The 57,144-nt window shown below is 63.6% G+C and carries 55 protein-coding genes and 2 pseudogenes (1 of these 57 only partly in view); 30 read left to right on the forward strand and 27 right to left on the reverse strand.

All coding sequences use genetic code 11. The features are described 5' to 3' along the window. The first annotated feature begins 150 nt into the window (after positions 1-150). Positions 151-2,652, forward strand: coding sequence for a SpoVR family protein (locus tag NW855_RS04695; protein WP_414508415.1), 2,502 nt, complete (start codon positions 151-153; stop codon positions 2,650-2,652). 3 nt (positions 2,653-2,655) lie between these two features. Here NW855_RS04695 and NW855_RS04700 read toward each other — a convergent pair whose 3' ends face one another. The 10 genes from NW855_RS04700 to NW855_RS04745 all read right to left on the reverse strand — a co-directional run bounded on the left by NW855_RS04700 (position 2,656) and on the right by NW855_RS04745 (position 14,153). Beyond that, positions 2,656-3,768 (reverse strand): glycosyltransferase family 4 protein, encoded by a 1,113-nt coding sequence (locus tag NW855_RS04700; RefSeq protein WP_414508416.1) that lies wholly within the window; start codon positions 3,766-3,768, stop codon positions 2,656-2,658. Next, positions 3,765-4,721, reverse strand: a complete 957-nt coding sequence (locus tag NW855_RS04705; RefSeq protein WP_414508489.1) for an AAA family ATPase — start codon at positions 4,719-4,721, stop codon at positions 3,765-3,767. Before NW855_RS04705 ends, NW855_RS04700 begins: the two co-directional genes overlap by 4 nt. Before the next feature lie 72 nt (positions 4,722-4,793). After that, a complete protein-coding gene (glpX, locus tag NW855_RS04710) occupies positions 4,794-5,756 on the reverse strand; it encodes a class II fructose-bisphosphatase (protein ID WP_414508417.1) in 963 nt (320 codons plus the stop codon). 299 nt (positions 5,757-6,055) lie between these two features. Further along, the gene (locus tag NW855_RS04715; protein WP_414508418.1) at positions 6,056-6,844 is read right to left on the reverse strand and encodes a DUF1559 domain-containing protein; all 789 of its coding nucleotides are present in this window, start codon (positions 6,842-6,844) and stop codon (positions 6,056-6,058) included. A gap of 78 nt (positions 6,845-6,922) precedes the next feature. Next, positions 6,923-9,583 carry an alanine--tRNA ligase gene (gene alaS / locus NW855_RS04720; RefSeq protein ID WP_414508419.1) on the reverse strand — a complete coding sequence of 887 codons (2,661 nt, stop codon included), beginning with the start codon at positions 9,581-9,583 and terminating at the stop codon, positions 6,923-6,925. Positions 9,584-9,625: 42 nt separating this feature from the next. Then, positions 9,626-10,846, reverse strand: coding sequence for an MFS transporter (locus tag NW855_RS04725; protein WP_414508420.1), 1,221 nt, complete (start codon positions 10,844-10,846; stop codon positions 9,626-9,628). Positions 10,847-10,861: 15 nt separating this feature from the next. Further along, on the reverse strand, positions 10,862-12,211 hold the full coding sequence (locus NW855_RS04730; protein ID WP_414508421.1) for an SRPBCC family protein: 1,350 nt from the start codon (positions 12,209-12,211) through the stop codon (positions 10,862-10,864). After that, complete coding sequence (locus tag NW855_RS04735; RefSeq protein ID WP_414508422.1) at positions 12,212-12,754, reverse strand: hypothetical protein; 543 nt, start codon at positions 12,752-12,754, stop codon at positions 12,212-12,214. Further along, positions 12,751-13,377, reverse strand: coding sequence for a thymidine kinase (locus NW855_RS04740; RefSeq protein ID WP_414508423.1), 627 nt, complete (start codon positions 13,375-13,377; stop codon positions 12,751-12,753). The genes NW855_RS04735 and NW855_RS04740 overlap by 4 nt, the downstream gene beginning before the upstream one ends. A 146-nt stretch (positions 13,378-13,523) precedes the next feature. Further along, positions 13,524-14,153: a MerR family transcriptional regulator gene (locus tag NW855_RS04745; RefSeq protein ID WP_414508424.1), complete on the reverse strand. Its 630-nt coding sequence runs from the start codon at positions 14,151-14,153 to the stop codon at positions 13,524-13,526. A 260-nt stretch (positions 14,154-14,413) separates the two neighbouring features. On the opposite strand from NW855_RS04745, the gene NW855_RS04750 reads away from it, so the two are divergent. From NW855_RS04750 to NW855_RS04770, 5 genes are all read left to right on the forward strand, one after another. Next, a complete protein-coding gene (locus tag NW855_RS04750; RefSeq protein WP_414508425.1) occupies positions 14,414-14,857 on the forward strand; it encodes a universal stress protein in 444 nt (147 codons plus the stop codon). A gap of 3 nt (positions 14,858-14,860) precedes the next feature. After that, entirely contained in the window at positions 14,861-15,589 is a 729-nt protein-coding gene (locus NW855_RS04755) for a glycerophosphodiester phosphodiesterase (protein ID WP_414508426.1), read from the forward strand. A 954-nt stretch (positions 15,590-16,543) separates the two neighbouring features. Next, complete coding sequence (locus NW855_RS04760) at positions 16,544-17,482, forward strand: ATP-binding cassette domain-containing protein (RefSeq protein WP_414508427.1); 939 nt, start codon at positions 16,544-16,546, stop codon at positions 17,480-17,482. Next, entirely contained in the window at positions 17,479-18,225 is a 747-nt protein-coding gene (locus tag NW855_RS04765; protein ID WP_414508428.1) for an ABC transporter permease, read from the forward strand. Before NW855_RS04760 ends, NW855_RS04765 begins: the two co-directional genes overlap by 4 nt. Positions 18,226-18,267: 42 nt before the next feature. Then, positions 18,268-20,235, forward strand: a complete 1,968-nt coding sequence (locus NW855_RS04770) for a DUF5916 domain-containing protein (protein ID WP_414508429.1) — start codon at positions 18,268-18,270, stop codon at positions 20,233-20,235. A 63-nt stretch (positions 20,236-20,298) separates the two neighbouring features. Here NW855_RS04770 and NW855_RS04775 read toward each other — a convergent pair whose 3' ends face one another. Continuing rightward, entirely contained in the window at positions 20,299-21,147 is an 849-nt protein-coding gene (locus tag NW855_RS04775) for an SDR family oxidoreductase (protein ID WP_414508430.1), read from the reverse strand. Between the two features lie 52 nt (positions 21,148-21,199). On the opposite strand from NW855_RS04775, the gene pdhA reads away from it, so the two are divergent. The 3 genes from pdhA (at position 21,200) to NW855_RS04790 (ending at position 23,419) form a co-directional block, all read left to right on the forward strand. Further along, a complete protein-coding gene (gene pdhA, locus NW855_RS04780) occupies positions 21,200-22,228 on the forward strand; it encodes a pyruvate dehydrogenase (acetyl-transferring) E1 component subunit alpha (protein WP_414508431.1) in 1,029 nt (342 codons plus the stop codon). A 109-nt stretch (positions 22,229-22,337) separates the two neighbouring features. After that, positions 22,338-23,147, forward strand: coding sequence for an HTH domain-containing protein (locus NW855_RS04785; RefSeq protein WP_414508432.1), 810 nt, complete (start codon positions 22,338-22,340; stop codon positions 23,145-23,147). A 50-nt stretch (positions 23,148-23,197) separates the two neighbouring features. After that, complete coding sequence (locus NW855_RS04790; protein ID WP_414508433.1) at positions 23,198-23,419, forward strand: helix-turn-helix domain-containing protein; 222 nt, start codon at positions 23,198-23,200, stop codon at positions 23,417-23,419. A gap of 62 nt (positions 23,420-23,481) precedes the next feature. Here the strand turns inward: NW855_RS04790 and NW855_RS04795 are convergent, their stop codons facing one another. Next, complete coding sequence (locus NW855_RS04795) at positions 23,482-23,832, reverse strand: tetratricopeptide repeat protein (protein ID WP_414508434.1); 351 nt, start codon at positions 23,830-23,832, stop codon at positions 23,482-23,484. A gap of 200 nt (positions 23,833-24,032) precedes the next feature. Here NW855_RS04795 and NW855_RS04800 point away from each other — a divergent pair, with 200 nt between their 5' ends. From NW855_RS04800 to NW855_RS04815, 4 genes are all read left to right on the forward strand, one after another. Next, positions 24,033-24,665 carry a histidine phosphatase family protein gene (locus tag NW855_RS04800; protein ID WP_414508435.1) on the forward strand — a complete coding sequence of 211 codons (633 nt, stop codon included), beginning with the start codon at positions 24,033-24,035 and terminating at the stop codon, positions 24,663-24,665. 74 nt (positions 24,666-24,739) lie between these two features. Then, complete coding sequence (locus tag NW855_RS04805) at positions 24,740-25,813, forward strand: Gfo/Idh/MocA family protein (RefSeq protein ID WP_414508436.1); 1,074 nt, start codon at positions 24,740-24,742, stop codon at positions 25,811-25,813. Between the two features lie 25 nt (positions 25,814-25,838). Further along, a complete protein-coding gene (locus tag NW855_RS04810; RefSeq protein ID WP_414508490.1) occupies positions 25,839-27,065 on the forward strand; it encodes an MFS transporter in 1,227 nt (408 codons plus the stop codon). A gap of 9 nt (positions 27,066-27,074) precedes the next feature. Then, positions 27,075-28,187 (forward strand): cytosolic protein, encoded by a 1,113-nt coding sequence (locus tag NW855_RS04815; protein WP_414508437.1) that lies wholly within the window; start codon positions 27,075-27,077, stop codon positions 28,185-28,187. Positions 28,188-28,220: 33 nt separating this feature from the next. Here NW855_RS04815 and NW855_RS04820 read toward each other — a convergent pair whose 3' ends face one another. Then, positions 28,221-29,258 carry a sugar phosphate isomerase/epimerase family protein gene (locus NW855_RS04820; protein ID WP_414508438.1) on the reverse strand — a complete coding sequence of 346 codons (1,038 nt, stop codon included), beginning with the start codon at positions 29,256-29,258 and terminating at the stop codon, positions 28,221-28,223. A gap of 101 nt (positions 29,259-29,359) precedes the next feature. Here NW855_RS04820 and NW855_RS04825 point away from each other — a divergent pair, with 101 nt between their 5' ends. The 8 genes and pseudogenes from NW855_RS04825 to NW855_RS04860 all read left to right on the forward strand — a co-directional run bounded on the left by NW855_RS04825 (position 29,360) and on the right by NW855_RS04860 (position 33,754). After that, positions 29,360-29,875: a TlpA disulfide reductase family protein gene (locus NW855_RS04825; protein WP_414508439.1), complete on the forward strand. Its 516-nt coding sequence runs from the start codon at positions 29,360-29,362 to the stop codon at positions 29,873-29,875. A gap of 44 nt (positions 29,876-29,919) precedes the next feature. Continuing rightward, positions 29,920-30,399 (forward strand): annotated as a pseudogene (infC, locus tag NW855_RS04830) (translation initiation factor IF-3); the annotation flags it as partial. A gap of 49 nt (positions 30,400-30,448) precedes the next feature. Next, a complete protein-coding gene (rpmI, locus tag NW855_RS04835; RefSeq protein WP_414508440.1) occupies positions 30,449-30,646 on the forward strand; it encodes a 50S ribosomal protein L35 in 198 nt (65 codons plus the stop codon). Positions 30,647-30,659: 13 nt separating this feature from the next. After that, complete coding sequence (gene rplT, locus NW855_RS04840) at positions 30,660-31,013, forward strand: 50S ribosomal protein L20 (protein WP_414508441.1); 354 nt, start codon at positions 30,660-30,662, stop codon at positions 31,011-31,013. A gap of 8 nt (positions 31,014-31,021) precedes the next feature. After that, positions 31,022-32,026: a phenylalanine--tRNA ligase subunit alpha gene (gene pheS / locus NW855_RS04845; RefSeq protein ID WP_414508442.1), complete on the forward strand. Its 1,005-nt coding sequence runs from the start codon at positions 31,022-31,024 to the stop codon at positions 32,024-32,026. 65 nt (positions 32,027-32,091) lie between these two features. Beyond that, a complete protein-coding gene (locus NW855_RS04850; RefSeq protein WP_414508443.1) occupies positions 32,092-33,018 on the forward strand; it encodes an L-lactate dehydrogenase in 927 nt (308 codons plus the stop codon). Next, on the forward strand, positions 33,018-33,347 hold the full coding sequence (locus NW855_RS04855; RefSeq protein ID WP_414508444.1) for an FmdB family zinc ribbon protein: 330 nt from the start codon (positions 33,018-33,020) through the stop codon (positions 33,345-33,347). Before NW855_RS04850 ends, NW855_RS04855 begins: the two co-directional genes overlap by 1 nt. After that, a complete protein-coding gene (locus tag NW855_RS04860) occupies positions 33,344-33,754 on the forward strand; it encodes a cytidine deaminase (RefSeq protein WP_414508445.1) in 411 nt (136 codons plus the stop codon). Before NW855_RS04855 ends, NW855_RS04860 begins: the two co-directional genes overlap by 4 nt. Here the strand turns inward: NW855_RS04860 and NW855_RS04865 are convergent. The 12 genes and pseudogenes from NW855_RS04865 to NW855_RS04920 all read right to left on the reverse strand — a co-directional run bounded on the left by NW855_RS04865 (position 33,751) and on the right by NW855_RS04920 (position 44,220). Beyond that, positions 33,751-34,824, reverse strand: coding sequence for a Clp1/GlmU family protein (locus NW855_RS04865; protein WP_414508446.1), 1,074 nt, complete (start codon positions 34,822-34,824; stop codon positions 33,751-33,753). The genes NW855_RS04860 and NW855_RS04865 overlap by 4 nt on opposite strands. Before the next feature lie 2 nt (positions 34,825-34,826). Next, positions 34,827-35,666: a carboxylating nicotinate-nucleotide diphosphorylase gene (nadC, locus tag NW855_RS04870; RefSeq protein ID WP_414508447.1), complete on the reverse strand. Its 840-nt coding sequence runs from the start codon at positions 35,664-35,666 to the stop codon at positions 34,827-34,829. Positions 35,667-35,695: 29 nt separating this feature from the next. After that, the gene (locus NW855_RS04875; RefSeq protein ID WP_414508491.1) at positions 35,696-36,901 is read right to left on the reverse strand and encodes a hypothetical protein; all 1,206 of its coding nucleotides are present in this window, start codon (positions 36,899-36,901) and stop codon (positions 35,696-35,698) included. Beyond that, positions 36,902-37,144 (reverse strand): annotated as a pseudogene (locus tag NW855_RS04880) (SWIM zinc finger family protein); the annotation flags it as partial. It lies immediately after the preceding gene. After that, on the reverse strand, positions 37,145-38,317 hold the full coding sequence (locus tag NW855_RS04885; protein ID WP_414508448.1) for a VWA domain-containing protein: 1,173 nt from the start codon (positions 38,315-38,317) through the stop codon (positions 37,145-37,147). It abuts the pseudogene before it with no gap. Positions 38,318-38,363: 46 nt separating this feature from the next. Next, complete coding sequence (locus NW855_RS04890; protein ID WP_414508449.1) at positions 38,364-38,873, reverse strand: hypothetical protein; 510 nt, start codon at positions 38,871-38,873, stop codon at positions 38,364-38,366. Continuing rightward, entirely contained in the window at positions 38,870-39,790 is a 921-nt protein-coding gene (locus NW855_RS04895) for a hypothetical protein (RefSeq protein ID WP_414508450.1), read from the reverse strand. Before NW855_RS04895 ends, NW855_RS04890 begins: the two co-directional genes overlap by 4 nt. A 2-nt stretch (positions 39,791-39,792) precedes the next feature. Beyond that, the gene (locus tag NW855_RS04900) at positions 39,793-40,665 is read right to left on the reverse strand and encodes a DNA methyltransferase (protein ID WP_414508451.1); all 873 of its coding nucleotides are present in this window, start codon (positions 40,663-40,665) and stop codon (positions 39,793-39,795) included. A gap of 127 nt (positions 40,666-40,792) precedes the next feature. Further along, a complete protein-coding gene (locus NW855_RS04905; RefSeq protein WP_414508452.1) occupies positions 40,793-41,521 on the reverse strand; it encodes a cyanophycinase in 729 nt (242 codons plus the stop codon). Beyond that, positions 41,518-42,249, reverse strand: a complete 732-nt coding sequence (locus tag NW855_RS04910; protein ID WP_414508453.1) for an HAD family hydrolase — start codon at positions 42,247-42,249, stop codon at positions 41,518-41,520. The genes NW855_RS04905 and NW855_RS04910 overlap by 4 nt, the downstream gene beginning before the upstream one ends. Continuing rightward, on the reverse strand, positions 42,246-42,962 hold the full coding sequence (locus NW855_RS04915) for a phosphatidylserine decarboxylase (protein WP_414508454.1): 717 nt from the start codon (positions 42,960-42,962) through the stop codon (positions 42,246-42,248). Before NW855_RS04915 ends, NW855_RS04910 begins: the two co-directional genes overlap by 4 nt. A gap of 121 nt (positions 42,963-43,083) precedes the next feature. Further along, positions 43,084-44,220, reverse strand: coding sequence for a PEP-CTERM sorting domain-containing protein (locus NW855_RS04920; RefSeq protein ID WP_414508455.1), 1,137 nt, complete (start codon positions 44,218-44,220; stop codon positions 43,084-43,086). A gap of 133 nt (positions 44,221-44,353) precedes the next feature. Here NW855_RS04920 and NW855_RS04925 point away from each other — a divergent pair, with 133 nt between their 5' ends. The 9 genes from NW855_RS04925 to NW855_RS04965 all read left to right on the forward strand — a co-directional run bounded on the left by NW855_RS04925 (position 44,354) and on the right by NW855_RS04965 (position 55,554). Further along, the gene (locus tag NW855_RS04925) at positions 44,354-45,622 is read left to right on the forward strand and encodes a TolC family protein (protein ID WP_414508456.1); all 1,269 of its coding nucleotides are present in this window, start codon (positions 44,354-44,356) and stop codon (positions 45,620-45,622) included. Positions 45,623-45,692: 70 nt separating this feature from the next. Beyond that, on the forward strand, positions 45,693-46,916 hold the full coding sequence (locus NW855_RS04930; protein ID WP_414508457.1) for a hypothetical protein: 1,224 nt from the start codon (positions 45,693-45,695) through the stop codon (positions 46,914-46,916). Further along, on the forward strand, positions 46,897-47,238 hold the full coding sequence (locus NW855_RS04935; protein WP_414508458.1) for an MGMT family protein: 342 nt from the start codon (positions 46,897-46,899) through the stop codon (positions 47,236-47,238). Before NW855_RS04930 ends, NW855_RS04935 begins: the two co-directional genes overlap by 20 nt. 26 nt (positions 47,239-47,264) lie before the next feature. After that, positions 47,265-48,947, forward strand: a complete 1,683-nt coding sequence (locus NW855_RS04940; RefSeq protein WP_414508459.1) for an AAA family ATPase — start codon at positions 47,265-47,267, stop codon at positions 48,945-48,947. Positions 48,948-48,991: 44 nt separating this feature from the next. Further along, positions 48,992-50,860, forward strand: coding sequence for a transketolase (locus NW855_RS04945; RefSeq protein ID WP_414508460.1), 1,869 nt, complete (start codon positions 48,992-48,994; stop codon positions 50,858-50,860). A gap of 18 nt (positions 50,861-50,878) precedes the next feature. Then, positions 50,879-51,865 (forward strand): AAA family ATPase, encoded by a 987-nt coding sequence (locus tag NW855_RS04950; protein WP_414508461.1) that lies wholly within the window; start codon positions 50,879-50,881, stop codon positions 51,863-51,865. Then, positions 51,862-52,929: a DUF58 domain-containing protein gene (locus NW855_RS04955; protein WP_414508462.1), complete on the forward strand. Its 1,068-nt coding sequence runs from the start codon at positions 51,862-51,864 to the stop codon at positions 52,927-52,929. Before NW855_RS04950 ends, NW855_RS04955 begins: the two co-directional genes overlap by 4 nt. Continuing rightward, positions 52,922-54,136 (forward strand): hypothetical protein, encoded by a 1,215-nt coding sequence (locus tag NW855_RS04960; protein ID WP_414508463.1) that lies wholly within the window; start codon positions 52,922-52,924, stop codon positions 54,134-54,136. Before NW855_RS04955 ends, NW855_RS04960 begins: the two co-directional genes overlap by 8 nt. A 29-nt stretch (positions 54,137-54,165) precedes the next feature. Further along, positions 54,166-55,554: a VanW family protein gene (locus NW855_RS04965; RefSeq protein WP_414508464.1), complete on the forward strand. Its 1,389-nt coding sequence runs from the start codon at positions 54,166-54,168 to the stop codon at positions 55,552-55,554. Between the two features lie 327 nt (positions 55,555-55,881). Here NW855_RS04965 and NW855_RS04970 read toward each other — a convergent pair whose 3' ends face one another. Both NW855_RS04970 and NW855_RS04975 read right to left on the reverse strand, forming a co-directional pair. Further along, a complete protein-coding gene (locus NW855_RS04970; RefSeq protein ID WP_414508465.1) occupies positions 55,882-56,823 on the reverse strand; it encodes a hypothetical protein in 942 nt (313 codons plus the stop codon). A 146-nt stretch (positions 56,824-56,969) separates the two neighbouring features. Further along, positions 56,970-57,144, reverse strand: the 3' end of a protein-coding gene (locus NW855_RS04975) for an exo-beta-N-acetylmuramidase NamZ domain-containing protein (RefSeq protein WP_414508466.1). It continues 947 nt past the right edge of the window; the window shows 175 of its 1,122 coding nt (coding positions 948-1,122); its start codon lies beyond the right edge, outside the window; its stop codon occupies positions 56,970-56,972.

Below are 57,144 nucleotides of genomic sequence, written 5' to 3' on the forward strand. Positions count from 1 at the left end.
CGTTGTACCCTTATCAGGGGGTGGGGTGGGGGCTATGTTTAAATCTCACTGCAAAGACACTTACTATCATCCGTGTTCACCCCTCCCTCAGAAAACCGCAGGAACCTGCCGACAATAATCTGCGTTAATATCCATAGACAGGGGGCATCCATGACGCAGGCGGAACGCGCCGAACTGGAACGCTGGATCGAGATGATTTACGAGAAGGCACTGGAGATGGGCTTAGACCCGTTTCCTGTGCATTTCGAAGTCGCGCCCGCGCATGTGATTTACGAACTGGGCGCATACGCCCTGCCCGCGCGATTCTCGCACTGGACCTTTGGGCGCGACTACCATGTGCAAAAGACCATGTACGAGTACGGCGTCAGCCGCATCTACGAACTGGTCTTCAACACCGACCCCGCGCAGGCGTTCCTGCTCGATGTCAACGACATGGTGGCGCACAAGCTGGTCATCGCCCATGTGTACGGGCACTCGGACTTTTTCAAAAACAACATCTACTTCGAGCATACCGACCGCAAGATGATTGAGCGCGCCCGCCTGCACGCCGAGCGCATCCGCCACTACGAGATGGTTCACGGACCGCTGGTGGTGGAGCAGTTTCTGGACGCGGTGCTATCGATAGAGGAACATATCGACCCCGTGCTGCCGACCTACGGCGCGCCCCCGCGCAAGCAAGACGCGCAAGAACCCCAACCGACAGGCGATACCTTCGAAGACCTGTTTTATATGGTGCAGCCCAAGCCCAAGCCCGAACCCAAAAAGCGCAAAATCCCCGAAGAGCCACAGAAAGACCTGCTGCTGTTCATTCGCGATCACTCGCGCGTGCTGGAAGACTGGCAACGCGACATCATCAGCATGATTCGCGAGGAGATGCTTTACTTTTTACCGCAAATTAAGACAAAGATAATTAACGAGGGCTGGGCATGTGCGACAGGCGACTCGCTGCTGATTACCTCGCGCGGGATTATGCGCTTTGACGCCCTTTACGCCGAGCGTCAGTCGCCTGTGTCGGTCGCCGTCGGCGAGCCGTCGGCGTCCTGCGCTGTGCTGGATTACCACTGCCAGCCTGACACGCCCACGATACGCATCACGACGAAGCGCGGTTTCACGATTGAGGGAGCGCACCAGCATCGTGTGCTGCTGCGCGAAGGTCGCTGGGTGTATCTGCAAGATATTGCCATAGGCGATGAGGTCGCGTTAGCCGTGGGTACAGAGATATGGTCAGAGTCATATCAGCCGCTGCCAACCGCACGCAGCCGTTCCGCAACCCTTGCTGATGCCCTCAATCTCCCTGAACATCTTGACGAGGAGTTCGCCTACCTGCTAGGCTATTTCGTTGGCGACGGAAACTTCACCAAATCGGGGATCGGCTTTACGACGGGCGACGCCGAAATCGTGGAGCGGCTGACAGGTCTGCTGCGCGGCTGGGGATGCAACCCGCGCGTGAAGTATGACCTGCAGAACAACAGCGCGCGTTGGCGAATTGCTGTCCACTCGCGCACGCTGCGCGAACTGCTGATTGCAATAGGGCTGTCCCCCGAACGCAAGGCGCGTCAGAAAATCGTACCGCCGATTGTGCTGCAGTCCCCGCGCGAGGTGGTCGCGGCGTTCCTGCGCGGCTACTTCGACGCCGACGCTTATGCAGGCAATTCGGGCGTGATTCTCTCCAGCGCGTCGGAGTCGCTGATTCGCACCGTGCAAACGGTTCTGCTGAACTTCGGCGTGCTGTCGTCGATTAGCCCGCCCCAACAAGGCGTTTACCAACTGGCGATTCGCGGTGTGTGGGCGCGCGTCTTCGCCGAGAAAATCGGCTTCGGACTCAAACGCAAGGCGGAAGCCCTGCAGCGGTATATCGAAAACCGTCGCTGGTTCTGCCAGCAAGAGCCGTTCGATCCCGTAATCAAAATCGAGCGAGGGCGCGCCGATGTGTACGACATCACCGTCGCCGACGCGCATCGCTATGTCGCCAACGGAATGATCCACCACAACTCGTTCTGGCACGAGCGCATCCTCGAAGACCTGCCCCTCACCCCCGACGAGCATGTGCAGTTCCGCAAGATGCACTCGGCGGTGATTCAGCCCGGCTCGCGCATGAGCCTGAACCCCTACTATGTCGGCTACAAGGTGTTGCGCGACATCGAGCGGCGCTGGAACGGCGAGATTGACCCCGACGAGGAAGAGACCGACTGGATGGGCTACCGCATCGAACGCCCCGTCGGGCAGGGCATGCAGAAACTGTTCGAAGTGCGCACGCTGGAGTGCGACCAGACCTTCCTACACAAGTACCTCACCGAGAAACTGGTGCGCGAGTTAGACCTCTACACCTACCGCGTGGAAGAGCATAACGGCGAACTGGTGTGGGTGGTGGATGAGACCGACTGGCGCACCGTGCGCAACACGCTGGTGGACAACATGACCAACTTCGGCGTGCCCGTCATCACGGTCGAAGATGGCGACTGGGAGCATCGGGGCGAGCTGTACCTCAAGCACCACTACGACGGCAAGCCGCTCGATATGCAACGCACGACGCGCTGCTTGCGCTATCTGGTGCGCCTGTGGGGACGCCCCGTGCATCTGGAGACGGTGATCGACGATGAGCAGGTGCTGCTCAGTTGCGACGGGAACGCGATTGCACAGCGCGCGTTGTAAGGCTTAGCCTCGCGTCAGCCTGCGGTACAACGGCGCGGTCTGCTCGACGGTGTGGCGGATGTGGAACCGTTCGGCGGTCTGCAGCGCGTTGCGGGCGAACTGCTGGGCGAGCGCACGGTCGTTGAGCAGGCGCAGCGCGGCGTTCGCCAGCGCGTCAGGGTCGTCGGGCGGAACCAGCAGCCCCATGCGCTCGTGTTCCACTAAGCGGCGCATCGCGGGGATGTCGGTCGCCACGATGGGCAGCCCGCAGGCAATCGCCTCCATCGTCGAAAGCCCCAGCCCCGCATCGCGCGCGGGCGCAAGCAGCACATCGGCGGCGGCGTACAACTCTTCCACTGCGCTCCAGTAGCCGAAGAAGCGCACATGGTGCGGGCGGCGGGACTTCACGGCGAGCTTCACCAAGCGCGTGTTGTCGGGTCCGTCGCCTGCCAGCCACAGGTCGGCGTCAGGCAAGCACTCCCAAATGCGCTCCATCGCCTGAATCGCCACATCGAAGCCCTTGTGGCGCACGAACCGTCCCACACACAGCAGAATCGGGCGGTCGGCAGGCACAAAAAACTGCTCGCGCATCGCCTCGCGGCGGGGCAGTTTCTCGAACCGCTCCAAGTCGATGCCGCCAGGCACGACCTCGATGCGCGTTTCGGGCACGCCGCCGCGCGTAAGCCCTGCCTTGACCTGCTCCGAGACGGCGGTAATCACGCGCGGGAACTTCGCAATCCAGCGCCACAGGGCGCGCACCAGCGCACTTCTGCTGAGCAGCAGGTGATGCACCGTCCACAGCCACGGGTACTGGTCGCGGAACGCCCACGCGCAAATCCAGCCTGCCCGCACCCCATGGCAGTGAACGAACGGGAACTCGTCGGCGTAGGCGCGCAGGGTGCGCACCGCGCGCGAGTCGGCAACGACGCCCGCGCGGTCGCGAATGAAGTCGGGTCCCGTGAGCGTCGGCGCGTAGCCAAACTCGGGCAGGTACTTAATCAGACCCTGCACATGGCGCAGCATGCCGCTGCTGCTGGGGCGCACGACGATCAGCACGGGCGTGCGCTCGCGTCCGTCGCCCGAATCGTCGGGCGCGTCGCGCAGTTGCGGCGGGCGATCCAACAGCAGGCTACTCATCGCGGCACAGGCGTCGCCTCCAAAATACTGGACAGGATACGGTCAGCGTTCAGCCCTTCCACCTCCGCTTCGGGCTTGAGAATCAGGCGGTGGCGCAGCACGGGCGTTGCCATCTGCTTCACATCGTCGGGGGTCACAAACGCGCGCCCGCGAATCGCCGCCAGCGCCTTGCTCACCAGCAGCAGCGCGACGCCCGCGCGCGGGCTTGCCCCAACCAGCAGGTACTCGTTCTGGCGCGTGCGGCGTACAATCTGCAGGATGTAGTCGCGTACCTCATCGGCGACTTGAATCTCGCGCACTACTGCGCGCAGTCGCTCCAGTTCTGCCGCGTCCATTACAGGCTCCAGCCCGACCTGCTCCAGTTGGTGTGTGCGGAAGCCCTCGTCGTGCAGGCGCAAGATAGCGCGCTCCTCGTCTTCGGCGGGGTAGTCCATCACGACCTTGAGCAGGAATCGGTCTAACTGCGCTTCAGGTAGCGGGTAGGTGCCCTCGTACTCGATGGGGTTCTGCGTGGCGAACACCATAAACGGGCGCGGCAGCGCGTGCGAGACGCCGTCGATGGTGACCTTGCGCTCCTCCATCGCCTCCAGTAGCGCGGATTGCGTTTTGGGCGGCGTGCGGTTCACCTCGTCCGCCAGCACGATGTTGGCGAAGATGGGTCCGTAGCGCACGCGGAACTCGCCCGATTGCGCGTCGAAAATCGTCGTGCCGATGAGGTCGGAGGGCATCAGGTCGGGCGTGAACTGCACGCGACGGAACTGCAGCCCCAGCGTCTGGGCGATTACGCGCACCAGCAGAGTCTTAGCGATGCCAGGCACGCCCTCAATCAGAATATGCCCATCGGCGAGCAGGGCGCACAGCGCCTGCTCGATCACGCGCTGCTGCCCGATAATCACGCGCCCGATTTGCGCCTCTACCCGCTGCAGCGAGTCGCCCACAGAGTCGATGGTAATCACGCTTGCGTCCCGTGCTGCATGCGCCCTCGCGCACGCGGAATCATTCTACCCCACGCGGGGGCGACCCCGTCAGTAGCGCGGGTCATGGTGGAAGTGGTGATGCGTCTCCAGCCAGCGGATGGTGCCACTGCGCGAGCGCATCACGACCGAGTGGGTAATCGCGCCCCAGCCTGTGTAGCGCACGCCGCCGAGCAGGTTGCCGCCCGTGATGCCCGTCGCCGCGAACACCACATTGCCCCACGCAAGGTCTTCCATCGTCAGCACGCGGTCAACATCCTCTGTGCCGAGCAGTTGCTTGGCGCGCTCGCGCTCCTGCTCGTTGCGGAACACCAGTCGCGCCTGAATCTCGCCGCCCATGCACAGCGCAGCAGCCGCCGACAGCACCCCTTCGGGCGCACCGCCGATGCCCATTAGCACATCGATCTCGCCCTGCGGGTCTAACGCCTCCAGCGCGAGCGACAAATCGCCGTCGGACACCAGGCGGATGCGCGCTCCCGCCTGCCGAATCTCGCGAATCAGTTGCTCGTGGCGCGGGCGATCAAGCATCCCGACGGTCAGGTCTTGCACCTCTTTGCCAAGGCTCTTGGCGATGACCTTGAGGTTCATGCGTGGCGGGAGCGTGATGTCCACCGCGCCTTTGGCGGCGGGACCGACGACGAGTTTGTCCATGTAGATGTCGGGCGCGCGGAGCAGTTTGCCCTCGCCTTCGATGGCGGCGGCGACGACGCTGATTGCGCCGGGCTGCCCCGTGGCGACGAGGTTCGTGCCCTCCACAGGGTCGACGGCGATTTGCACGGCGTAGCCGTTGCCCGTGCCGAGTTCCTCGCCGATGTAGAGCATCGGCGCCTCATCGCGTTCGCCCTCGCCGATGACCACGACGCCCTTCATGTCGATGTCGCCGAGCGTGCGGCGCATCGCCTCGCACGCGGCTTGGTCTACCGCGTGTCGGTCGCCCTTGCCAACCCAACGCCCCGAACTGAGCGCCGCCGCCTCAGTCGCGCGTACAAAATCCATACCTAAATTCCGATCCATAGCCGTTCTCACCTCGTGTGCAGTGTCTGCGTCGACATGGGAGATTTTCGGCGGCGGCGCGAAACTTCCTGCCGTGTGTTCTAAAAAACCGATTGCGCCGTTGGTGTAGGCGGTGCTGCCAAAGTTATACCAATCGCGCGGGCGGAGTTTACAATTTCCCCCCTCCTTTAGGTTCCCCCCGCTTCGCGAGGGGAACCGCAATAGGCGCGCCTACTCGGTTCCCCCTGCTTGCAGGGGGAACCCTAAGGAGGGGGTTTCAATTTCGCTTGTTTTTGTAAACTGTGTCCCCGCGATTGGTATTAGTTGCAGTTGCCGGGGTTGTTGCGGTTCGGGCAGTTGCGGCAGGGCGTACCGTTCGCGCGCCGCGCCGCGACGCCCCACAGGTTGAACTGACCCTGATAGGGACCGACCTCGCCGACATCAAAAATGCGCGCCTGCTTGCCGTCCCAAGTGGGCGCGGTGCTGTTCTGACCCTCGCGCACGCGCCCCTTGACCGTGCGGGCGTGCCCATCCACGAAGTTCGCGCCTGCCAAGCTGTTATGACGCGCCTGCAGGTACGACTGGAAAGTCGTCGGCGGTCCCAAAGTGCCGTCGTACAGCATCGAGGTCTCCACAGGGAACTCAATCTGCGCCAACGAGACAACAGGATTACCATTACGCAGCCCCGGCACAAAGCCATCCTCGAACACGCACCAGTTGAAGATGTAGCCTGTGTAGCGGAAGTTCGGGATGGAACACATGCGCGAGTTGATTCTTTCAAAACTACCCACTAAGTCGAGCGCTTGCCGATCGGACGGGCACACCACCACATCCGCGTTCTTCACATAGGGATAGATAGCGTTGTACAGGGTGAAGATACACGGCTGGTTGTTCTGGACAGTCGCGTAGAGGCTCATCGGGAACCGCTCGTCGTAGTCCTGAATGTATTGTAGCACGGCGAGCGCGTTCTGCTTCATGTTGTTCGTACACTGGGTCTGTCGCGCCTTCTCGCGCGCCTGCGCAAACACAGGGAACAGAATCGCCGCGAGAATCGCGATAATCGCAATCACGACCAGCAACTCGATCAAGGTAAAGCCATGTCGTCTCATAGTGCATATTAGATTCGGCAAGGGCTATTTTTGTTCCTGCCAGTTTTAATGCGAGTTTCACGGGCGTTGGCGGGGTTCCTATCCGCGCAGTTGTTGCGCCACGAGTTGCGGCGTTTGCGCCAGCGCGTCGGCGAGGCGTTCGGGGTGTTTGCCGCCTGCTTGGGCAAAGTCGGGTCGCCCGCCGCCAGAGCCGCCGACCGCCTGCGCAATCTGGCGGATGAGGTTGCCCGCGTGGAGACCTTTCTGCACCCATTCGGGCGCGACCTTGACCACCAGCGCGACCTTGCCGTCGTGCGCCGTGCCCAGCGCGGCGACGCCGACCCCGCGCTGAATCAGCCGATCGGCGACCGCGCCCAGCGACTTGGCGTCCACGCCCTGCACCGCCTGCGCCACCACAGGCACGCCGTCCACATCAATCGGCGTGAGGTTCTCCACCGCTTGGCTGGCGGCGCGCTGCTTGAGTTGCTCCAGTTCGGTCTGCAGCGCGTCCAGTTGGCGTTGCAGGCGTTCGACGGCGGCGGGCAGTTCGGGCACGGGCGTCTGCATGCGCTCGGCGACGGCGCGGACGGCATGCTCGCGCTCGCGCAGCCACTGGTACAGCGCGCGTCCCGTCAGCGCCTCGATGCGTCGCACGCCCGCCGCGACGCTGCCCTCATGCACGATTTTGAACAGCCCCGCCTCCACCGTGCTGCGCAGGTGCGTGCCGCCGCACAACTCCAGCGAAAAGCCGGGGATTTCCACCATGCGCACGCGCGCGCCGTACTTCTCACCAAACAGCATCATCGCGCCGCGCCGACGCGCCTCGTCGATGGGCACATCGGGATACACGCGCACCTCCAACGCCTGCAGCAGTTTCTCGTTCACCAGCGATTCGATGCGCTCCAGTTCGTCGGGCGTCACGGCGCGCGGGTGCGTGAAGTCGAAGCGCAGTCGGTCAGGGGCGACCAGCGACCCCGCCTGCGCGACATGGGTTCCCAGCACTTGGCGCAGCGCGGCGTGCAGCAAGTGCGTGGCGGTGTGGTTGCGCTGGATATCGAGCCTGCGCTCGGCGTCCACCTGCGCCTGCACGGTCTCGCCCAAGCGCAGCGCGCCCTCAAGGATCCGCGCGTGGTGGAAGTAGTAGTCGTTCGCTTTTTGGGTGTCCAGCACCTGCGCGCGTCCGCCCTGCCACTCAATAACGCCCGTGTCGCCGACCTGTCCGCCCGACTCGGCGTAAAACGGCGTGCGGTTCAGCACAATCTCGACGGTCTCGCCCGCGTGCGCTTCGGGAATCAAGTCGCCCCCGCGCACGAGTCCGACCACCTGCGCCTCGCATGCGAGTTGCTCGTAGCCGACGAACGCGGTGGGTGGGGCGTGTTGCGCCAGTTCCGAAAGCGCCGCGCCCGTCTGCACGAACAGTTTCTCCGAGATGCCGCTCGCTTCGCGGGCGCGTTGGCGTTGCGCTGCCATCGCCCGCTCGAAGCCCTGCATATCGACGGCAATCCCGCGCTCGGCGGCGATTTCCCGCGTCAACTCCACAGGGAAGCCGAAGGTGTCGTACAGGGTGAACACGCGCTCGCCCGCCAGCGTGCGGGTCTGTTGCGTCTCGGCGTCCGTCAGCATCTCCTCCAGCCGCGCCAGCCCCGCCTGCACCGTGTGGCGGAAGCGTTGCTCCTCGTAGCGTAGGGTGGTCGTGATGTAGTCCTGCCGTTGGGCGAGTTCGGGGTACTGCTCGCCCAGCGCGTCGACGACGGCGGGCACAAGGTCGGCGAAGAACGGCTGCTCGATGCCCAGCACGCGCTGCCCGCGCAGAATCGCGCGACGGATAATGCGCCGCAGCACATAGCCGCGCCCCTCGTTTTGGGGGATGACGCCGTCGGCAATCGTGAAGGTCGCCGCGCGGATGTGGTCGGCAATCAGGCGAATGGCGGTGTCGGTCGGCTCGCCCTGCTTGTAGCGCACGCCCGCGATTTGCTCGATGCGCCGTACAATCGGCTCGAACACATCGGTCTCGAACGGGCTTTCCAGCCCCATCAGCACGGCGGCGGTGCGCTCCAGTCCCATGCCCGTGTCGATGTTCTGCTTCGGCAGCGGGGTCAGTTTCGGTTTGCCGTTCTCCTCGCTGCGCTCGTACTGCATAAACACCAGGTTCCAAATCTCCAGCCAGCGTCCGCAGTCGCACGCGGGACCGCAGTCGGGGTTGTTGCACCCTGTGTCGATGCGTGTGTCGTAGAAAATCTCGGAACAGGGACCGCAGGGACCGTTGGGACCCTCGGTGATGGCGTTGGCGGGCCAGAAGTTGGTCTTCTCGCCCAGTCGCCAAATGCGGTTTTCGGGGATGCCCACCTCGCGATGCCAGATGGTGAACGCCTCGTCGTCGTCTTGGAACACGGTGAACTGCAGGCGGTCGGTGTCCACCTTCAGCCGCTCGGTCAGGAACTCCCACGCGAACAGGATTGCCTCGCGCTTGAAGTAGTCGCCGAAGCTGAAGTTGCCCAGCATCTCGAAAAAGGTCAGGTGCGACAGGTCGCCGACCGATTCGATGTCGGTGGTGCGCAGGCATTTCTGCACGGTGGTCACGCGCGGGGCGGGCGGCTGCGCCGCGCCCAGAAAGTAGGGCTTGAACTGCACCATGCCCGCGCTGGTAAACAGCAGCGACGGGTCTTTCGGCACGAGGCTGTCCGAGGGCAGCAGCAAGTGCCCTTTGTCCTGAAAGTAGCCCAAAAACGCCTGTCGCAGCGCGCTCGCGTTCCAGTGCATCGCTCCCTCCGCTGTTGCGCGGGATAGTATACCTGAGCCTGCTTATTTTGCGCGGGATTGGCGCAGGGCGAGCGCCCCCAGCAGCAGGCTCACCAGCCACGCGCCGACGGCGACGCTAAGAATCCCCGCCTGAAAGTCGCCCGTGAGCGCGACCAGCGTGCCTGGAATGAACGAGCCGCCGACCCCGCCCAGCAGCACGGTCGTCCCGTTGTATAGCCCCGTGCCCGCGCCCACACGCTCGGCAGGCAACATCCCCTGCAAAGTCGCGAACTCCTGCGCGTTGAAACTGCTCTGCAGGAACACGCCAAGCGCGAGCAGCGCAATCACCCCCGCGTTGGCGTCCACATACGCCGTCAGCAGCACACACAACCCCGCCAGCAGCAGCCCCGCGCTGGCAAACGAGATGCGCCTACCCGTGCGGTCACCCCAGTGCGCCCAGAAAAACACGCCCGCTATCCCCGCGATGAACACCCCGAACAGCGGCAGGCTCAACTCGCCGAACGGGATGTCCCGCGTGCGGTTCAGATAGCTGGGCAGCCAGTTCAGGATGCCGAACACGCAGAAGGCGTTGCACACGCCCGCCGCAAGGTACAGCCAGAACGCCAACGGATCGCGTGCGCCGTATGCCCGCAGCGCGTCGGCGAGATGCAGGCGCGCGCCCGAACCCTGCGACGGCTTCCAACCAGGTGGCTGGTCGCTGATGTAGCGCGCTGCCAGCGGTAGGCTGATTGCCAGCCCTGCCGCGCCCAGCAGTAGAAAGGTCGCCCGCCAGCCGAACCGCTCCGCCAGCGGCACGACGATTAGCGGCGCGACCGCCAGCGCGACCAAGATGCCCGCCACATAGATTGCGTTTGCCCGCCCGCGCTCGTGCGGGGCGAACCACCGCCCGACCAGCGCGCTGTTCATCGGCATATGCACGCTCTCTGCCGCGCCCAGCAGCAGGCGCAGCGCAATCAGCGCGCCCAGCGAGCCACCCAACGGGTAAAACAGCATCGTGCAGACCGAAAAGCCCGCCACCGACGCCATCAGGCTGCGCTTGACGCCCCACCGCTCTGCCAGCGGGCTGAGAATCACCTGCGCAATGCCGAAGGTCAGGTAAAACGCGCCCAGCAGCAGGTTGCCGTGCTGCCCGATTTGGCGGTCGTCCCAGCCGAACTCGCGTGCAACCTGCGGCAGCACTATCGCCAAGTTGTTGCGATCCAAGTAATGCACGAACACCGTGACCGCCAGCACCAGCGGGATTATCCATCGGCTGCGCGTCATGGTGGGGGAGTGTACCTACCGATGCGCTTCCGCCTGCGCCTTAATATGGCGCAGCACGCGCCCGTGAATTCGGTGAATCAGCGCGTCGCACCACCAGCGCCAGTAAAACGCGGGGTACAGATTGTGGCGGTACCAGGTCGTGCCGACCAGTCGCGTGCGGTTGTTGGGCAGCGGGGTCAGGCGGAACTCGCCCTGCTCGGCGACGAAGTAGCCGTGCGCGTGGGGCGCGGGCAAGTGTCCATACGGCGACAGCTCCACCAGCGCAGGCGGGTTTTTCACCACACGGAACCGTAGCAGGCGCGGCGCGTCCCAGACGGTAATCGGCTCCACGAACGCGCCCGTCGAAAAGACGCAGTACCGACACGCGCCGACGCCCGTCCCCTCAACCCGCGCCTCAGTTGGGTAGGCGATGCCCAGTCGGAAGGGCAACTCGGTGGGTTCAGGCAGCGGCGGGAAAGCAACGACACAGCGCCAGACAACTTCGGGTGGCGCGTCGATCTCTACGGCGGTGGACACCGCGTACAGGGGCGGCTGCGTCAGGCGTTTTTCCGCGCCCATCAGCGCGGGCACGCACAGCAGCACGAGCAGGCTCAGCCACTCCGCGCCAGGGCGGTTCGGGCGCGCCTGCAGCGTGTGTCCGACGATTGCGCCGAGCGAGCCCAACACGGCGGCAATTGGCGCCGCCATCACCAGACAGAGCGCGCCCTCCAACGCCAGCAGCAACAGCCCCGCGCCCCACATCAGCAGCGCCGTGCCTGCAACAGCGAGGCTCTCGCCCCGCGTGCGCGGCGCGTGCGCCCCCGCAATCACAGGCGCGAGCAACCCCACAGCGAACGGCGCGCCCACAAACAGACCCCAGCCGTACTGCTGGAACCCGTAGACGCCCAGCAGGCAGAACGCGACGCCAATCGGCGCAGGCAACAACGCGCCCGCCCACCAACTGCCCCGCTCGTCGCGCGGCACAAACCGTCGCCAGCCGCGCACGCTCGCCGACACTCCTTCCGCCTGCGCCCGACTCGGCAGCAGACACAGCGACAGAAACAGCATCACATTCAGCAACGGCACGAAAAACAGCAGCACCCACCCGCCATGTAGCCTCGCCGCGCGTAGGCGCAGGTAGGTCAGCGTCAGCCCCACAAGCGCGAAGGGCGCGCTCGTCCACAGCAGTGTTAGGTACATCGGGCGCAGCGCATCAGGAACCTGCAGCAGCGAGCCTTCGTGCGGCAACACCCAGTAGTGCCACGGCAGCCACTGCACGCCGTACCGCGCCGCTACATAGCGATCGATCAGGTACTTCACCAACGCAAGCAGCACGCCCGCTGCGGCGTACACCTCGCGCCGTGAGAGCCACTCGATGAGTCGCATCTACCGCCTCCGGATCAGCCGCCAGAACAGGTAGCTTGCCAGCGCGCCGCCCACCAGCCCGCCCAGCATCGACGCCAACAGCGGGGGCAGTTGCATCTGCCCGAACAGCCACGCCAGCGGCAGCGAGAGGAGCACAATCAGCCCCAGCGTGTTGAGCAGCGCGGCGCGCGCCGTGCGCTGGGCGGCACGCTCCAGCCGAAGCATCGCCTCGAAGTCCGCCACGCCGTGCTGCAGGTACTCCGTCAAGCCGCGCAGCTCCGCCACAATCAAGTCGGCGTCCTGCTCGCTGAGTGCGCGCACACTGCGCGGGAAGTCGAAGGTCACATCGACCAGCGTCTGTGCGCCCCACGGCTGCACCTTCGCCTCCACGATAATCGGCAACTGGCGCGGCGACATCGTGAGCAGGGCTTTCCACAGGCTCCCGCGCGCCCAGCGCAGCTCCGACGGCAGCGTGCGATAGCCCACCGCGCCGAAGTAGTCGTTCAACCGCGCAGCGGCGGTCTCCACATCGCACGCCGTCGCGCCCGACCAGCGGAACTTCATGGCGTCTCCCCAGTGCGTCGGATACCCCGCAGCAGCCGCTTGCGATAGGCAGGCGGCACGCGACGCACCTGATGGCAGTTGCGGCAGCGCGCCTCGTAATGCTCCGCCGCGCCAATCAGGATGGTCGGCTCGTCCCACGCGGCGGGGCGACCGTCCACCAGCCGCTGCGTGTGGCTCGCAGGGCGACCGCACTGCACGCAAATCGCGCGGAGCTTGACCACCTCGTCCGCGTGCGCCATCAACAGCGGCATAATCCCGAACGGTTGGCGACGGAAGTCCTGATCCAGCCCCGCCACGATGACCGTCTTGCCCGCATCCGCCAGCTCCACGCACAGGCGCACCAACTCCTCGTCGAAAAACTGCGCCTCCTCGATGGCGACGACCTCCGTATCGGCGTCCAGATGGCACAGCAACTCGCGCGTATTGCGCACGGGGATGGCTTCCCACTGCACGCCGTTGTGTGTCGCGACGGCAGTGTGTGCGAAGCGGTCATCCAGCGCGTGTTTGAACACCTGCACTTTTTTGCGGGCGTACATCGCGCGGCGCACCAAGCGTATCAGCTCCTCCGACTTGCCCGCAAACATACTCCCGCAAATCACGGTTAGTTGACCCAGCGGTTTCATGCGTCCATGGGGATTCACCCCTTATGTCCTATACCCTGCTGGAGCGGGTTTAAAGCACCGCGCCCCCCACCTGAACCCGCCTCGCACGCGGGTACTCCCCATGTGCGGGAGGTTCGGTGGGGGCGACGGGTGTTTAGGGGATGCGCCTACGCCCGACGGAGCAGAGCGTCTGCCTGCGCTTGGGTGGGAACCCCCGTGAACAGGAGCTGTCCCTCAACCACAATCGCAGGGACTGCCCGAATGCCGTACTGCTGGGCTTCTGGGCTGTCGGGCGCGCGGGTGACCACCGTGCAGCCGCACTGGGCGACCGCCTGCTGGACCCGCTGAACCGTCTCGTCGCACAGCGGACAGCCCGCCGTGAACACCTCTATGAGTCGTGCCATTGTTCTACACCTCCGTTGATAGTCGACGGCGAGGCTCACCAGACGACAGGGAGATGACTCTTGCCCGCAGTGGGCGTGTGCCAGCGCATATTCCAGAGCGTCGCGGCGCGCCTGTAGCTGTGTAATCCGCTCGTCGAGCCGCGCCGCCATCCGACGAAACAGAGGCGCGACCCGCTCGCACGGCGCGTCGCCAGCGTCGCTGCTCTGAAGGATCTGCGCAATCTGGCGCAGGCTCAACCCCAAGCGCTTCGCCTCTTGAATAAACCGAAGGCGTTCCAGCTGGTCGGGCGTGTAAAGGCGGTAGCCCGACTCCGTGCGATACGCGGGCGAAAGCAGCCCACGCGCATCATAGTAGCGCAAGGTAGAGACCTTCACGCCCGCCTGCTTTGCCATTGCACCGATTCGTAGGAACCTCGCCATCGTACAGTGAAGTATACACCCTCCAGTCGAGTGAAGGGTCAAGGGCTGGAGAGGGTGTTCGAAAAATCGTTCGGCGAGGGGGCTTTTGCGTGGGCGCGGGAACCGCGCCCTATTTTTCGAACACCCTCAGGGCTGAGGTAAATGCGCCAACACATCGTTTACAGCCGCCCCTGTTATTTTGGTCAGGGGGCTTGTTAAGGGTACAATACTGCGGGAGGATACCGACGATGCGATTGCCGTTCAAGAGAATCCTTGCGCCGACGGACTTCAGCGAGCCGTCCTACTATGCGCTCGATATGGCAGTGGAACTGGCGGAGCATTTCAACGCCGAGTTGCACCTGCTGCATGTGGTGCCGCCGTTGCATGTGGTGCCTGTGCCCGTGAATGTGGAGATCCCGCTGTACGAAGCTGAAATGCGCGAGGCGGCGGAGCGCTCCATGCAGGAGTTGATGGAGCAGCGTATCCCCCAGTCGCTGACCGTGTTCGCCAGCGTCGTTTGGGGCGACCCCGCCGACGAGATTATCAACTACCAGAAGGAGAAGGGGATTGACCTCATCGTGATTGCCACGCACGGGCGCAGCGGCTGGAAGCGGTTCGTGTTCGGTTCCGTCACCGAGAAGGTCGTGCGCATGCCGACCTGCCCCGTGCTGACCATCAACGCGCCCGAGGAGGAGTGAGCCATGCGCTTCTGGGAGGGCAAGCGCCCGCTGATTTTCGGGCATCGCGGCGCGAGCATGCACGCCCCAGAGAATACGCTGTCCGCGTTCCGTCTCGCGCTGGAGATGGGCGCAGACGGCATCGAACTGGACATCACCCCCAGCGCAGACGGCGTTCCGATGGTGATTCACGACCCCAACTTGGAACGCACGACCAACGGTACAGGCGATGTGCGCCAACTCAGCGCGGCGGAAATCCAAAAGTACGACGCTGGCGTCAAGCACGGCGCAAAATACGCAGGCGAGCGCGTCCCCACCCTCAAGGAGGTCTTCGAAGCGTTCGGCAACCGCACACGCTACAACATCGATATGAAGACCTTCTACCCCGAAGACCGCCCGATCGTGCGCACGGTGCTGGCGCTGATTGAGCAGTATCGCCTGATGCCGAATGTGATTGTCTCGTCGTTTAGTCTGGACACGCTGCGCTGGTTCACCGAAGAGTCGCGCCAAATCCGCTTGGGCATGCTGATCAGCCGATACACGCCCCACATGCTGTTGGAGGATGGGCGGCGGTGGGGCGTGCGCCACGAGGCGTTGCATCCTGAACACACGCTGGTCGACGCAGAGGCGATTCGCCGCGCCCGCCAACAGCGCAAAAAGATGGTCGTGTGGACCGTGAACGACGCGGAGCGCAAGCGCGAACTCGCCCAACTCGGCGTGGACGCGATTATCACGGATGACCCCGTGCGCTAACGCCAACTAACCAGAGATACTCCACCGAAACGATGTGGGCGCGATTGGACGAGTCAGAGCGTCAGCGGGTGCTTGAACCGAAGTGTGAAACAGAGAACACTTTGAAACGCTTTTGGCGTCAGGAGCGTCAGTAATACTGCATATGCTTTCGCGAGCAGCAATCGGGCGATATATTCAACTTCCAGAATAGGAATAGACTCTTATACCAATCGCGCGTTCAGAGTTTATGAATTGCCCCCCCTCCTTTAGGTTCCCCCCGCTTCGCGAGGGGAACCGTGAGGGTTCGGTTCCCCCTGCGAGCAGGGGGAACCTTAAGGAGGGGGTCATCAACTGCTGTTTTTTGTGAACTTTGGCTTGGCGATTGGTATAACATGGAACTCTTGAGAAGGAGGTACATTCACAGCTTGTGTGACAGATGGTTGCGAAACGGACTGTTGATGCGAGTATGTCTGCTCGGACTCGGGATATCTTTCGTTGGAGCAAATCCGTCTGAGCAGCGCACAGTGCCTACCTTAGATGGTCGTGTCGGAGTAAATCCTTCCGAGCAGCGCTACGCGCCTGCCTTAGACGACCGTATTCCAACAATCTGTGCTAAAATTTACCGTGTCCGCCAGATTGGACTGAGCAAGGATGTCGCACAAGCGCCCTTCCTGATAGGTATTCTGCAAGAGGCAATCGCTAAGGAGGAGAAGGCACTAGAGGTTTTCCGTCCTGTGCGAGGTATGCCGTGGGGTGCTCCTTACAATACACATCTCTGGGCGGCAACATTAGTAGCACTTGGGCGTTTGGGCGTCCCCGACTCCATCCCTACCCTGGAGGCGTTTGGCAGTCACCCATACTATTCTCATCTCGAGCCTTTCGTGAGATTAGCCACCAACGCGCATTTGCACAAAAAAGCAGCAGGGAACGAGACGACCTTCGTCGAAAGGAAAGCCATTGGGGGACGATTCAGAAGTGCATATCACACTGTTGCAGGTGCAGGGGCTGCACAAGACCTATCGTATTGGCAAGTCGTGTGCGCCCGCGCTGCAGGGCGTCTCGTTCACGGTACATACAGGCGAGATTGTCGCACTGCTCGGCTCTAACGGCGCGGGCAAGACCACCTGCGTAAAGTGCATTCTGGGGCTGGTGCTGCCTGACAGCGGGCAAATCACGGTGTGCGGGTATGACCCTATCCGCCAGCCGCGCCTCGCACTGCCGCACATCGGCGCGGTCCTGGAGGGCAGCCGCAACATCTACTGGCAACTCAGCGCGTGGGAGAACCTGCTCTTTTTCGCGGGGGTTGCAGGCGTCCCGCCCGCGCAGGCGCGGCGGCGCGCAGGCGAACTGCTGGAACGGCTGGGGCTGGCACATCGAGCGCACGAGCTGGTCGGCGGCTTCTCGCGCGGGATGCAACAGAAAGTTGCGCTGGCGGTTGCGCTCATCCGCGAGCCGCGCCTGCTGCTCTTGGACGAGCCGACGCTGGGACTGGATGTGGAAGCCGCGCGCGACCTGCGACACGCCCTGCGCGCCCTGGCAGACTCAGGACGCGGAATCCTGCTCTGCACGCACCAGATGGAACTGGTGGAACAACTCGCCGACCGCGTGCTGATTCTGCACAAGGGCACGCTCGCGCGCGAGGGCAGCCCTGATGAGTTGCGCGCCGCGTTCGGGCAACGCGCCTTCGTAATCACCACCGCACAGCCGCTCTCCGAGACGCTCCAGGATGCCATCCGCGCCCAGCTGCCTGAAGCGACCCTTGATGGGCGCGCCATCACCCTCCGCGCGCACGACGCACGGAGCCTCTACACCCTGATGCGCCTGCTGGAAGCGGAGCAGGTCCCCATCGAGTCGGTACAGACCGTCGTCCCGCGTCTGGAGGAGGTTTTTCTGGAGGTAGCGCGTCAGCCATGAGGTACTTGTTTTGGGCGTGCCTACGCGCGGAATGGGTGCAGATGCGCCACTACTGGCTCAACACCCTTTCAGCGTTGGCGTTTGCGCTGATGCTGTTTCTGATGCTCTACTTTGGGGTGCGGGCGTTCGGCGCGCCGCAGGCGGATTATGCCGCGCTGGTAATCGGCTACTATGCGTTTATGCTGACGAATGTGGGGTTTCAGCGCGTTGCGGCGTTTTTGCTCACCGAGTCGCAGACGGGCACGCTGGAGCAGCTCGCGCTTTCGCCGTTCGGGCTGGTGATGGCGACGCTGGCGCATATGGTGAGCTACCTGCTGAGCGTCGCGCTGTTTGGGGCGGTAGGGCTGCTGGCGACGATGGCAATCACAGGCGTGTGGCTGCCGTTCGACCTGCCTGCGTTTGGGGTGATGACGCTGCTGCTGGTGGGGCAGGCATATGCGTTGGGGCTGGCGATGGGCGGGTTGGCGTTGCGCTTCAAGCGGATTGGCGACCTGATGCAGGTTGTTTCGATGGCGCTGGTAGTGTTTCTACTTGCGCCTGCGGAGGGCGTCGGGAATCTTGCGCCGTTGGGACCCGCGTGGCGGCTGCTGCAGCAGTGGGTGCAGGCAGGTGCGCTGCCCGACGCGACCGCGCTGGGCATCGAGGTTGCACGCACGGCGACGCTGCTGCTTGTTGGCGCGCTGGTCTATCGGCGTTGCGAGCGCTGGGCGCGCCAACTGGGACTGTTGGGACGGTACGCATAAGCGAACAGGGGGACGGAACCTATGCGAGGAGTCGGACTATATGTGGGAACGCTATCGATGGGGTTCGCGTGGGCGCAACTCGTGAACCCCGCGACCATCCCTGCGCAACGGCTTGTGCAGCCGCCTGTGATAGACGGCGTCGTACACGAGGCGGAATGGGCAGAAGCCCTGCGTATCGACTCGTTTTATGACCCTGTGCAGGGTCGGGCGGCTGAGTTCACGACGCGCGCGTTTATAGGCTACACGGCAGACGCCATCTATGTTGCCTTCATATGCGACGACCCTGACCCGAGCGCAATCCGTGCGCAGCAACGGCGACGCGACGGCGACATGGAAAACGATGACCGCGTGATTTTCGCGGTAGACCCGCAAGGGCAGCAACTGACGCCGTATCAGTTCGTTGTGAACCCGCTGGGCACGCAGCGGTTGGAGGTGCCCGCAGGCGCGCCGCTGAATGTGCGCTGGCGCGGCGACTGGCAAGCGGCTGCACAACGCACCCCGCAGGGCTGGAGCGTGGAGATGCGCATCCCGTTCCGCCTGCTGCGCTACCGTGCGGGGCAGCCATACTTCGGCGTGGCGTTGGCGCGCCACATCCCGCGCTCACAAGCCGTGTATGTGTTTCCCCAAGCGGGCAACTTCTATGACCTGCGGCTGCAGGTCCGCTGGGGCGCATTAGAACTTCCACGCCAACGCCCGCCGATTGTCGCCTTGCCCTACCTGCTCAGCGAATCGGACGCGCAAACGAGCCGCTCTCGGATGGGGATCGACCTCAAGTGGCGCTCGGAACAGGGGCAGGTCGCCTTGCTGACCGTGAATCCTGACTTCTCCACGATTGCTGCCGATGTTGCGTCTGTGGACTTTTCGTACACCGAGCGGTTCCTCAGGGAGACGCGCCCCTTTTTCACGGAGGGCGAGAACCTGTTTCCGCCGACGCGCCTCTTCTATTCCGTGCGCGTGCCGCAACTGCGGGCAGGGCTTAAGATGTTCGGTCAGTCAGGCGCGCTGGAGTACGGGCTGTTGGGCGGCGAATATGAGCAGGGCGCACAACGCAGCCGCTTCACGGCGGGTCAGACACGCTATCGCCTCAACCCTTCCTCGTTTTTGGGGGTCGCCTTCACGACGCTGGATGGGGTAAGCCGCGAGCAATTGGCCGCCGTAGAGGGCGCGATTGGGCAACTTACGGGCGCGGGCGAGTGGCAACTGTACGGTCTGCGTGCCATGCTTTCGGGCGCGCGTGAGGGAGACTATACGCTTGTGCGCCTGGCGCGCAAGGCACCCCCACGCCAACTGGGGCTGCAGATGACCTACACTGACCTTTCGCCCAACTTCGCGCCACGACTGGCGTTCGTGCCAGAGCGCGGCTGGCGCGGCTACGATATCGACCTTAGCTATGTAGAGCAGCCCCAGCAGTTCGTGCTGGCGCGTGGCGTGCGCCTCAGCGGCAAGCGACGGACGCTCTACGACGGGCGGATTCTCGATGAAGGCGTCAGCGTCGGCGCGCAAGTCTACCTCCGCACTCAAGTCGCCTACGGGGTGCAGTTCGACTTCCTGCGTCGCCCGCCGAACACCGACCGCTACGGCGCACTGCTGGCGCAGTGGAATTTCCTGGACGCCTCCCGCAGTGGGCTTCTCTTTATGCTCGTGGGCGACCAGAACGGCGGGCGCAGTCGGTATGTATCCGTGCAGCAGCGACTGGAGCCGCTGCCACGACTGCGGCTGGGCGTCACTTTTGAGGCGTTGCAAATAGACTACCGCGACCGCCCACGCGACCAGTCGGTGCAGGCGATAGTAACGCTGAACTACGAGCTGACACCTGAGCAAGTCATTGGCGGACGCTGGGTCAACAACCGCATCGAGAGCGGCGGCACGGCAATCTCCACCAACAACTTTTACCTGACCTACTCGCAGCAGTTGCGCACGGGGCAGGAGGTATATCTGCTTTTCGGGCTGCCAAATGCTGCGCGCACCCAAAGCCGCGTCGCGCTCAAAATTGTCGTGCCTCTGGAGTAGTGGAGAGGTCTAACCGTTCCACAGCTTGCTTCGCAGCCAACTCGCGCGTTCGGCGGCAGCGTGTTATCCCCCCTCGCGCCGACCTGCCTGCACGCCCTGCCAGACAATCTCCATCGGCTCGCCATCGGGTGTGCAGTTGTAGACCGAGAAGTCCGTGACGCCCGCCTCGCGCAATAGGTCTTCGTCGATCCACGCTTTGCCCGTGCAGGTGTGCGGCTCGCGGCGCACCAACTCGTACACGGCGTCCGCCATAATGTCCGCCTTGCGCCACTGCTTGGGCGTGCCCAGCCCCCACGCAATCGTCGCTTGGCTCTCAATCAGCGTGCGGGGCCACAGCGCGTTCACCGCGATATTATGCTCGCGCACCTCTTCCGCCAGCCCCAACGCCAGCATCGTCATCCCGAACTTGGAAATCATGTAGGCGACCTTGCCCGGTAGCACGCTGAGGTCTATCGGTGGCGACATATTAATGATGTGCCCCCAGCGCTGCCGGATCATCGTGGGCAGCACGAGTTGGGAGGCGACGAAACTCGCCCGCAGGTTCACCTGCATCACAAGGTCGAAGCGTTTGGGCGGCGTCTCCAGCACGGGATACCACCACAGCGCGCCCGCGTTGTTGACCAAGATGTCGATGCGCCCGAAGGTCTGCAGCGTCGCGTCCACCATGCGTTGCAGGGCGTTCTCGTCGCGCACATCGACTCGGATGGGCAGCGCGCGCCCACCCAGCGCGGCGACCTCCTCCGCGACAGTGTAGATGGTGCCGGGCAGGCGCGGGTCAGGCTCAGCGGTCTTGGCAGCAATCACCACCGCGACACCCTCGCGCGCCAGCCGCAGCGCAATCGCACGCCCAATCCCGCGACTCGCGCCCGTGATAATCGCCACGCGCCCCTGCAAATCGGTGTAGGTCGGCATAGCAATAGCATACCCCGTTCGGGTACACTGTATGCCGACTCTGGAGGCTGGCATGAAGACGACCAAACGCGCGAAGACCGCTACGAACTCGAAATCGCCCAAGCGGGGCTACACCCCGACCCCGCAAGAGATTGTCGATTTGTACAAGCAGATGCTGTTTATCCGTCGCTTTGAGGAACACTGCGACAAGGCGTACCGCCAAGACAAAATTGGCGGCTATCTGCACCTCTACATCGGGCAGGAGGCGCTTGCACTGGGCTTTATCCACCACCTGCGCCCTGAAGACCGCGTGCTGGGGCACTACCGCGACCACGCCTATGTGCTGGCGCTCGGCAGCGACCCGCGCGCCGTGATGGCGGAACTGTACGGCAAGGTCACGGGGCTGTGCCGCGGCAAGGGCGGCTCGATGCACCTGTACGACAAGGCGAACAACTTCCTCGGCGGCTACGGCATCGTGGGCGATGTGACGGGCATCGCCACAGGCGTCGCCTTCGCCCAGAAGTACGAGGAGACGGGCGGCGTCACGCTCTGCTTCTTCGGCGACGGCGCGATGAACGCAGGGCTACTTCACGAATCGCTCAACATGGCAGGGCTGTGGAAACTGCCCGTGATTTACATCGTGGAGAACAACAAGTACGCGATGGGCACGCCCGTTGAGCTGCACTCCGCTGTGCCGAATCTCGCGCAACGCGCCAGCGTCTACGGCTTCCCCAGCAAGCAAATCGACGGGATGGATTTGCTGAATGTGCTGGACGAGGCGAAGGCGATTATCGACCATGTGCGCACCCACCAAGAGCCGTACTTTGTGGAGGCGATTGTGTACCGCTTCGTGGGGCACGGCGCAGCGGACATCACCGACCCTGGCTCGTACCGCACGCGCGAAGAGGTCGAAGAGTGGCGCAAGCGCGACCCGCTCACGAACCTGCAGCAGTACCTGTTAGCGCACAACTTGGCGACGGAGGCGGACTTGAAACTCTGGGACGAGCAGGCGCGCGAGCAGGTCGCCGACGCTGCCCGCTTCGCCGACGAAAGCCCCGACCCCGACCCCAGCGAACTCTACATGCATGTGCTGGCGGATTAGGGCGTAGACCACTGCATAACTGGCAGGAATCGCTGTCGGGGGCAGGAATCTTTCGCCTTCCCCCGAACCGAAACGCTATCTGGGGCGCAAGAACAGGGAGGTTACACTGATGCGCGATTCACTGAAAGACATGCCGTTGTCCACCGCGCTGCTGGTGGTCGTCACGCTGTTTGTGCTGGCGGGCAGCGTCCACCATGTGGCGTACACTTTCAGCACCTTAGAGGGCGGCAACCTCGTCTGGGGCTATGTGCAGGCGTTAGGGATTGACTTGGGCATTCTGGGGCTGGCGTATGGCATCCAGTTGCGCAAGCGGCAGGGTCGCCCGACGCTGCCGTTATGGGGCGTGCTGATTCTGGTGACCTTCATCAGCGCGTATGCGAACTACTTGTACGGGATTATGCACCAGCAGCCGCTACCGACCGCCAGCGCGTTTGACCAGATGGTGGTGTTCCTGCGTCCGTTCCTGCTGTCGGTGACGCTGCCGATTATCATGTTCGCGCTCATCGAAATTATCGGCGAGGATCGCAACTACGCGCTGAAGGTGCAGGCGCAGTCGGAGCCTGCGGAGCCGCCGCCCCAACCTGAAGCGTCCGAGCCTGTGCCGTCGGAGCCAGCGCATGGGTACGCGCTAGTGCAGCCGATGGAGCGCAACGGCAACGGGCACGCCAAAGAAGCCACGATGGAGCAACTACTGTGGCTGCTGTATGAGCACCCGAACTTGCCGCGCACCAAGCTTGCCGAGACGCTCGGCTGCTCGCGCCAGACGCTGTATAACTACCTGCAGGAACTCGAATCGCGCGGCTACATTCGGCGCACCCCCAACGGCTACGAGACCGTCGTGACCCCGCTGCCCCGCAACGGCGCACGCAACGGAACCCGCACTCCTGCCAGTTTTCGCGAGACACGCGATTCGACTTGACACACCCGCCCCCGCAGCGGGTATAATCCCTTCAGTACCAAAGGAGGTCTATGCCGATGGACACGAGACTGACGGAGCGTGAGCGGAACATTCTGCATCTGTTTGCGCAGGGGCATGACGCCGAAGCGATCGCTGACCAGTTGGGGATTACCACGGAACAGGTTGAACAAGCCTCACTGAATGTCCTGTACAAGCTCTTTGGCAGCTCGCTCAACTGTACGCTGGAACCCGAAAGCGTTGCCGAGGAGCGCGAACTCGTCGGAGTACCGTAGATAAGGAAAATACCTGTACCCGTTCGCCAGCGGACGCCCCTGAAGTTTCAGGGGCGTTTGGCTTACTTGAAGTAGACGATCTGCCGTCGCGCCATCTCGTTGGACGGGTCGCGTCGCAGCACCTCCTCGAACTCGCGCTTGGCTTCTGGCTCGTAGCCCAGCATGGAGTAGGTCAACGCCAGGTCTAAGCGCGGTTGAATCGCTTCGGGGTTCAGCCGCACAGAGGTCTCCAGCTCCTGAATCGACTCGTCAAACAGCCCCGTGAAGCAGTAGACCAGCCCCAGCAGGTGATGCGCCTCTGCCGAGTTCGGATTATACTGCAGCGCCTGCTTCAGCAGTTGCTCTGCTTCCTCGTAGCGCCCTTCGTTTTTGAGCGCGAACGCCTGTTCTATCAGTTGTTTTGGGTCGCCCATGTCTCGTGCCTACCTCCATAGGATGCGATAATCACCGATAAGAGCTCCTTTGTTGCACGAGCGGCGCAAGTACCGTCGCCGTATTATACCCCAATCCGCGTCGGGACAATTGCATATACGCCGCCCGATCGCCGATTCCTGCCGATTCAGGGCGGCGACTTCGTGAAATCTGCCCGAAAAACGGGTACACTGTAAGGTGCATGCTGCGAATCTATCTGGTGCGACACGGGCAGACCGCGTGGAACCAAGTGGGACGCATTCAGGGACATTCCGACACTCCATTAGACGCGGTGGGTTGGCGTCAGGCGCAGCAGGCGGCGCAGTGGCTATCCGTGCGCATCCAGAAACCCGTCGCCGTCTACAGCAGCGACTTGCAACGGGCGTGGCACACCGCGCAGGCGATTGCCGACGCGCTCGGCGCACCGCTGCACCCTGAACCCGCCCTGCGCGAGCGACACTGGGGACTGTGGGAAGGCTTGACCAGCGACGAAATCCAGCAACGCTTCCCCGACCATCACTTCACCTACCTGTACGACCCGATGATGGGCACGCCCCCCGAAGCCGAGCCGATGCAGGCGTTCTGGCAGCGCGTGCGCGCGTTCGGACACCGCCTGCTGGAACAGCACCCCAGCGGCGAGGTGGTCGTGGTCGGGCACGGCGGCAGCTTGCGCATCCTGCTCTGCGAGGCGCTGGCAGGCGACATCCAGACCTATCGGCGCATCCGACTGGATAACACGGGCGTCTCTATCGTCGAGCGGGCGGGCGAGCGACTCTATGTGAGCCTGCTGAACTACACCGACCACCTGAACGACCCGTCAGTGGACGGCTTCTGATAAGGTATACTACCGTGCGGTTTTAGGCTTAGGCGACGCAGGTCGCCACACGCTACGAAGGAGGAGCGACGAACTTGAGTAAGATAGGCGTAGGCTTTATCGGAGCAGGCGGAATCGCGCAAGGGCAGCATATGCCCAGCTACGCACGGCTCTCGGATCGCGTGCAGATGGTCGCCGTCGCCGATGTGAACGAAGAGAGCGCACGCGCCGCCGCCGAGCGATTCCATATCCCCCATGTCTATACCGACTATCGAGAGATGGTGCAGCGCGATGACATCCATGTTGTGGTCGTGGCGACGCCCAACTTCCTGCACAAGGACGCGACCATCGCCGCGTTGGAGGCGGGCAAGCATGTGCACTGCGAGAAGCCGCTGGCGCGCAACGCGCACGAGGCGCGCGAGATGGTGCAAACCGCGCGGCGCGTGGGCAAACTGCTCCATGTGTCGCTGCAGTGGCGGTTTTCGGGCGTCGCGCAGTTCCTGCACAAATACATCGTGCAGGAGGGTAATCTGGGCGAGGTATACTACGCGCGCGCCCATGCGCTGCGCCGACGCGGAATCCCAGGCTGGGGCGTGTTCATCGACAAGGAGAAACAGGGCGGCGGACCGCTCATCGACATCGGCGTGCATATTCTGGACACGACCCTGTGGCTGATGGGCTACCCCAAGCCCGTGGCGGCGTTCGGCGCGACTTACACCAAGTTCGGCAACCGCCCCGATGTCGTCGGGCTGATGGGACAGTGGGATCACACCAAGTTCACCGTGGAAGACTTCGCCGTCGGGCTGATTCGGCTCGAAAACGGCGCGACCGTGACGCTGGAGTCGAGCTTCTGCGCCAATATCGAGCGCGACGAGTTCAACACGCTGCTGCTGGGCGATAAGGGCGGCGTGTTCGCCGACCCGATGAGCGAGCGTCCTGTGCGTATCGCGACCGAGCAGAACCGCACGCTATATAACATCGAGCCTGCGAACCTGCCGAATGTCAACTCGTATCAGGCGAATGTCGAGGCGTTCGTGGAGGCAGTGCGGAATAACACGCCTGCGCCCATCCCTGGCGAGCATGGCTACTACCTGAACGCGATTATGGACGCGATTTACGAGTCGTCGGCGACGGGGCGCGAGGTGCGCATCGATGTTGGGTTAGACTGAGCGGCGGGCGCGCCCTTTGCGGATTGTGAAGTCGCTCTCGGCGTTCTGGGCGCTGGTGGTGATGGCGGGCTTCGCCGAGCTGGGCTATGTGACGCTCAATATCTCGGCGATGCCCGTCTATTTGCGGGAAGTGGTCGGGCTGGGCGAGTCGACTATCACAGTGGTCGGCTCGGTGTTCCTGCTTGTGGAGGCGATTTTCCGCGCGCCGATGGGGATGCTGAGCGACCATATCGGCAGGCGTCGGCTAATCGTGCTGGGACCGCTGCTGACGGTGTTCACCTCGCTGGCGACGCTTGTGGCAAGCCACCCGCTGCACTTTATTGCGCTGCGTGCGCTGGACGGGCTGGGCGCGGCGATGCTCTGGCCCGCCGTCTACGCCGCGATTGGCGACTCGGTGCCCCCGCACAAGCGGGCGTGGGCGATGAGCTTCCTGAATATGACCTACATGTCGGGCATTGCGCTGGGACCGCTGGCAGGCGGGCTGGCGAACGACCTCACGGGCGCGAAGCAAGCCTCGTTCTATCTCACCGCGTGCCTGTTCACGGTAGCGACGCTGATTGCGTGGCGGTTCTACCCGCGCGACGGGCGCGCGCCCAACAGCGCAGACGGCAAATCGGGCGAGAAACTCTCGCTACGAGCGTTCCTGAACGCGCTGCGGATTGCGCCTGGACACATGCTGCTGGCGTTCGTGGTGTTCTTCGGCATCGGGCTGATTATGCTGTTGGTCAAACTCTACGCGATGGACGAATTTGGCGTGAGCGAGACCTTGTTTGGGGTGGGGTTGGTCGCACCTGCGCTGGCGATTGCCGCGCTGAGCCTGCCGTTGGGACGGCTCGCCGATCGGCTGGGACGCACGCGCAGCATCCGTCTTGGGCTGACGCTGGCGGCAGGCGTGGTGTGGAGCGTGGTCGCGCCCTCGCAGCCACCGCTGGCATGGGTACTGGTCGCCGCCGCGCTGGGCGCGATTAGCTTCGTGCTGACTTTCGCCGCGTGGATGGCAGAGTTGAGTGAGATCGACCCCGAACGGCGCGGGGTGATGCTGGGCGCGGCGGGCACAGCGCAGGGCGTCGGCAGCATCCTCGGCGCGCTGCTCGGCGGGTTTCTGTATGAGCATGTGCCCCTGACGCTGGGCGACATCGCTATCCCCGCGCACCGCACGCCGTTTATTGGCTGCGCCCTGATGCTCACGCTCGGCTCCGCGCTCAGTTGGCTCGTGCTGAAACGCGAGCGTGCGACCAGTATCGGCGGGTAGAATTGTGTTATGGCAGCACGGAAGCGCGCCGCCCAACGCAAACGGCACGACCAAGACAGCCCATGGAAGGAACTGATTCGTCTCTTCTTCCCGCAGCTGATTGAGATGATCCACCCAGAACTCCACGGGCTGATAGACTGGCAGCGCGGGTACGAATTTCTGGACGCGGAACTGCAGCGCATCGCGCGTCAAAGCCGCACAGGACGCCAGACGGTTGATAAACTTGTGCGGGTCTACTTCAGGGACGGAACAGAGCAGTGGATTTTGATTCACATCGAGGTGCAGTCGCGTCCAGATCGCCTGTTCCCTGAACGCACCTACACCTATGACGCCGCGCTGTGGCTCTATTACCGTCGTCCCATCGTCACGATAGCGATTTTAGCAGACAAGAATCCGCACTGGCGTCCAACGAAGTACGAGCGTTCGCTGGCGGGTTGCCGCCTGGAGTTCGAGTTTTACACCGTGAAGCTCCTCGAATGGGACGAAGCCGAATTGCTGGCGAACCCCAATCCGTGCGCGTTGCTGTTTGTGGCGTTTCGTCGGGCGCAGGCGTCGTCCGATGCGGAGTTCATACTGCAGTCGCGGCTGGAGCTGGTGCGTCTGGCGTTGGATCGAGGGTATACTGAAGAGCAGGTTGGAGAGCTGATACGCTTACTGGAGTGGGTTATGGTACTGCCTGAGATCTTTGAGGAGCGCTACGAGCAGCTGCTGGAAGAGGTGAAGCGCGAGAAGGGCACGCCGTACCTCTCCGTGATGGAGCGGAAGGCGTTGCGTGATGGCTTGCAGCAGGGCTTGCAGCAGGGCTTGCAGCAGGGCTTGCAGCAGGGCTTGCAGCAGGGCTTGGAACAAGGCTTGCAGCAGGGCTTGCAGCAGGGCTTGCAGCAGGGCTTGGAACAAGGCTTGCAGCAGGGCTTGCAGCAAGGTATAGAGCGCGGCTTGCAGGACGGCTTGCTGAAGCTCCTGCGCGGGCTGTACGGCGATGTGCCCGAGTCGCTGGAGGCGCAGGTGCGCTCGGTTCACGATGTGGCGCAGCTAAACGCGCTGTACGATGTCGCGCTGTCGGCAGGCAGTCTGCAGGCATTCGCCGAGCAGTTGAGCCGCCTGTTGGAAGAGCAAGTGTAGGGGCAAGGAGCGCGCCCCCTGCCCCTGAACGCCCTACCCGCGCTCGAAGGCGGCGTCGAACGCCACGCGCGACGGCTCGAAATCGAGATGGCGCACGAACTGACACGCCTCACGCGCGCCGTGCTCGCGATCCATCCCGCTGTCTTCCCACTCCACGGAGAGCGGTCCCTGATAGCCGATTTCGTTCAGCGCGCGGATGATCTCCTCGAAGTCCACCGAGCCGCGCCCCGGCGAGCGGAAGTCCCAGTACCGACGCGAGTCGCCGAAATTCAAGTGCCCGCCAAACACGCCCGACAAGCGCGGCGTCTCGGACCACCAGACATCCTTCACATGCATGTGGAAGATGCGGTCGCGGAAACGCCGAATGAACGCCACATAGTCCACACCTTGATAGCCCAGATGGCTGGGGTCGTAGTTGAAGCCGAAGCGCGGATGCCCGCCCACCGCCTCAATCGCACGCTCCGCCGTGACGATGTCGTAGGCGATTTCCGTCGGATGCACCTCCAGTGCGAAGTAGACATCCTCTTGCGCGAAGACATCCAGAATCGGCTTCCAGCGCGCGGCGAAGTCGGCGAAGCCCTTCTCCACCAAGTCGGGCGGGTTGGGCGGGAACGAGTAGAGATACTGCCAGATGCTGCTGCCTGTGAAGCCGTTGACCACCACGCGCGTAAGCTGTCGCTTCACCTCGTCGGGGGCGCAGTTGAAGAGCCTGCGGGCGGCGCGGGCAGTGTTTTTCATCTCCTCGGCGGCGCGTTGACGCACGCCTTCGGGGTCGCCGTCGCCCCACACCCGCGCAGGCAAAATCGCCTTGTGCCGCGCGTCAATCGGGTCGCACACCGCCTGCCCCACAAGGTGGTTGCTAATCGCGAAGCACTTCAAGCCGTATCGCTCCAGAATCTCCCAGCGCGACTCGCAGTAGCCGTCGTGCGTAAGGGCTTTTTCGACATCGAAGTGGTCGCCCCAGCACGCCAACTCCAGCCCGTCGTAGCCGAACTCACTTGCTTTCTGCGCCATCGTTTCAAGGGGCAGATCTGCCCACTGTCCTGTAAAGAGAGTCACTGGTCGCGCCATCGTCGTTGTACCTCCGCCGTTGGATTTCCCCGCGCGGCGCGAGTTTCCTGCCGAACGACTTGAATTCTGCGCCTGCATGGTATAATAGGCTTGTGGAGGCGATGATGAAACGGTACTTATTACCTGTGGCACTGTTGGGCTTAGCCGTGTTTCTGTACGCGACGATGCCGTCGAGTGCGCAGCTGCGCGTCGGGCAGAAAATGCCTGAGATGACCTTCAAAGACCTCAACGGCAAGGAGGTCAAGCTCGGCGGCAAGCAGGACAAGGTGTACCTGGTGGACTTCTGGGCGACTTGGTGCGGACCGTGCCGCGCAGCGATCCCCTACCTGCAGGAGCTGCACGACAAATATAGCAGCCGCGGGCTGGTCGTGGTGGGCGTCGCGCTCGATTCGGGTACGCCCGACGAAGTGCGCGCGTTCGTCGAGCAGTACAAGATGACCTATCCCATCGTCGTCCCGCCGAACGAGCAGGAAGTGAAGCGTCGCGCCCGCGTGAAAGCCTTCCCCACGATGTATATCGTGGACAAGAAGGGCATTATCCGCTACGCCGAGGAGGGCTTCGCGCCCGAAGTGATGGAGGACATCCTGCGCGTGCTCGGGCAGACGCTGATTGAGTAGACCAACAAAGCGAGGGTGAGGGAGCCATTCAGAAGGAACTGAGGATCAACAACCGAATCCGCGCCCGCGAGGTGCGTGTTATCAATTCGGACGGGAAGCAGTTGGGCGTGATGCCCACACGCCGCGCCTTGAAAATCGCCCAAGAGCAGGGCTTAGACCTGGTGGAAGTCGCGCCGACCGCGAACCCGCCCGTGTGCAAGATTCTGGACTACGGGCGATACCGCTATGAGCAGGAGAAGCTGGCGAAGGAAGCCAAAAAGAAGCAAAAAGGCGGCGACATCAAGACCGTCCGCCTGCGCCCCGCCATCGGCGCACACGACATCGAAACCAAGATACGCAATACCATCGAGTTTCTGCAGGAGGGCGATAAGGTAAAATTCGTGGTCATTTTCCGCAGCCGCGAGTTTGAACGCCCCCAAGTGGGCGAAGCGTTGCTGCGCAAAATCGCCGATGCAGTGCAGGAGTACGGCGTAATCGAAAAGCCGCCGACGATGGAAGGCAGGCAGATGACGATGGTGCTTGCGCCTGCCAAAAAGCCTGCGGCGAAATCGAAATCAGCAGGAGGTGCTACCGATGCCGAAAATGAAGACAAGCAAAACAGCCGCCAAGCGCTTCAAGCGCACAGCAACGGGCAAACTGATGCACAAGAAAGCCGGGAACAGCCACCTGTTCCTGAGTAAGTCGCCCGCACGCAAACGCCGTCTCGACCTGGAAGACGAACTTTTCAAGGGCGAGTATCGGCGCATCAATCGCCTACTGGCAGGCAAGTAAGGAGGAGACAGACATGGCACGAGTGAAAGGCGGTACGGTGACCCGCCGTCGCCACAAGAAGATTCTGAAACTCGCGGAAGGCTATTACGGCGCAAAAAGCCGCCTGTTCCGCAAGGCGAACGAGCAGGTGATGAAATCCCTGCAGTACGCCTATCGCGATCGACGGCAGCGCAAACGCGACTTCCGACGCTTGTGGATTACGCGCATCAACGCCGCATGCCGTATGCACGGCATGCGCTACCACGAGTTCATCCACGCGCTGACCGAGCGCGGCATCGAAGTGAACCGCAAGCAACTCGCGGAGATGGCGGTGCGCGACCCCGAAGCGTTCCGCATGCTCGTGGAATCCGTGCGCCCCAGCCCGTAAGCGTCGCCGTGGAGAGCATCCAGCCGATTCTGGACGAGGCGGAACGCGCGATTGCGCAGGCGGCGTCCCTTGCCGAGCTGCAGGCGGTGGAGACGCACTATCTGGGGCGCAAAGGCGCGATTGGGCAACTCATGCGCCAACTGGGCACCCTGCCCCCCGAACAGCGACCCCAGTTCGGGCAGCAGGTAAACGCCGCGCGTGAACACTTAGAGCGGCTCTTCGCCGAGCGACGCGCCGCGCTGGAGCAGGCAGAACTCGTCCAGCGCATCGAAGCCGAGCGACTGGACATCACGCTGCCCGGCGCGCCCATGCGTCCCGCACGCCTGCACCCGCTGACGCTGACCATGCAGCGGGTCAAACGCGCCCTGACGGGGCTGGGCTTCGAATTCGTGGACGGATACGACTTGGAACACTTCAAATACAACTTCGGCGCACTGAACTATCCCGACGACCATCCCGCGATGGACGAGCAGAACTCGTTCCACATCGCGCCAGGCTACCTGCTGCGCACGCAGACCACTTCGATTCAGGGGCGCATCTTCGAGCAACTGCAGCGCGGCGAGCGTCGCCTGCCCATCCGCATCGCCGTCATCGGCAGGTGCTACCGCTACGAGAATGTGGACGCCACCCACTCGCACACCTTCCACCAAGTGGACGCCTTCATGGTGGACGAAGGGGTCAGCATGGCGCACCTGAAAGGCGTGCTGACGCAGTTCGCGCAACTGATGTTCGGCGCAGAGGTGCGCGTGCGCTTTAGACCCGACTACTTCCCGTTCGTGGAGCCTGGGGTGGACTTCGCCATCTCGTGGAAGGGCGGCTGGCTTGAACTCGGCGGCGCAGGGCTGATTCATCCCAATATTCTGGAGCGCTACGGCATCGACACGGAGCGCTACAGCGGCTTCGCGTTCGGGCTGGGCATCGAGCGCATCCCGATGCTGCAGTACGGCGTGGATGACCTGCGCCTGTTTCTGGAGAACGATTTGCGCTTTCTGGAGCAGTTTCCGCTGTTGTAAGCGTCGGGCGCACCCGACGGACACGGGGCGTTCGCCGAACGCCCTGACATCGGGAGGTAAACACGATGAAGGTAGGAATCGTTGGCGGTGGCGGGCGCGTCGGCTCGAACGCCGCGTTCACACTGCAACTTATCGGCGCGGTCTCGGAAGTGCTGCTGCTGGATGTCAATCGCGACGCCGCTGAAGGCGAAGCGTTAGACCTGCGGCACGGCGCAGCCTACTCGCAGCCCATCCGATTCCGCGCGGGCGACTACGCCGACCTCAACGGCGCGCACATGGTCATCATCACCGCAGGCTTGCGCCGACGCCCCGACGAGAGCCGACTGGAACTCATCAACCGCAATGTCGGGCTGTTTCGCGAGATTCTGGGCAACCTCAAGGGCGTCGCACTTGCCGACGACGCGATTATCTTGGTCGTCTCGAACCCCGTGGACATCCTGACCTACTTGGCGGTCAAGGAGTCGGGGCTGCCCGCCGAGCGCGTAATCGGGCTGGGCACGGTGCTGGACACCTGCCGCTTCCGTTCGTTTCTGGCGGAGCATTTCGGCGTGGCGGCGACCGATGTGGACGCGCTGATTCTGGGCGAACACGGCGACTCGATGGTGCCCGCGTGGAGTTGCGCGACGATCGCGGGCGTACCCCTGAAGGACTACCCCGGCTACAGCAAAGAGGCGATGGACGCCGTGTTTGAGCGCACGAAAAATTCGGGCGCGGAGGCGATTCGCCTCAAAGGGGGCGCGGGCTACGCGGTGGGCGTCTCCATCGCGCAGGTCGTGAACGCGATTGCGCTGGACAAGCATCAGGTGTTGCCCGTGTCCACCTTGCAGACGGGCGCGTTGGGCATCAGCGAGGTGTGCTTCTCGCTGCCGACGCGCGTCGGACGCAAGGGCGTCGAGGCAATCATCGAAATCGGCGTCTCGGATGAGGAGCGCGCCGCCCTGCAAACTTCGGCAAGCGTCCTCAAGGAGACGCTGCAGAAGGTGATGGGCTGATGCCACTCTACGAGTATCGCTGCCTGAAGTGTCGGAAGCGGTTCTCGAAGTTGCTGGCGATTGCGCAGCGGGATGCGCCGCAGGCATGCCCCGCCTGTGGCGCGACGGAGTCGAAGCGGCTCGTCTCGCGCGTGGCGCGCCTGCGCTCGGAAGACCAGATGCTCGACGACCTCGCCGACAGCATGGAGTTTGCGGGCGACCCCGACGACCCCAAAACGATGCGCCGCTTCATGCGCGAGATGAGCGCGGCGATGGACGAAGACCCCTACGAGATGGAGGAAATCTTCGAGGAGGAACTCGCCGCCGAGTCGGCAGGGGACGACGAATGAACCTATCGCCTACAGAGCAGGCGTTGGTGCAGGCGGCGCGCGCGGCACGGGCGCATGCTTACGCGCCCTATTCGGGCTACGCCGTCGGCGCGGCGGTGCTGACTGACGACGGGCGCGTCTTCGCGGGCTGCAATGTGGAGAACGCCAGCTACGGCTTGAGCCTCTGCGCCGAGCGCGTCGCCGTGTTCAGCGCAATCGCGGCAGGCGCACGGCGACTCGTAGCGGCGGCGGTCTGCACGCCCGACGGCGGAACCCCCTGCGGCGCGTGCCGACAAGTGCTGCTGGAGTTCGCCGACGCGCCCGAATCGTTCGCCGTGTGGGGTGTCTCGCCCGACCGCGTGATTGCCCGCTACACGCTTGCCGACCTGATTCCACACGGCTTTCGGCTGGCGCCCGAAGGCGGTTAACCGTCCCGTAGGGGTTCGCCGAGTTCCGTGCCGTCGGGCAGGATGCGCAGGTAGCCCAACTGCACCCAGCGCACAGGGTCTACCGAGCGCACAGGCGACAGCACCCCCAGCGTGCGCGCCTTGAAGTCCAGCGATTCGATCAGCCCCAGCCCGTAGCACCGCCCCGTGTAGTCGATTAGCCCTACCAGCAGATTGTGATACGCCGACTGGGGCAGCATCACCAGTTTGTCGACGCTTGCGAGCGTCATCAGCGTTTCGATTTGCGCGTCGCTGAGCGGCTGGCGCACGATGAGGTGCAGCGAGTCGCCGACCATCTCGGCGTGCAGCAGTTCGGCGCGCACTTGGTCGGCGAGGTAGCGTCGGCGCGCGTCGGAAATCGGCTGCCCCCCGCCCAGCCGCCTGCCAATGAAACTGAACTGCTCGAGCGGGAGCGTGTGCGACTGCGCCCGTTCGAAGTAGCGGGCGAAGGCGGCGCGCCGATGTTGGCTGCGAAACGGCGGCGACTTGCGCAAAATCGCCTGTGGCACAGGCAACTCGTGCAGGTTCCAGTCGGCGCGGCGGCGCAAGGCGTCCAGAATCGGCGCGAGTTCGTCCTTGCGCTGCAGCGCGACAATCACCTGCGGGCGCAAGAGGTCAATCAGCATCAGTTTGTAGGCACGTCCGTGCCAGCCGCCGATGTAGCCGTCGGTGTCAATCACCAGGCTGTCGAGCTGGAGCGGCATCAGGTCGTCCAACACGCGCCGCGCCCCCGCCAGCGCAAGCGCCCCATGGCGCACGGGCGACACATCGCCCAGAAACGCCAAACTGTCGGGCGTCAGGTCTTGCAGCAACTCGTAGGGCTTGCGTATCACCACGCTGCTGAACGCGGCGGGCGGTCCGACCGTCGTCTGACCCGCATCCAAGTCCACAAAGCCCACCTGCATCCCCGCCTGATGCTTGAGTTTAAGGAGCAGCGAGCAGAAGGTGGTTTTGCCCGAATCGATACCGCCCAGCACCAGCACGGTCTTGCGGCTGGCGACCAGTTCGTCCACCGCCTGCTGCCATTCGGGGTAGAGTTCGCGCCAGCGCATGGCTAAAACTCCAGGTGCATCGGCAGAATGGGCGCGGAGTGGGTGAGTGCGCCGACGGAGATGTAGTCCACGCCCGTTTCGGCGACCGCGCGGACGGTCTCCAGCGTGATGCCGCCCGACGCCTCCAGAAAGCGCACGCGCCCTTTGGCAAGGCGCACCGCCTCACGCAGCGTCTCGATGGGCATGTTGTCCAGCAGGATGCCGTCCGCGCCCGCAGCGATGGCTTGTTCCACCTGCGCGAGGGTCGTGCATTCCACCTCGACGGCGAGCAGGTGATGCGCATGCTGGCGTGCGCGGCGCACGGCTTCGGCAATATCGCCCCCCAGCGCGGCGAGGTGGTTGTCCTTGATGAGGATGCCGTCGTACAGCCCGACGCGGTGGTTGCGCCCGCCGCCGATGCGCACGGCGTACTTCTCCAGCAGGCGCAGGGCGGGGGTCGTCTTGCGCGTGTCCACAATCTGCGCGCCCGTGCCCGCGACGGCGTCCACGAACAGGCGCGTGCGCGTGGCGACGCCCGACAGGTGCTGCAAAAAGTTCAGCGCGGTGCGTTCCGCTTTCAGCAAGGCGCGCGTGTTGCCCTCAAGCGTTAGCACGCGCGTATCGGGCGCGAGGCGCACGCCGTCCTGCAGCGCGTCTGGGAAGCGCACGCTCGAATCGAGCCGCTGGAATACCTGCTTGGCGACCTCCACCCCGCACAAGACGCCCTCCGCCTGCGCAAGAATCGCGCATCGGGTCTGATGGTTGGGGGGAATCAGGCTGTCGGTGGTCCAGTCGCCCGCGCCGAGGTCTTCCTGCAGGGCGAGTTCGATGAGCGTCTCCACCGCGCGCACATCCAGCGTCATGCAGCCGAAGTATACCCCAGTAGGCGGCGTCAATACTCGCGGTACTGCATTTGAAACAGCAGCGGCGCGACGCCGTGCGCGTGCAGCCCGCTTATGGGGCGGAAGTAGACCGCGTCCTCGCCTTCCAGGTAGCCAAACAGCGCGTCCCACGAGTGGCGCAGCAACGCCTCCTCGTGTGGGAAATGCTTAGGAATTGCAGGCGTGACGCCTGCGACTATCGCGCCAAGCAGTTCCGCCTCGGCTTGCGCCCACTGCTCCGCCTCTGCAATCAGTCGGAGGCAGAGGGGTCGCGTCAGCACTGCCAGCGGCACAAGCTGTCCCTGCGCGTCCGCCAGCCACGCTTGCCCGTCCTGCCACGCGATGGCGTGATAGCGCACCAGGCAGGGCATCTCGCGCGGGGCGAACGGGTCGAGCCGCTGCTGGAGGTAGCGTTCCAGCAGGGGCTGCCACTCGGTCTGGGCGTGCTGGAGCGCCTGCGCCGTTAGTGCGTCGCGCAGCTCGCTCAGCGGCTGCGCGTCGTAAATCTTGATGCGCTTCGGCGCATAGCCGGGGTAGACCCCCACGCGCGTCGCCAGAAACGGCTCGGCACGACGCGGTTTGAACGCCTGCGCCTCACGATTGCCCAAGCGCAGCGGGACAATCTTAATCTCGCGCAGCAACTCGCCCGAATCGAGGTCAAGCAGCGTGCTGATGTCCAGTCGGAAGCCCGTCGCCAGCTCGATGTTCTCGTAGGCAAGCTCCATCAGGCGCAGGTTCTCGCGGATGGCGAAGTCCTTGTCGCGCCAAGTGCGCCCAAGCATCTCTTCCAGTTGCTCTTCGGGCAGGGGGCGTCGCTCAGCGAAATGCTCCTCGATGGCGCGCGCCGTGACCCACAAGTCCAGAAAGGCGCGGGTGTAGTCCTGCTCGGAAGGGGGATTCTCGCGCGCGGCTTCGATCAGGCGCACGAGGGTCTCGATGCGCTGTTGCAGGCGGCGGGTCTTGAGCGACTGCAGGTTTGCCGCGCTGTCGAGCAGTTGCTTGAGGAACGCTTCCTGCACGCCCGTTGCGCCGCGTTCGGCGAGTTCTTGGGCGAGGCGGAGCGTCTGTTCGAGGGCTTGCGTCTGCAGGTCGGCGCGTTCGGCAGTCGCTTTGGCGGCGCGTTTAGCCCCGCGCTTAGGCGCGGCAGGCGGGGTCTCCACCAGCGTCTGCTGCCCGTAGGCGAACCGTTCAGGCGACTGCGCCCACACAATCAGCACGGCAATCGCGTGCTTGCAGAACTTGCTGAAGCGTGCGGCGGGGCAGGTACATTTCGCGCTCGGCGCGCCGTCCTTGAACTCGATGCGCACCGTGTAGGGCTTGGAGCCTTGCACCTGCGCGTACAGCGTCGTGTCCGAGCGCGCCAAGTGCAGCAACTGGTCGCCTGCCGCGATCTGCTCGGCGTTGCGGTAGGTCGCCATATCGCACAGCGCGCGCACCTCGTCCAGCGTCATCGGCGTCATTCAGCGGCGCACCCCCTTCAGAATCTGCTCCATCAGTTCCAGCAGTTTGTTGGGCGTGGCGGCGACGGTCGGGATGTCGAGCGCAGCGACCTGTCGCGCCAGCGTCTTGTGGTACGCAGGCTTGCCGTCCTCCAGCGCGAGCAGGCACAGCACCTGCACCTTGCTCTCGCGCAGGGCGCGCAGGCGCGTCAGCAGCGCGGCTTCGTCGCCCCCCTCGTAAAGGTCGGTAATCAGCACGAAGATGCACTTTTCAGGGCGCTTGACCAGATTTGCGCCGTAGGCAACCGCTTGGGCAATATCCGTGCCCCCGCCCAACTGCAGGCTGAACAGCAACTCCACAGGGTCGCCGCTCAGGTACGGCGTCAAGTCCACGATGCTGGTGTCGAACACCACCAAGTGCGTCTCCAGCACCTGCAGCGAGGCGAAGATGCACGCCATCAGGCTCGCGTAAATCGCCGAGTTCGCCATGCTGCCGCTCTGGTCGACCAGAATGATAATCTGCCAGTCGCGGTAGCGCTTCTCGTTCGCCCAGAAGTAGAGTCGTTCGGGGATAATCGTCTTGCGTTCGGGCAGGTAGTTCTTGAGGTTGCTTTTGAGGGTGCGCCGCCAGTCGAGGTTGCGTGCGCTGCGGATGGGCGAGTAGCGGTTGCGTTGCAGCGCGCCGATAACGGTCTGCACGATTTGCGTCTCCAGTTTGCGGCGCAGCTCGTCGACCACTTGGCGGATGAGGTCGCGGGCGGTTTGTTTCACCTCGTCGGGGATTTGCTCCTTGAAGCTCAGGATGGTTGCGGCAAGGCGCACATCGGGTTGCAGGCGCGGCACGATTTCGGGCTGCAGCAGTAGCTCTGCCAGCCCCGTGCGCTCGAAGGCGTCGCGCTGCACCATCGCCAGCGTGGACTGGTTGAACAGCGCGCGCATCTGCTCCAGCCACTGGGGGACATACGGCGCGGAGTCGCCCGTGCCGCCGAAGCGTTCGTTGCTGTCGTACACGAAGCTCAGCGCGCGATCCAGCGCGGTCAGCCCCATCCCTGCGGGCAGGGCGCGTTGCAAGGGGGCGTCGCCCGATTCACTCGGCTCGCCCTTGCCCCCAAGGCGGAACGCGGGGTTCGCCTGCTCCGCGCGCCGTCCCAGAATCAGCCGCCAGCGCGTCAGCGCGTCGTCACGGGTGGACATGCGTCCAGAGTATACCTGCTATCGTTTTTGGCGCGCTCTATGCACGCTAAAGTTCACCTGCGGGGATAACGGAGGCGGCATCCAGCGATTTCGCCTCAGCATCCCAGCGCGCTAACACAATTTTCCTCTTGGCGCGTCGTGCAGGGGAGTCATAGACCAGAATATCTGTGCGACCAAAGACCTGAATAAGCTTACACAGAGGAGGCGAAACCCCAGCTGGCGACAACATCAGCCCAATAATCGGCTTGACCACTTTACAGTACCCAATCATTTGCGAAAGATGCCCCAAAGTGATCGGCTTGTTTTTGCACTCCACCAACACTAAAGCTACTTCAGTTGAAGAGGACACCACGCCCACAATGTCTGCTTGCACATCCCAAGTTTGGTACTCTTGGGGTAAGCGAGATTGTATCCCGATTGCTTGAATAACCTTGTTCAGGCGTTGAGTGGCACAGACTTGCGTATGAATCTGCCAACCGACATAGCGTTGTGTAAGATAGCTCTGAAGCCACTTAGCGATATCAGGATACATTTGGCTTTCTTTGGCGTATTTCAAGACTCCGCTACCTCCTGTTCCACATCCTCTTGATAGCTATCATCCTGCTGTTGGAGTCGCTTCGGGCAGCCCAACGCACGGCATATTTGCCAGTAAGCATCGAAGTGTTCGCCACGCAGAGCGTCTGGTAGACGCTCATCATTTTCACGCTCATCTGGGGACTTTGTCTGGCGGATAGCACGCTCTCCAGGGCAGAAATTGTACCTTGACTTGCCAGAGTTCTGCTCATCTAAGCGCGCAAGTTCCTCAAGTACCTGCTGCTTATGCCGAAAACTGAACCCTATCTTCAGAAAGGGTACAACAAATATATTGATTTGGTGTTCGCGGAAGTCGCGCCCCAAGTTTGGGTGCCCCCAGGTAATCAGTTGGACAGGTACTTGGAGATAGTCTTGCAGGAGTTGGCAAATCTGCACAGGCAGTTCCCAGTTATCCTTGTAGTTGAGAACATCCAGACGCACGCGATTTCTTCCATCCACATACCGATTCGCTTTGCGCACATTCCCTGCCACATCTGCAAATCCGCGCACGAACTCGCGGCGCCACTCTGAGGGAGTTTGCGGCTCGAGGAGAATTGGAGGAACTCTAAACGCGCCGAAATGCACTGCATCCCCGAGAATCATGCGAAGATTGCGCCAAATCATGTTGGGGCGCATAAAGCGCACCAGCAGACGGTGGCTCTCCTGACTGCTGATTATGTCCACATCCGTCTCGAGCAGGTTGCGCAGGCGGGACGCGATGTCCACGAGTCCCAGTTTCGTCTCTACTGACTGGTCGAAAGCTGTGTTCACTCCCTCTACAGTGAGCGCTGAAGTGGGGAATTCTATGATGATTCGGCGGTCGTCGCCCTGTTCGATGAGTTGTCCTCGGGCGACAATCAGCCCGACGAAGTAGGCAACATCGGCGTCAAAGTAGTCCATCTCTACTTCCCTTCCGCCTTCTGTAGTATGAGAATGAATTCGTGAACCTTATTCACGCGAAACACAGCGGGATAGCCTAACGGACGCAGGTTGTTATACTCATGACGACGATCCCAGATAATCAGGTCGTCGTAAACGAAGCCGATTTCCTCAAGGCTGCTTGCTAAATCGCTGTGGAACGGGTAGAACCGATTCTTCTTGCGAATATCCATGACGACCACACAGCAGTAAGCGCCAGGTTTCATCACAGCGTGAACTTTTCGGAAGATTGCTTGCAGCGCGCCGAGAAACTGGTGATAATCGCGAATCTTGCCCAAGTCTTTCTCTTCGTCGCCGTAGTGGCGTATCGGTTTGTAGTCCGCCGTGCGTTTCTCAAGCAGGATGTCCCAATAAGGCGGCGAGGTAACGACAAGATCGACGCTCTCAGGGGCGACCAGTTGGTCAATATCATTCGCGTCGGCTACATAGACGCGGCTCGTTGCGGCGCACGAATCGTCTGCCCACTCCTGTTCAAGGGTGAGGGTGTTCAGGCGTTGCTCTGCAATTTGCGCGTATTCAGGGTTGAGTTCAATACCGATGCCGTGCCTGCCCAGTCGTTTCGCTGCCAGCAGCGTGCTGCCCACTCCCATAAACGGATCCAGTACGGTCATTCCCCTGCGTGTGAAGCACTCGATGAGGCGCGCGGGCAGCGCCATCGGGAACATCGCAGGGTGCTTCAGCGCAGCCTCTTCTGCGTTCTTGCGCAGATCGCTCCAGATGGAGATGGAATAGCGCGTCCAAGTCGCCCCGTCGAGGTCGTTCGCGCGTTTTGTTGTGTACAACGCGGACGCCTCCGCCGCCTGCTCTGCATACAGCGGCTCAAGGTCCGTGGGCACAAGCGTCTCCTCCAGAGTATACTGGGAGTCTTGCATGAGGCTCATTATACCTGCACACGGAGGGATGTCGGCTTCTGAAAGTGGAAAACTCAACTCCATAAATACTCGGCGAACATCGGTTAGCATTTTACACCTGCGCCACATCGTTGGGCAGCAGGATGTGCAGCCGAATGTCGCGGCTGCCCAGCATGCGCTCGTGTTGGCGCGGCTTTTGGCGCACACGCGCCACCACCACCTGCGCGCGATAGGCGGTGAGTTTGCCCTTCTGCACCAGCGCCCACGCATCCTCGTCGACGCCGATGCCGACAAGACTCGGATGCTCCAGCAGGGCGCACAGCAGGCGCGGCAGCCGCTGCCGCTTGAGGAAGTGCTGGTCGACGAGGGCGTTCGGCAGTACGCCAATCGCGGGCGCGGTGGGGCTTGCGCCGACTTTGAGGTCGCCGTCGGGCGAGTGGTCGCCTGTGGGCATGCGTGCGCCCATCAGCGACGCGCCTGCGCTCGTGCCGCCCACCACCCCGCCCCGCGCCACGACGCCCCGAATCGCTTCCAGCAACGCCGCCGAACCGCCCAACCGCTCCATGAATCGGTTCTGGTCGCCGCCGGGGATCCAAACGCCCCGCGCCGACTGTACCAGCGCGATAAGTTCGCCCGCGTCCAGCGTGTCGGGCGCGACGCCATTCTGTGCGCCGTTCTCGGTGAAAAACGCGACAGTTCGCTGCCCGCCCCGCGCGACATCCGCCTGCGTATGCGCCAAGATGACAATCCGCGCGTTCGCGCCGCCCGCCAGCCGCAGCATCGTCTGGGGCACTTCGGGCGGTGTGCTGCCCCCGCCCGCCAAGATGACCGCGCCGCTCATAGCCACTCCAGCAACGGGCGCAGGTCGCGCAGGTCGGGCACGCCGCTCTGGGGGTCGGGGTGCGGCTCGCCCTCGCGGTTCACCCACGCGGCGCGCCAGCCCACATTCAGCGCGCCCTGCACATCGTGCGCCCACGAGTTGCCCACAAACAGAATCTGCTCGCTGGGCAGCCCCAGTTCGCGCTGCACCCCTTCGAAAATCGGCGCGTGCGGCTTACCAACGCCTACCTCGCCCTCAATCGCAACGATATCGAACAGCCCCTCCAGCCCCAGCACCTGCAACTCGCGCCGCTGCTCGTAGGCGGGACCGTTCGTGATGACGAACAACGGGTAGCGTTCCCGCAGCCCGTGCAGCACTTCCAGCGTCTCCTCGTGCAGGTGCAGCATCTGCTCGCGCAGGGCGGCGTACTCGCTGCTGATGCGCTCCGCCAGCCCGTCGGCGTCGAGGTTCAGGCTTCGTAGCAGGCGGCGGAAGGTCTCCGTGCGCGTCGCGCGACCCTCCCGCAGGTACAGCGGATACCACCGCTCCGTGTGCAGTTCTTCCAGCACGCTGTGAAACGCTCGCTTGTAGTGCTGATCCAGCGTCTCGATGGGTAGTCCCGTTTGGGGCGCGAGGTAGCGCTCCATCATCGCCCGACGCGCCTGCACGGCGACAGGCATATAGACGCACAGCGTGTCGTCCAAGTCGAAGCCGACTGCTCGCACCTGACCGAAGGGCGTCTCTCTCATGGCGATAGCACCCGCGCGAGGGGCGTCTGCCCGCCGTAGACCTGCGCGCCCGTGTGCGTGAGAATCTCCACCGCCCGCGAGAAGATTACAAGGTCTACCTGACTGCCGCGCTCAATAAACGAGAGTTTCTGCGCGGGCTTGACGCACTGCCCCTCCTGCACATAGGTCGTGATTTTGTTGACGAACTTGTCGGCGATTTCCACCAGCGCGACGCGCACCTGCTCGCCTTCGATAAAAATCGTCTGCCGCTCGTTCTGCAGGTGATACCGCTTGCCCAGCAGGTCAACCGCGCGGCGCAGCCACGCCATGCTCACATACTCCCACAAGTCCACCATCGGCAGGTTGGCGCGGGCGGGCGTGTAGACGATGCGCCGTACCGTGCCTGCAATGGGCGCGTAGTTGTAATGCACATCGAGCGGGCTCATGTAGACGCCAATTAGCCAGCCTTCGGGCGCGACGCCTTCCCAGTCGGCGCGGGTGATTTCGATGATGGGGATGGCGCGCCCCAGTTTCTCGGCGAAGACCGTGCCGTCCGCGCTGACGGGGCGGATGTAGACCACCTTGCCGTCGCACGGCGCGAGAATCAGGTTCGGGTCGGGCGGCGGGATGCGCAACGGGTCGCGGTAGAACCACACCTTGCGCAAAAACCAGTTCGCGCCTGCGACCGCCGCGCCGACGCCCGCTGCCACTTTCAGCCACGCAGGGATACGCACGCGGTATAGTGTACCCGTTGTGCCCTGCCCTCAACTTTCCGCAAGGTACGCCGCCATCGTCTTGGGAGGCGGGTTGCCCTCTCCCCCTTCGCAATTGGGGAGATGGCTGGGGCAATCGAAGTTAGCGTGTGCGTCGGCGCAGTCTGAGCAGTCCTGTTAGCCCTGCGCCCAACGCCAGCAGGCTCGCAGGTTCGGGTACCGTGTCCAGCAGGAAAGCCTCGATGCGCCCTGTAGCCGCATTATAGCCACATCCTACAATATAGCGTCCATCAGGAGAGATGTCATACGCCTCAAGGAGATACGAGCCATTAGTTAGTAAGCTGGCATAGGTGATTTCGAGGTCTTCCATCCCGCCTGTCGATGTCCAGCGAAAGGCACGCCTCCGCTCAGTAGCATCTCGGCTCCAGCCAACCACAACGGTTCCGTCGGCAGAAATGCCATCTGCGACACTCTCATAGCCGCCCAGCGTACCGAGGTCTTGCATCACGCCGTCCGCCCACCGAAAGGCGCGAAATTGCTCCTCATCTATGTAACTCCAGCCTACTATTACAGATCCATTGGCGGAAACATCTTTGGCTGCACTTGCGAGACCACCCAGCGTGCCGAGGTCTTGTATCACACCATTCGCCCAACGAACCGCTCGTTTCCACCCCTCAAAGTTTTCAGACCAGCCTACCACCACCGAGCCATCCGCAGAAACGCCAAAAGCATCGCCGTTATAACCGCCTTGCAGGGTACCGAGATCGTGCATCACACCACTCTCCCAGCGAAAGGGGCGTCCATAGCCTTCAGTGTTAGCAGACATCCCGACCACTACATTTCCATCGGCGGAAACACCGAAAGCGAAGACCACAGCCCCTCCCAGTGAGCCAAGGTCTTGCATCACGCCATCTTCCCAACGATAGGCGCGCCAAGTGTATGAGGCGTTCGTAGCTGAACCGACCACCACACGCCCGTCGGCGGAGACGCCAAAAGCACTACTCCAACGACCACCCAGTGAGCCAAGATCGTGCATCACACCATTCTCCCAGCGAAAGGCGCGTCGCAGCCTTGCGCCGAATTGACCGAGATTTTCAGATGTGTCAGATGTACCGACCACTACACGCCCATCGGCGGAGACACTTCGAGCCCAGCCTTGATTGCCACCGAGCGTGCCAAGCCAAGTCAGGGACTGCGACCAGCCTGTGGTCGCAAGCAACAGCACAAGCGCAGCGCTCATAAGCGCCTGCATCCGAATCTGCGTACCTCGTCGCATCATTCACCTCCTTTCGCCCTGCGCGCGGTTTCAAGGCGAGGAGATGCTCTAATTATACCACATTTTCGGGGGAGTGTGAAAGACCGCGCTCGCCTGTGAACAGGAACCCACCCCCGTGCGTCGAACCCTGTCAGTGATGAAACCGAGCCTTGTGTTCTGCATCGGGCTGCTGGCGGTCGTTGCGGCATATGCGCAGGAGTCGCTGAGACTTGAAGACGCGCTGCGTTTGGCGTTGCAGAACAACGGGCTGGCGCTCGCCGCGCTCGCCGAGATCGACGCCGCCGACGCCCGCCTCGCCGCCGCACGCGCGAATCTGTACCCCAGCATTGACATCAGCAGCAGCACGACCCGCACACGCATCGAGGGTGGAGGCGCAATCGCCGACACGACCCAGCGCCAGAACGGCTTCGGGCTGGAGTGGCTGCTGCTGGACAACGGGCAACGCGAGTTGCGCATCCGCCAGAGTTCGCGCACGGTGGAAGCCACGCGCCAAAGCACGCGCGAGACCCTGCGCCGCGTGCTGTTCCAGACCGCGCGCGCCTACTACGAGGTACTGCGCCGCAAGGAGCTGCTGCAGGTTGCCGACGCCGCTGTGCGCCGCGCCGAGACGCTGCTGGAGGTCGCCAAAGCGCAGGCAGAGGTCGGCGCCGCGCCCCAAAAAGATGTGCTACAATCGGAGGCTGACCTCGCCAACGCCCGCGTGCAGCAGATTCAGGCGCGCAACGCCCTGCGCCTGGCGGAGACCGACCTGAAGCGACTCATCGGCTGGGAGGCGCAGAAGCCCCTGCCCGAACTGACCGCGCCCGACGCCCCGCCCAGCCCCGACCCCGCGCTCAGCGTCGAGCAACTCTGGCAGCGCGCCCGCCTGCGGCGCCCCGACCTGCGCGACGCCGAACTGCGCCTGCAAATCAGCCGTCTTGGGCTGGACGCCGCACGCCTGAACAGCCTGCTGCGCCTGCAGATTAGCGCGCGCGGCTTCCGCGAGTACGAGCCGAACAGTCGCACGCAGGGGAGCCTGAGCATCGTCGCTTCGTACCCGCTGTTCGACGGCGGGCTGACCCGCGCGAGCCTGCGCGAGGCGGAGGCGAGCCTGCAGAGCGCACAGTTCCGCCTGCAGCAAGCCGAGCGCGACGCCTACGCCGAAGTGGAGAGCGCGCTGCTGAGCATACGCGAGGCGTTCGAGCGGCTGGAGGCGTCCAAAATCGCCGTCGCCGCCGCACAACGCAACTTCGACGCGGCGCAAGAATCGCTGCGCGAGGGGGTCGGCACGATTGTGGAGGTGCTGACGGCGCAGCTCGCGCTGATTACCGCCGAGACGAACCTCGTGCAGGCGACCTACGACGCCGCCGTCGCCGAACTGCAACTGCGTGTCGCTACAGGCGAACGGCTGCCCGAAGAGCCATAACGGGGAACCCTGCGGGGATGGTGTGCTGTCAAAAACTTGGTGTATAATAACGATTGAAGGAGGCGCACTGATGAGACGATTGCTAATTGTGGCAGGCGTGCTGACGACGCTGGTGGGTCAACTGTCCGCACAGAACAACTCGTGGAAACCGCTTGGCGGGTGGCAACTCATCGAGCGACTGGACGATGTGCAGATTGTGAAGGTGCTTCGCAAAGGCGACCTTACGCCCGCGATTTTTCCGCCTAAGCCGACTTGGCAGCCCGACGCGGGCGACTTTTTCCCCGCTTCGGATGTGCTGCTGTACCGACGCATGCCCGCATCCACTGGGCAACAGCAGTACTACGCCTACGAAAGCTATAACATCGTGCTGGACGATGCGAACATTCGGCGTATGTTCGACCCTGCGGGTGTGGGGCGGTTCCGCATCGGGCGCGTGGAGATTGCGGTCTATTTCCCGTTCGCTGGCTACTACACTATTCAGGGCTTCTGGACAGGCTCTGATGATGACCTACCGCCCTACCCCACAAGCGATCCGCCGAATACCTTTTTGCGCAGCAATCAGGGACCGCACACCCTGTATGTGCCGCAGGCGGGCGTGTGGCGACTTGCCACGAACGCCGATCCGTTCAACGAAGTGTTCACTGTGCAGTGTGGCGTGCTGGATCAGTCGCTTGACCCTCAGCAGCGGTTCAACTGTTATGTGGGGATTTATGTGGAGCCGCCTGGCGCGTGGGTGTGTGGCGCTCTGCCTGGCACGGACTTGAACTTGGACTACTTTATTGAATATTCTGCCAGCGGCTACGAAGCCTATCAGCTGCAGGGGGGCGTCCCTGCGACCTTTGCGCTGCAGTTAGGCGGCAACGCGACGCCTTCGCTGTACGGCAGGATCACGATTTCGGGCTACACAGGCAGCTTGGAAGGCAAAACTGCCACCATCCGCGTGAAGCAGGGAACCCAGACTCGCACTTACACAGCGACGCTTGCCGCGAATGGGCAGTACGCCGTGCCCATCGATCTGTCGGGCAACATTGAGGTGCTGGCGCAGGTCGCACCTGGGCTGGCGCGGAAGGTCAGCCTCAGCAATGTGTCGGGACCCGTGCAGCAGAACTTCCTTGATCTCACCAACGGCGATGTGAACGGCGATAATGTGGTCGACGACGCCGACCTGTTGCAGGTGCTGTTCAACTTCGGCGGTTCCGACTCCGCCAGCGATGTGAACGGCGACAGCACGGTTGACGACGCCGACCTCCTGATTGTGCTGTTCAACTTCGGCAGTGTCGGCGACCGATTCTAACGCGCGGCGGGTCTACGCGCTGGTGCGCCAGATTCCGCAGGGCAAGGTGATGAGCTACGGGCAGGCGGCGCGCGCCTGCCCGCCGCTCACCCCCCGCCAAGTGGGACGCCTGATGGCTCGCGCGCTGGAGGACGACATCCCGTGGTGGCGCGTGGTCGGCAGCGACGGCAGCCTGCGCATCCACAAGCGCGACCCTATGCTTGCCCAACTCCAGAAATCGCTCCTGCAGCAGGAGGGCGTGCCCTTCACTCCCGATGGGCGCGTACCCATGACCCCAGACTATGTCGCCGAGCCTGCAACCTTCGAGGTACAATTGCGGTAGTATCATGGTGAGGAGGTCTTATCCGAATGGCACGCCGTTATGACGACGAGTTCGAATTGCCCGAGACGCAAATCCGCGCTCTGGCGATTCTGGAAGAGATTATGCGTATCGCGCCTCGCGACGACCTGCGCCTGCGACAAATGCTCCGCCTGCTGCAACATCAACTGGAAGTCGACGAGCAGCAGATGCAGGAAGCGATGCAGGCGATTCAGGAATACGAGGAGGCGTATCAGAAACTGACCAGCCCCGCGAACCGCATCGGCGTCTTTCTGAACCAGCCTGATGAGGGTGTCGCGGTGATCGCGCTGGGCGACAGCGAATACTATGCCAACATCGACCCCAAGTTAGAGAACCCCGACTTCAAAGTGGGCACGCGCGTGAAGGTCAACGAAGCGTTTGCCGTCATCGGCGACTTGGGCTATCACCCTGCGGGACCGATTGTGAAGGTGCAAGAGGTGCTGGAGGGGGATCGCCTGCGCGTCGGGTCGGACCCGCAAGGGATGACCTCGCGCATCGTGTTCCGCTCCACGGACCTGTCGGAAGTGCTGATTAAGCCCGGCGACGAAGTGCGCCTCGAACCGAACTACAAAGTCGCCATCGAACACATTCCCCACCAAGAGGTGCGCGACTACTACTTCGAAGAGGTACCCCCCATCGAGTGGAGCCAAATCGGCGGGCAGGAGGAGGCGATTCGGCTCATCCGCGAGACCATCGAGTTGCCTCTGCTGCACCCCGAAGTGTTCCAGCGGTTCGAAAAGCAGCCGCTCAAGGGCATCCTGCTCTACGGACCGCCGGGCTGCGGCAAGACGCTCATTGGCAAGGCGACCGCCTACAACCTCACGCGCCAGTATTCTGAACGGATGGGCAAGCCCGTGAAGGAATACTTCATGTATATCAGCGGTCCCAAGATTCTGAACATGTGGCTGGGCGAGACGGAGCGGATGGTGCGCGAAATCTTCTCGATTGCCCGCGAAAAAGCGCGCGAGGGCTACCTCGTGTTCATCTTCATCGACGAGGCGGAGTCGATCCTGCGCACGCGCAGTTCGGGCAGGTGGCTCAACATCTCCAACACGGTCGTGCCCCAGTTCTGCGCCGAGATGGACGGGCTGGTGAGCCTGGAGAATGTGGTGGTGATGCTCACTTCCAACCGCCCCGACTATATCGACCCCGCCATACTGCGTCCAGGGCGCATCGACCGCAAGGTGAAGGTGCGCCGCCCTGACCGCGACGCTACGCGCGAGATTTTCGGGATTTACCTCACGCCGACTCTGCCGCTGGATCCCGACTTCGTGCGCGAGTACGATACGCCCGCCGAAGCGCGCGAGTGCCTGATTGAGCAGACGGTGCAGTACCTCTGGCGCAAGGCGCCCGACACCGAGTTCCTGCAGGTGTATCTGCGCAACGGTGGCGTCGAGACGCTCTACTGGCGCGATATGGTCAGCGGCGCGCTCATCAAGTCGGTCGTCGATCGCGCGAAAGAGCTTGCCATCCGCCGCGCCATCGAAGAGCCAAGCGTCGAACACGGCATCCGTACTGACGACCTCAAACGCGCCATCGAGATGGAGTACCGCGAGAACGAAATCTTCCCCAAGTCGGATGTGATGGAGGACTGGCTCAAGCTCATCGACTACGAGCCAGAGTATGTCGCCAGCGTCAAGCCCATCCGTCCAGGCGCGACGGGCGAAGATTTGCGGCGCACGGTAATCTAAGCCGTTGCCTGTCATGGTATACTCTCCCGCGACGGAGAGAGACCATGGCTGGATATGCCCCTGAGTTGATTGCCGCGCTCCAGGCGAAAGCGAACCTTCTGCGCATCCACTCGATTCGCATGACCACCCGCGCGGGGTCGGGACACCCAACGACCTGTATGTCGGCGGCGGACTTGGTCGCAGGGCTGTTTTTCTACGCGCTGCGGGCGGATGTTGCGAACCCGCGCCACCCGCTGAATGATCGTGTGATTTTCTCCAAGGGGCACGCCGCGCCACTGTTGTACGCAGTATGGGCAGAGGCAGGCGCGTTCCCGATTGAGCATCTGGACACCCTGCGCGAGTTCACGAGCGATTTGGAGGGGCACCCGACGCCGCGTTTTCAGTGGTACGGCGCAGCCACAGGCTCGCTGGGGCAGGGGCTATCGATTGCGGCGGGGATGGCGCTCGCGCTCAAGCGGGACGGACTACCCCCGCGCGTCTACTGTCTGATGGGCGACGGCGAGACCGCCGAAGGCGCGGTGTGGGAAGCCGCCGCCTTCGCCAGCCACTACGGGCTGAACAACCTGATTGCGCTGGTGGACATCAACCGTCAGGGGCAGAGCCAGCCCACGATGCTTCAGCACGACCTGCAGACCTACCGCGCCCGCTTCGAGGCGTTCGGCTGGCAGACCGCTGTGATTGACGGGCACGACATGACGGCGGTTCTGGACGCGCTTGTGGCAGCGCAATCGGCGGAGCGACCGTTCGCGATACTGGCACGCACGCTCAAGGGCAAGGGCGCGTCCGCTGTGGAGGACAAGGAGGGCTGGCACGGCAAGCCGCTACCGCCCGACCTTGCAGAGCAGGCGATTGCGGAACTCACGCCGTCATCGGAGCGACTCGCGGCGGCGGCGCAACTGCGCGTGCTACCCCCCTACGACGCGCCGCTGCCCGAACCTGTCGCGCCCCAGACGCCCAGCCTGCCCACCTACACGCTGGGTCAGGAGGTCGCCACGCGCGAGGCATACGGCGACGCGCTGGTCGCGCTCGGCAACACCGACCCGCGAATCTATGCCCTTGACGGCGATGTGAAAAACTCCACCTTCTCCGAGAAGTTCCTCAAGGCGCATCCCGACCGCTTCGTGGAGTGCTTTATTGCCGAACAGAACATGGCGGGCGCGGCGGTTGGCGTCGCCGAGTGTGGCAAAATCCCCTTCGCCTCCAGTTTCGCCTGCTTCCTCACGCGCGCCTACGACTTTATCCGCATGGCGGCGATTGGCAGGGCGAATGTGAAGTTCTGCGGCTCGCACGCGGGCGTCTCCATCGGCGAGGACGGTCCGTCGCAGATGGGGCTGGAAGACCTCGCGATGTTCCGCACAATCCCCGACGCGGTGGTGCTGTACCCCAGCGATGCTGTCTCCACCGTGAAACTTGTGGCGGAGGCGGCACGATATCATGGCATCGCCTACATCCGCACTACGCGCCCCAAGACGCCCGTGATTTACCCCAACGACGAGGCGTTCCCCATCGGCGGGTGCAAAGTGGTGCGTCGGTCGGCTCACGATGTGGCGACCGTCGTCGGCGCGGGCATCACGCTGCACGAGGCGCTCAAGGCGCACCAAATCCTGCAGCAGGAGGGCATCGCCATCCGCGTGATTGACCTCTACAGCGTCAAGCCGATAGACGCCGAGACGCTCATCCGCTGCGCCCACGAGACGAACGGCGTGATTATCACGGTGGAAGACCACTATCCTGAAGGCGGTCTTGGCGAGGCGGTCGCGGCGGCGGTGAATGGGCACGGGGTGCGCGTCCATCGGCTGGCGGTGCGCGAGATCCCGCGCTCAGGCAAGCCCGACACGCTGCTGGAGGCGTATGGGATTAACGCCCGCGCGATTGTGGAGGCGGTACGCGCTGTGGCGCAAGGGGCGGCGTAAATAGGTACACTTACCCTGATGATTCAAGAGACCGCACCCTGGCTCTCGGAGGCGGAGGCGCGCGAGGTCGCCGAACAGGCGCACGCCATCGCCCGCGCCGTCGAACAGGTGATTCTGGGCAAAAGCGACACCGTGCGCCTGATGATTATCGGACTGCTCAGCGGCGGACACCTGCTGATTGAGGACATTCCCGGCGTGGGCAAGACGACGCTCGCCCGCGCCATCGCCAAAGCCATCGGCGGACAGTTCCGACGCATCCAGTTCACGCCTGACCTGCTGCCCGCCGATGTCACTGGCTCGGTCATCTACAACCAAGCGCGCGGCGCGTTCGAGTTCCACCCTGGACCTATCTTCGCGAACATCGTGCTGGCGGACGAGATCAACCGCGCCACGCCGAAAACGCAATCCGCGCTGCTGGAGGCGATGGAGGAACGCACGGTCTCCATCGAGGGCGAGTCGCACCCGCTGCCGCAGCCGTTTCTGGTCATCGCCACGCAGAACAACATCGAGATGGTGGGCACTTACCCGCTGCCTGAAGCGCAGATGGATCGCTTTTTCGCGCGGGCGTCGCTGGGCTACCCATCGCCCGAAGTGGAGACACAGATTCTGGAGTCGCGCCAACTGGATTCGCCGTTGGAACAGCTGCAGCCCGTGCTGACGCCTGACCAACTGATGGCGCTGCAGCAGCAGACGCGCCGCCTGTATGTCAGCCCTGCCGTGCGCCGCTATGTGGTGGATGTGGTGAACGCGACGCGCCGCCACCCGAAGGTGATGCTGGGCGCCAGCCCGCGTGCGTCGATTGCGCTGATGCTGGGCGCGCAAGCGCACGCGCTGCTCGCGGGCAGGCACTACACGACCCCCGACGATGTGCAGCAGATGGCGACCCCCGTGCTGGCGCATCGGCTGATGCTCCGCTCGGACACGACCAGCCCCACACGCGCTGAAAGCGTGATCCGCGAGATTCTGTCGCAAGTGCCTGTGCCGATTGGAGGCGACGCGCCGTGAGAGAGTATAAACTGACCGCGCTGATGGCGGCGACCTCGTTTCTGCTCTGTTCGGGGCTGATGACGAACAACCGCCAGATGTATTGGATGGCGAGCGTGCTGGGCGCGCTGATGGGAGGCGCGTACCTGCTGGTACGACGCGGCGCGCAGCCGACCACCGTGCAACGCCACTGCCCCACCGAGCTGATGGAGGGCGAAACCGTCGACGCGCAGGTCGCCGTCGCGACACGCGCACGCTGGGGGCTACTGTGGGTCAAAGCGGAAGAGACCGCCTCGGCGGGGCTTGCGGTTGAGCCGCTGCCGACCGAGCAGGACAGCCCCTTCGCAGGCGTGATGCACTACCGCCTCACTGCACTACGACGCGGGGCGCAACGGCTGGGTCCCGTATACCTCACGCTGTCGGATCCGTTCGGGCTGTTTATGCGCCAAGAGCGCGTGGACGACACGGCGGAGGTGCTGGTGCTGCCGCGCCCCGTTGTGCTGCCGCGCTGGAGTTGGGAAGGCGGCGGGCGCGGGCGGCTGATTGCCTCTACGATGCACGGCAGGCGCGGCGAGGGCACCGACTGGCACGGCGTGCGCCCCTACACCCCTGGCGACCCGCTGCGCCGTATCCACTGGCGCGCCACCGCCCGACACGGCAGCTGGCATGTCAAGGAGTTCGAGGTGAGCCAACTCGCGCCGACCGTGCTGGCGCTGGAGCAAGCCCCCACATGGCGCGCAGACGGCGAGGCGTACCCCGACTTCGACCAAGCGATACGCCACCTCGCGTGGATTATCCTCGAAGCGCCGCGGCAGGGCGTTTCGGTGATACTGGTCGGGTCGAGCATGCCCGAAGTGCGCCTAACGCCTGAACACTACACCGACCCGCGCGGGCTGCTGCGTCTCCTGGCGCGCATTCAGCCCGACGCCGACCACTCGATTCTGGACGACCTGCCCCGCCTGATCCAGCAGTACGGCGAGCGGTATCGAATCGCGCTGTTCGTCCCGCCGCAGGAGTACGCCGCGTTCCATACGCGCGTGCAGGGCTATCAGGCGCAGGGCTATGCGGTAGAGGTCTATGCGTGAGCCGTCGTCGGAGCCGCCTGCCAAGTGGACACTGTACGGCATCCCGCTGCAGAAGGGGATTGCGCTGGGCATCGGCGCGCCGCTGTACCTGCCGACCTACGGCAGCCCGATATGGTTCGACCCGCGCCTGTTCGCCCAAGACGAGGACGAATGGCGCGACATCGACTACCGCATGCCGACCGAGCCTGTGGAGGTAATTGGACTGGTGCGCGCGCTGGACGACATCCCGCCCGTGTTGGCGCCCTATGTGCGCATGGTGGGCTGGATTGTGGAGCAGCCGCCTGAGCCGCCCCTGCCGACCGTGCCCGTGCTGCTTGCGCCGAAGTTGCCCGCGCTGCTGCCCCCCGAAACGACGGTGGTGCTGGACGCGAACGCGGGTGTGGCGTACATCGAGCCGAGCGTCGCCGTGCTGGCGCGCTATCAGGCACAGGCGCTACGGGTGGCGACCCACACGCGCTACCATCTGGAAGGCGCGCACCTGCCCGTGCGCACTTGGGATAGCCGACCGATTCAGGTGGGAGCCATCGCCGCCGATTGGGACGCCGCGCCCCAAGTCGCGCAGGCGGGCGCGGAACTCGTGTGGCTGAACAGCGACACCCTACCCGAAGACATCCGCGCCACGGCGCACGCGCTGGGCGGCAAGCCCCTGTGGTTGCACCTGACCGAGCCCACCGCTCACGACGACGCCTTCTGGCAATCTTTACTGCGCGCCAGTGCCGAGTTGCACCTGACGCTGTTCGTGGCGCAGGCAGATGCGCTGCAAGAGGCAACCGACTCGTTGGCGGTTGCACGCGAGGCGTTGCGCACGGAGCATGTACCCATCGGCGCAGTGGAGGTCGGGCTGCTCGCGCGCGAGGCGTTGCCCGATGTGCTGGAGCCGCTGCCCTACGCCGTCGTCTGGCAGGTTGAGGCGTTGACGCAGGCGACGGCAGAGCGGCTGTGGGAGGCGCAAGCGACGGCGCGTGCGCTGGGTGTGCGCCGCACCGTCATCGTGCCCAACGCCGATACCGAGACGCTCGCTATCGCGCTGGGACTGGAGCCGCACACGCTGATTGTGCCTGCAGAAGCCCTTCCCGACGCCAAGACGCGCCTTGCGCGGCTCAGCGTCGCCGAGTGCCGCGAGTGGCTGCTGCTGCGCCTGCGCGATTGGACGAACCCTGCGCTGTGTCGTCAGCCCGAAGCGTGGCTGAACGCGCGCGCCCCGTAAGCGACTTGAGGTACAATTTCTCTGACGCGATGAATCGCCGATGGGTTGGCGCGACGCTGCTCAGCGCGGTGGGGTTTCTGGGGCTGGGCGCGGGCGCGCTTTTGTGGACTGTTAGCCGCGACGCGCCGTTCCCCAGCGGGGTGCAACTGGCGGGCTACTCGCTGGCAGGGGTGCGCCCCAGCCAGCTCAGTCGCCACTTGGAGACGCTGCGCGCCGTGCTTGCCGAGCAGCCCATCGTCGTCGCGCAGGCGCCCACCCGCGCCACGCGCCTCAAACAGTGGGGCGTCGAACTCGATACGGTCGCCACGCAGCAGGCGATTCTGGAGGCATGGGCGCGCGTGCCGCTGTGGGAGCGTCTGTTTGGCGCACCGCGCCTGCAGGTCGCCCCGCAGTGGGCAGCCATCCCCGAACTGTTTCAGGCGCAGCTGGAGCGCTACCGATTTCTGGAGCGCACGCCGCGCGACGCCCGCGTGCGCTTCGTCAACGGCGTCGTGGAAGTCGTCCCCAGCCAGTCGGGGCAGACGCTGGAACTGGAGCCAAGCCTGCAGAACCTGCTGGCTGCGCTGCGCGAGTTGCCCGCCGCGCAGACGCGATTCGAGCTGGCGATGCGCCCCACGCCCCCGCGCATCCCCACCGAAGCCGCCCGCGCGATTACAGGCGTCGTCGGCAGCTACACGACGCGCTTTCCGGGCTATCAGGTCTCGCGCAACCACAACATTCGGCTGGCAGCGAGCGCGCTCAACGGGCGTATCCTGCTGCCTGGCGAGCGGCTCTCGTACAATCAGGCGGTTGGCAAGCGCACGCTCAAGCATGGGTTCCGCCCCGCGCCTGTGATTCTGTATGGCGAGAAGCGGTTGGGCGTCGGCGGCGGTATCTGCCAAGTCTCCTCCACGCTGTATAACGCTGCGCTGCTTGGCGAACTCAAAATCGTGCGCCGCGCGAACCACTCGATCCCTGTGGACTATGTGCCCCTCGGACGCGACGCCACCGTGACCGATACAGGCATCGACCTCGTGATTGAGAACCCGCACGACCACCCCATCGCGATTGCGACCGAGTTGGGTCGCTCCTCGCTGACGATACGGATACTGGGGCAGCCTGTGGCGGGCAGGACGGTTGTGCTGAAGACCGAGCGCAGCCAGCCGAAATCGCCACCCATCACGCGCATCCCCGACCCGAACCTGCCTGTGGGCAAGCAGCGCGTCATCAAAAAAGGCGCAGCGGGCGTGCGCGTGATGCTATGGCGCGAAGTGTACGAAAACGGCGTGTTGGTCAAGCGCGAGCGCGTGGCGACCAGCGTCTATCGCGCCCAGCCGCGCGTGATTGCCGTCGGCACGAAGCAAGCGCCGAGCCAGCCGCCTGCGCCGACGCCTGATGCAGACGCCTCGCTGACAAGTCCGAGCGTTCCCGATGAGTGAAGCTGGCAGTGCGGGCGGCGCGCCGTATATAGATTGGTACCCCCCTCCTGACCGCTGGCTCCCTCGCCCGCGAGGGGGGCGCGGGGGATTATGGAGTGCGGAAGCGCAGCTTCCGCCCACGCTGAAGCTGACGCTTCAGCACTCCAAACAGGTCAGCGCACGGCTCACCCCTCTCCCACCCTGTGGGAGAGGGGCTGGGGGTGAGGGCAAAGACTGGGCGCATCCTGCACACAGCGAACCCAAGCGATGTGCCCTTGGCGAAGATTCCGCCCACGCTGAAGCTGACGCTTCAGCACTCCAAAAGAGGGTTAGGATGATGCAACGCGCCTACCGTCGCCAGCTGAAGGAGCGCGGCGCAGGGCGTCCGCCTGCACTGGCAGACATCCGCGACGAGCCGCCGCCCGTACCGCCCGCGCGCAGCGTGCTTTGCGCCAGCGACAGCAAATAGCCCTTCAGACGCTCCAAATCGCGCAGCTCCACAATCGCCAGATACTGCACCCCCTGATTGAACCGCACGCCGCTGACCCGATTGCGACGGCACAACTTCGCCAACTTGCCCGCAATCACCCAGTCGGCGGTCTTCTCGTCGATCTCGTCGCTGAGTAGCGGACCGATGCGCCGTATCCAAGTGTCCACAGGCTGCAGGTAGTGGTAGTCGCCTGGCTCGATTCGGCTCTCCAAGTCGTACAGGGCGACCATATCGCGCAGCACGAGCGCGCCGACCTTGGGTCCGATGCCCTTGATGTCAGTGATGCGCTGATGGATCGGCTCCACGCGCCCCGACTGCACAATCGCCTGCTGGATGTCCATCCAGATGTTGCCGATGGTGTCTTCGGCGTACAGGCGCGCAGCGTAGCCCGCCAGCCCTTCAATCAGCCCGCGGTTCAGCTGCTCGTTGATTTTGCGCTGGTTCTCTTGGCACACCTGCACAAAAGCGTTCCAGAGTTGTTCAGGCGCATTGCCCGATGCCAGAAACGCGCTGAAGTTCGCCTTGTCGCCCCGCAGCACTTTGTCCAGCGCCTGCAGCGCGAAGCCCGAATATTCCACGCGGTCGTTGCCCCGCTTGGCGAACGCATAGTAGCCCAGCATCGCGCGGAAGGCATAGTACGGGTCTGCCAGCGCGTCGCGCACCGCTTGACTGTCGGGCAGTTGGGTGCGCATCGCGCGCGCCAGCTGCGGATACAGCACCTCGCGCTGGAACCCTTCCGCCTTCTCGCCTGCCAGGCGGTTCAGTATCGCCTCAACCTCCATCATTGTGAACTTCGCCATGTCACGCCTCCTGTAAGTTTTTGATAGTTGTTGCCCCATAAAATCGCAGATTCCGCTGGTTAGACGGTTGGAACCTTCCTGGGGTTGCTGTCGGAGTCCCGCGCGTGGACTCCCATAGTTATTATACGGAAAATCGCGCGAAAAATTCACCCGTAGCGTAGGAAAGGCTCGCGTCGGCGTCGGAAGGCGTCCTCGTCGCGGGCGCAGCGCTGCAGGATGCGCTCAGGCTCCGCGCCGTCCATCAGCATCGCGTGCACCTCGCGGTTCGCCAGCAGCCCCAGCGACTTGTGCGCCTCCCATTCGCGCGGGTAGAGCTTGCGC

It is taken from the genome of Synechococcus sp. RC10B2, from assembly GCF_047502635.1.

Excerpts from the sequence above, each read along its gene's own strand:
- NW855_RS04695 (WP_414508415.1), top strand. The coding sequence starts at position 151 with ATGACGCAGGCGGAACGCGCCGAACTGGAACGCTGGATCGAGATGATT.
- NW855_RS04700 (WP_414508416.1), bottom strand. The coding sequence starts at position 3,768 with ATGAGTAGCCTGCTGTTGGATCGCCCGCCGCAACTGCGCGACGCGCCC.
- glpX (WP_414508417.1), bottom strand. The coding sequence starts at position 5,756 with ATGGATCGGAATTTAGGTATGGATTTTGTACGCGCGACTGAGGCGGCG.
- NW855_RS04715 (WP_414508418.1), bottom strand. The coding sequence starts at position 6,844 with ATGAGACGACATGGCTTTACCTTGATCGAGTTGCTGGTCGTGATTGCG.
- alaS (WP_414508419.1), bottom strand. The coding sequence starts at position 9,583 with ATGCACTGGAACGCGAGCGCGCTGCGACAGGCGTTTTTGGGCTACTTT.
- NW855_RS04725 (WP_414508420.1), bottom strand. The coding sequence starts at position 10,846 with ATGACGCGCAGCCGATGGATAATCCCGCTGGTGCTGGCGGTCACGGTG.
- NW855_RS04730 (WP_414508421.1), bottom strand. The coding sequence starts at position 12,211 with ATGCGACTCATCGAGTGGCTCTCACGGCGCGAGGTGTACGCCGCAGCG.
- NW855_RS04735 (WP_414508422.1), bottom strand. The coding sequence starts at position 12,754 with ATGAAGTTCCGCTGGTCGGGCGCGACGGCGTGCGATGTGGAGACCGCC.
- NW855_RS04740 (WP_414508423.1), bottom strand. The coding sequence starts at position 13,377 with ATGAAACCGCTGGGTCAACTAACCGTGATTTGCGGGAGTATGTTTGCG.
- NW855_RS04745 (WP_414508424.1), bottom strand. The coding sequence starts at position 14,153 with ATGGCAAAGCAGGCGGGCGTGAAGGTCTCTACCTTGCGCTACTATGAT.
- NW855_RS04755 (WP_414508426.1), top strand. The coding sequence starts at position 14,861 with ATGCGCTTCTGGGAGGGCAAGCGCCCGCTGATTTTCGGGCATCGCGGC.
- NW855_RS04765 (WP_414508428.1), top strand. The coding sequence starts at position 17,479 with ATGAGGTACTTGTTTTGGGCGTGCCTACGCGCGGAATGGGTGCAGATG.
- NW855_RS04775 (WP_414508430.1), bottom strand. The coding sequence starts at position 21,147 with ATGCCGACCTACACCGATTTGCAGGGGCGCGTGGCGATTATCACGGGC.
- pdhA (WP_414508431.1), top strand. The coding sequence starts at position 21,200 with ATGAAGACGACCAAACGCGCGAAGACCGCTACGAACTCGAAATCGCCC.
- NW855_RS04785 (WP_414508432.1), top strand. The coding sequence starts at position 22,338 with ATGCGCGATTCACTGAAAGACATGCCGTTGTCCACCGCGCTGCTGGTG.
- NW855_RS04790 (WP_414508433.1), top strand. The coding sequence starts at position 23,198 with ATGCCGATGGACACGAGACTGACGGAGCGTGAGCGGAACATTCTGCAT.
- NW855_RS04795 (WP_414508434.1), bottom strand. The coding sequence starts at position 23,832 with ATGGGCGACCCAAAACAACTGATAGAACAGGCGTTCGCGCTCAAAAAC.
- NW855_RS04800 (WP_414508435.1), top strand. The coding sequence starts at position 24,033 with ATGCTGCGAATCTATCTGGTGCGACACGGGCAGACCGCGTGGAACCAA.
- NW855_RS04815 (WP_414508437.1), top strand. The coding sequence starts at position 27,075 with ATGGCAGCACGGAAGCGCGCCGCCCAACGCAAACGGCACGACCAAGAC.
- NW855_RS04820 (WP_414508438.1), bottom strand. The coding sequence starts at position 29,258 with ATGGCGCGACCAGTGACTCTCTTTACAGGACAGTGGGCAGATCTGCCC.
- NW855_RS04825 (WP_414508439.1), top strand. The coding sequence starts at position 29,360 with ATGATGAAACGGTACTTATTACCTGTGGCACTGTTGGGCTTAGCCGTG.
- rpmI (WP_414508440.1), top strand. The coding sequence starts at position 30,449 with ATGCCGAAAATGAAGACAAGCAAAACAGCCGCCAAGCGCTTCAAGCGC.
- rplT (WP_414508441.1), top strand. The coding sequence starts at position 30,660 with ATGGCACGAGTGAAAGGCGGTACGGTGACCCGCCGTCGCCACAAGAAG.
- NW855_RS04850 (WP_414508443.1), top strand. The coding sequence starts at position 32,092 with ATGAAGGTAGGAATCGTTGGCGGTGGCGGGCGCGTCGGCTCGAACGCC.
- NW855_RS04855 (WP_414508444.1), top strand. The coding sequence starts at position 33,018 with ATGCCACTCTACGAGTATCGCTGCCTGAAGTGTCGGAAGCGGTTCTCG.
- NW855_RS04860 (WP_414508445.1), top strand. The coding sequence starts at position 33,344 with ATGAACCTATCGCCTACAGAGCAGGCGTTGGTGCAGGCGGCGCGCGCG.
- NW855_RS04865 (WP_414508446.1), bottom strand. The coding sequence starts at position 34,824 with ATGCGCTGGCGCGAACTCTACCCCGAATGGCAGCAGGCGGTGGACGAA.
- nadC (WP_414508447.1), bottom strand. The coding sequence starts at position 35,666 with ATGACGCTGGATGTGCGCGCGGTGGAGACGCTCATCGAACTCGCCCTG.
- NW855_RS04885 (WP_414508448.1), bottom strand. The coding sequence starts at position 38,317 with ATGTCCACCCGTGACGACGCGCTGACGCGCTGGCGGCTGATTCTGGGA.
- NW855_RS04895 (WP_414508450.1), bottom strand. The coding sequence starts at position 39,790 with ATGGACTACTTTGACGCCGATGTTGCCTACTTCGTCGGGCTGATTGTC.
- NW855_RS04905 (WP_414508452.1), bottom strand. The coding sequence starts at position 41,521 with ATGAGCGGCGCGGTCATCTTGGCGGGCGGGGGCAGCACACCGCCCGAA.
- NW855_RS04910 (WP_414508453.1), bottom strand. The coding sequence starts at position 42,249 with ATGAGAGAGACGCCCTTCGGTCAGGTGCGAGCAGTCGGCTTCGACTTG.
- NW855_RS04920 (WP_414508455.1), bottom strand. The coding sequence starts at position 44,220 with ATGATGCGACGAGGTACGCAGATTCGGATGCAGGCGCTTATGAGCGCT.
- NW855_RS04925 (WP_414508456.1), top strand. The coding sequence starts at position 44,354 with ATGAAACCGAGCCTTGTGTTCTGCATCGGGCTGCTGGCGGTCGTTGCG.
- NW855_RS04930 (WP_414508457.1), top strand. The coding sequence starts at position 45,693 with ATGAGACGATTGCTAATTGTGGCAGGCGTGCTGACGACGCTGGTGGGT.
- NW855_RS04940 (WP_414508459.1), top strand. The coding sequence starts at position 47,265 with ATGGCACGCCGTTATGACGACGAGTTCGAATTGCCCGAGACGCAAATC.
- NW855_RS04945 (WP_414508460.1), top strand. The coding sequence starts at position 48,992 with ATGGCTGGATATGCCCCTGAGTTGATTGCCGCGCTCCAGGCGAAAGCG.
- NW855_RS04950 (WP_414508461.1), top strand. The coding sequence starts at position 50,879 with ATGATTCAAGAGACCGCACCCTGGCTCTCGGAGGCGGAGGCGCGCGAG.
- NW855_RS04960 (WP_414508463.1), top strand. The coding sequence starts at position 52,922 with ATGCGTGAGCCGTCGTCGGAGCCGCCTGCCAAGTGGACACTGTACGGC.
- NW855_RS04965 (WP_414508464.1), top strand. The coding sequence starts at position 54,166 with ATGAATCGCCGATGGGTTGGCGCGACGCTGCTCAGCGCGGTGGGGTTT.
- NW855_RS04970 (WP_414508465.1), bottom strand. The coding sequence starts at position 56,823 with ATGGCGAAGTTCACAATGATGGAGGTTGAGGCGATACTGAACCGCCTG.